The sequence below is a fragment of the Peribacillus sp. YIM B13481 genome, from assembly GCF_042787985.1.
Classification (GTDB): Bacteria; Bacillota; Bacilli; order Bacillales; family DSM-1321; genus Peribacillus; species Peribacillus simplex_A.
The window spans coordinates 1-54,304 of record NZ_JBHZPE010000033.1 but is presented as its reverse complement, the minus strand read 5'-3'; the positions used below and the strand labels follow the sequence as shown (position 1 = coordinate 54,304).

Below are 54,304 nucleotides of genomic sequence, written 5' to 3'. Positions count from 1 at the left end.
TCTTCAGCGCCGATGGTAGTTGGGGGTTTCCCCCTGTGAGAGTAGGACGCCGCCAAGCCATTTAAAAGATCAGCCATCCGGCTGGTCTTTTTTGTTGAATGAAAAGAAAAATCATTAGATATAAAGGGTTTATCAAATATGGAAACTTTTATAAAGACATACACGTATTGAAAAACTTCATCATACATTGTTAAAAGCATCCCCGGTTCTCTTAAACTATTTAAATTAATGTATGTGAACAATGGTTTTTGGGGAGAATGCAGGTATGGAGGTGGAGATGTTGGGGACAACAACAACCAAAACAACGGCAGGGGAATCGTGCGTGGTTTGTGAACAAATAAAAGGGATGGGAATACATCTATATACGACTTTTATTTGTGAGGAATGTGAAAGGGATATGATCGGGACGGATACGAACGATCCAAAGTACAAATATTACTTAAAGCAATTAAGAAAAATCAATAATCCTGAAATATTTTCATGAATAAGCAGTTTGAGAAAAGTTAAAGAGTCAGAGAATGAAGAAATGGAGTGTTTCTTTATTCTCTGACTCTTTTTTTGGTACTTTAGAAGAATGCTTGGTAACAAGCTGCGTTTCTGTATCTAAACAGAGTGTTCGAAGATACATAATTGCCTTTCTGTCGAGCAATAAGAGATAAATATGAACTTATTTGATAAAATGAAAAAATACTATGATTTGAGGGAAGAGAAAAATGAATCAAACACAGACACCATTGTTCGATGCAATGAGTGCCCTTTATAAAAAAAGACCAATATCCCTGCATGTGCCAGGACATAAAAATGGATGGGTCTTTAGTAAAAAGGGCGAAGCAATATATAACCCCCTGCTTGGCATAGATGCCACGGAGATAAGCGGTTTAGATGACCTTCATGCTCCAGAGGGCGCCATTTTAAAGTCCGAGCAACTGCTCGCTGATTTATATGGGGTAAAGAAAAGTTACTTTCTGGTTAATGGGTCAACGGTAGGCAACATTGCGATGATTCTTGCTACCTGCCGTGAAGGTGATAAAGTGCTTGTCCAAAGAAATTGCCATAAATCAATTTTGCATGGGTTGATGTTAGCGAATGTACAGCCGATTTTTTTACAGCCGGATTTTTATGAGGGATGGGGCATTGCTGGTGGTGTAGGATCAAAATTAATTGAAGAAGCTTTGAGTGCCAATCCAGATGTTAAAGCCATCGTTGTAACCTACCCGAATTATTATGGTCTTGGTGAAGACTTGACGGAATTGGTGAGACTTGCACATCAAAAGGGAATCCCGGTGCTGGTGGACGAAGCACATGGCGCTCACTTTCAGTTAGGAAGTCCGTTTCCTAAATCAGCTATTTTCGCAGGGGCAGATGCCGTTGTCCATTCAGCACATAAAACACTGCCGGCTATGACGATGGGGTCATATCTTCATGTCAATTCATCCTTAGTTGATGTGGGGCAAGTATCATTCTATTTACAAATGCTTCAGTCTAGCAGCCCGTCTTACCCAATTATGGGATCGCTCGACTTAGCCAGAGCATACTTAGCCGCTTTTACATCAGAAGATAAAAAATCCCTTATTAAAAAGATATCAGATTTCAGACGGGAATTGGGCGCCCTACAAACAGTAAGGGTGTTAGAGGCGCCACCAGGTACTTCAGCAGACCCGTTGAAAGTAGTCATTCAATCAATAAATGGATTAAGCGGGTTTGAGTTACAGCAGCTATGTGAAGCCGAAGGCATTTTTACAGAATTAGCTGATCCTAATAATTTATTAATGATTTTACCTTTATTAAAAACGAGTATCGATTTTCCCTTTCAAGAAATCGTTCAAAATATAAAAAGTGCGACTAAAGACAGAACTGGAAGCGTCGAAGCGAATCAAGTGGGTAGCTGGTTTGCTGGAAGTTCGATTACGGCTCTGGAAATTACTTACTCCGTCATGAAGCATAGTAAATCGAGACCGGTTGTATTGAGAGAAGCCGTAGGAGAGGTATCTGCCGAGATGGTCATCCCTTATCCGCCAGGAATTCCATTAATTATGTCCGGGGAAATGATTACGACAGATCATATTACCAATCTGAAGAGACTGCTTGAACTGGGATCAAGGTTTCATGGAGGTTCCTCCCTTTCAAACGGAGAGTTGATCGTTTATGAAAGCGGGCATGCTGGTTAAAATGATATACTACAAACAAAGAACCTTGGAGGTACATCGATGAAACGTGGTATTTTTATTACAATGGAAGGGCCCGAGGGTGCTGGGAAAACAACAATTACCCAAATGCTTGGCAAGGCTCTGCAACAAGAAGGCTACAAAGTCCTATTAACGCGTGAGCCAGGGGGAGTCCCCATTTCGGAGCAGATTAGGGAAGTGATCCTTAATAAGGATAATACAGCTATGGACTCGAGAACAGAGGCCTTATTATATGCAGCGGCTAGACGTCAGCATTTAGTGGAAGTGGTCATGCCGGAGTTGAAACGAGGGGGAATTGTTCTCTGTGACCGATTTATAGATAGCTCGTTAGCCTACCAAGGCCATGCAAGGGGTTTGGATATTGAAGAGGTTTACAGTATCAATAAATTCGCAATTGGAGATATGATGCCCGATGCCACTTTCTTTTTTGATATAGATCCAGAAGAAGGATTGAGACGTATCCAGGCCAATGGGGAACGGGAAGTGAACCGGCTGGATCTTGAAGCCCTGGACTTTCATAAAAAAGTTTGTGAGGGGTATCAGTCCATTATAAATAGATGGGAAGACCGTTTTATTATCATTGATGCAGGACGTACAGTTGATGAAGTTTTTGAAGAAGCGAAAGCCAGTTTGTTTAATTATCTGGAGAAAACAGGGAATTAAATATTAGGTTTCCATATTATTCAACCCGAATACTATTCCAAGCAAAGACTAGTTGCTATAATGGAGTTAGGAAAAATTCAGAGTAACCGGAGGATGATGAGAATGAAAATGATCATTGCTGTCGTTCAAGACAAGGATAGTCATCGCCTGCTAAATGAATTAGTTGAAAATAATTTCGGAACAACCAAGCTAGCCAGCACTGGCGGGTTTTTAAAATCAGGTAATACGACTTTTATGATTGGCACAGAGGATGAACGTGTTGACCAAGCCATCCAGATCATCAAACAGAATTGTCAGTCACGATCCCAGTTAGTATCACCGGTTTCTCCGATGGGCGGGAATGCCGAGTCCTATGTACCTTACCCAGTGGAGATTCAAGTAGGCGGTGCGACCATTTTTGTTCTGCCGGTTGAAAACTTTTTACAATTCTAACGGTTAGCTACAGGGAGGTTCATTATGAAAATCAACCATGATACCCCTATTAAGCTGGATAAATCGCGCCAGGATGCCAAACAGTTTCAAATTGGGAGTGGAAGATTTCAACAAATGGTCCAGACACAGGATCAAAAAATGCAAATCCAAACATTAAACCGTTTGATAGGCGATATAGAAGGGGCGGGACAGCGTTTAGTAAGGTCACGTACTTTTAGGGAACTGGCAAAATATAAAGCATTAGTGAAACGGTTTGTTAAAGAAGCGGTTGAATATGGACTGGAACTGAAGCAATCCACTAGCTGGAACCAATATGGACAGAGTCGGCCGTTGAAAACCGTGGAAACGATAGATGCAAGATTAGTGGAGTTAAGCGAGGAAATTCTTAATAAAGAGAAAAGCTCGCTTGAAATATTGGAAATGATAGGTGAAATTAAAGGTCTTCTGATTAATTTATATACTTAAGTGAGTTGATGGTTTTGGATAAAACATGGCAGGACATGAATCAAATTCAGCCGCAGGTAATGATGATGCTGCAAAATAGCATAATGAAGAACAGGGTGGCTCATGCGTATTTATTTGAAGGGGAAAAAGGGACGGGTAAGCAAGATATAAGCAAAACCTTTGCCAAAAGCTTATTATGTGAAGCACCAAAAGCGGGTTATAAGCCATGCGAACTTTGCCGAAATTGCAAACGGATTTCCAGTGGGAACCATCCTGATGTCCATTTAATAGAAAGAGACGGTCTTTCAATAAAGAAAGAACAAATTAAGGGGCTCCAAGAAGAATTTTCGAAAAAAAGCGTAGAGGCGGATCGAAAGGTTTATATGATTGCCGATGCGGACAAAATGTCAGTGGGGGCAGCCAACAGTCTATTGAAATTTTTAGAAGAACCTTCGGCCGATACCGTAGCAATATTGATGACCGAACAGCTTCAGAGGATTCTGCCGACCATATTATCAAGATGCCAAGTGATTTCGTTCAAGCCATTATCCCCGGAGAATGTGAAACGGAAGCTGATAGAACAGGATTTAGAACCGCAGCTTGCCTCGGTTATCGCACATATAACACAGAATGTGGAAGCTGGAATTGAGCTTAGCAATGATGAATGGTTTGTACAAGCTCAAAAAATAGTGGTAAAATTATATGAAGTGTTAAAACTTAGTTCCTTGAAGGCATTGTTGTACCTGCAGACGGATTGGTTTTCACACTTTAAAGAAAGAGAACAGGTTGACAGAGGTCTTGATTTGTTACTTCTTATATATAAGGATTTATTATACATTCAGTTGGACAAAAAGGGCTTCGTTGTATTCCAAAATAAACTGAAGGAATTTGAAACTCACGCTCTTCATCTTTCTCCAAGACGCCTTGCCGAAAATATGGGTTGTATTTTGGAAGCAAAACGGAAGCTGATGTCCAACACGAATCCACAGCTGTTGATGGAACAGCTTGTGCTGAATTTGCAGGAGGGATCATGATTTGTATGATGTTGTAGGTGTCCGTTTTAAAAAGGCGGGCAAAATATACTACTTTGATCCGGGTGAATTCGCTATTCCTAAGGACGATTTTGTAATAGTGGAGACTGTCCGCGGTGTTGAATTCGGTAAAGTTGTTACAGCCCGTAAACAAGTAGATGAAAACGATGTTGTCCTGCCGTTAAAAAAAGTACTTCGGGTCGCTGATGCAAAAGATAAGCTGATTGTTGATGAGAACAAGGCGGCTGCAGAAGAGGCCTACTCTATATGTTGCCAAAAGGTTGTTGAGCATAAGCTGGATATGAAGCTGGTTGATGTGTCATATACTTTCGACAGAAATAAGGTCGTGTTTTATTTTACAGCGGATGGTCGCGTGGATTTCCGTGATTTAGTCAAAGATTTAGCTGCCATATTCAGAACTCGGATAGAACTGCGCCAAATTGGGGTAAGGGATGAGGCCAAGATGCTTGGTGGCATTGGACCTTGTGGCAGAATGCTTTGTTGCTCCACATTTCTTGGAGATTTTGAACCGGTTTCCATCAAAATGGCGAAGGATCAGAATTTATCATTGAACCCTACAAAAATCTCAGGATTATGCGGTCGATTGATGTGCTGTCTGAAATATGAAAATGACGAGTATGAAAGTGCGAAGGAAATGCTTCCTGATTTAGGTGAAATGATTAATACGCCTGGTGGCAAAGGCAAGGTAGTGGGGCTTAATATTCTAGAACGCGTACTTCAGATTGAACTAATCGAGCAGGAAAGAGTATTAGAGTATACTCTTGATGAGATTCTAAAAGAGGGAGCCGTTTCTATTCAAGCCACAGATTATTAAGGTGGTGGGAGAGCGTGGATAAGAAAGATATTTTTGAGTCGGTGACCAATATGGAAACCCAGATAGGCCAATTATATAAGCAGCTTGGAGAATTGAAGCAGAACTTAGCTGAAATCCTTGAGGAAAATCAGTCGCTCAAGCTGGAGAACGAACACTTGCGTCATCGGTTAGGCCTTGTGGAAGTCGAAAGTGCGCCTGCTGCAGTGAAGGTTAAACAAAAAGTGAAAAACCGTACTGCTAGTACGGACAAGGTTATGGATATCGGGGAAGGCTATGATAATCTAGCCCGTATCTATCAAGAAGGCTTCCATATTTGCAATCTGCATTTTGGCAGTTTACGAAAAGAAGGAGATTGCCTGTTCTGTTTATCTTTTTTAAACAAAAAGTGATAATGGAATAATATAAAAGATGTTCCATCTCTTTTACGTGATAGATAGACCGTTTACAATATATAGTGATTCGGGGTCTGACGCATACTATGAGTCAGATCCCTTTTTTTACGATACGAATGTCGAAGCATGGACCCTAAACATGCGTTTTCCATACATAATTAGGAGGGTAACAGCAATGGTAGAACTTAAAGGAGATGAACGCCTGGATTATCTATTGGCTGAGAATTTAAGGATTATCCAGAGCCCATCAGTATTCTCTTTTTCATTAGATGCCGTTTTATTATCAAGGTTCGTAAATGTCCCGATCCAAAAAGGGAAAATCGTAGATCTTTGCTCAGGGAATGGGGTCATCCCCTTGCTGCTGAGTACAAGAACGAAAGGGACAATTACGGGTGTTGAGATTCAAGAGCGGTTATATGACATGGCCAAGAGGAGCATGGACTATAATGGCGTATCCTCCCGGATCGAAATGATTCATGGGGATATAAAAGAGATTCCGAAGCAGATAGGATACAGCAAGTATGACGTGGTTACTTGCAATCCACCCTATTTCCCGACGCCATCAATTGAGGAAATGAATAAAAATGAGCATTTTGCAATTGCCCGTCATGAAATAATGTGTAATCTTGAGGATGTCATGCGTATTTCAAGCCAGTTGCTGCGTCAAGGTGGAAAAGCGGCATTCGTTCATAGGCCGGGCCGTCTGATGGATATCCTGCGATTAATGAGGATGTACAGGATTGAACCGAAGCGATTGCAATTCGTTTATCCAAAAAGTTCAAAAGAAGCAAATACGATTCTAATTGAAGGGATAAAGGACGGCAACCCTGATTTGAAGATTTTACCTCCTCTTGTTGTGTATAACGACCAAAATGATTATAATCCGGAAATAAAAAGGATTTTATATGGAGAGGAATAAGCACTATTTTTATGTTTTAAAATGCAAGGACGGCAGCTATTATGCTGGGTATACAAATGACTTGGATCGTAGGATAGATGCTCATAATCAAGGCAGGGGGGCAAAGTATACCCGAGGACGGACCCCGGTTGAACTGATTCATCATGAAATATTTGAAACACAGACATTGGCCATGCGGGCTGAATATAAGTTTAAGCAATTAACAAGAAAACAAAAGCAAAAGTGGATGGCAAAGGAGGATGCATGATATGTGGCAACAAAAGAGTTTTGAAAAAGAAGGATTGGAGCCAGCTCTATATCTGGTTCCTACACCGATAGGAAACCTTGAAGATATGAGCTTTCGGGCTTTAAGAATCTTAAAGGAAGCGGATGTCATTGCAGCTGAGGACACACGAAATACGAAGAAATTATGCAACTACTTTGAAATTTCGACACCTATCGTCAGTTACCATGAACATAATAAAGAATATAGCGGGAAACAGATGCTCGAGCGGCTTCGATCAGGAGAGGTCATCGCATTGGTAAGTGATGCTGGCCTGCCAACGATATCCGATCCGGGATATGAACTGGTCAAAGATGCCATTGCTGAACAGTTTAAAGTCATTCCGTTGCCAGGTGCCAATGCTGCATTAACTGCATTGATTGCATCTGGGCTCATTCCACAGCCTTTTTACTTTTATGGCTTTTTACAACGGGGAGCAAAAGAAAAAAAGCAGGAGTTGGAAAAGTTAAAAAAAATGGAATCCACATGGATCGTTTATGAATCGCCACATCGATTAAAAGAAACATTGAAACATATGCATGAAATTTTAGGTGACCGTCGAATAGTATTATGTCGCGAATTAACTAAGAAATTTGAAGAGTTCATTCGAGGGACGGTAAGTGAAGCATTGACGTGGGCGATGGAATCCGAGATTCGGGGTGAGTTCTGTTTAATAATAGAAGGTGGACAATTGACTGAGGATGAATCTGAGGAAGCTTGGTGGGCGGCACTTGATTTAGTCGGTCATGTTAATCATTATATAGAAAACAAGCAGCTCAATTCAAAGGACGCAATCAAGCAGGTCGCAAAAGATCGCAATATACAAAAACGCGATGTATATCAAGCGTATCACATTGATATACAATAAAAATTATAACGATAAATAAGCATAAAAAAACTTCCGAAGATCGGAAGTTTTTTTATTTATATCATTTATTTAGAAGCAGTGAAGTTTTGTTGAATTTCTTGGATAAGTAATTCAGCACCTTCACGACTAAGAATCAATTTACCATTAGCAAGTGTAAGGTTATTATCGGAAACTTCACCTGTAACTTGGCAAGTCATGTTTGGTTTGTATTTTTTCAAGATGATGCGTTCGTCATCAACATAGATCTCAAGAGCATCTTTCTCAGCGATACCCAATGTACGACGAAGTTCGATTGGAATAACCACCCGGCCTAACTCATCAACTTTACGAACAATACCTGTAGATTTCATTTTAAAATTCTCCTCTCAGTTACAATCTAGTACCCTATTTCTATTTTTTTCGCCAATATTCGACAAATTTTTTTATAAATTTATAATACCAGCCATTCCCAAATCCGTCAATGATTTATTTTCATTTTTTTGTAAAAAAGAAAGCGGCTGCATTCCGATGAAAAAAAGACTTTTAAAGAGAAAAAAATGTTTATGTCTTTATAATTCAAGAAATAATAGGCTGCAAATAATTACTCAATTCACCACAATTCGACAAAGTGTGCATGTATCTCTCCATCTTTATTATATGATTAAATGCAATTTAGTTTCAAAACAAAAGTTCTGAATTAAGGATAATTTTCCAGGAATATTTTCAAATTTGTGAGTTGTTGCACAAAAAAAGAATTTTAGGTATATTTTGTTGAGGTAAGAGGTAATGCTGACATAAGGGAAGCTGACATCGTGAACCCTTATTTTTAAAATGACATTTACTTATATTATTTTTTATTCTATTAACAAGTTGATTAGTGATTATTGTCGCGTAGAATCGTATATAGCGTTAAAATAGAGATAATAGCTTAAATATATAGTCTTATGGCTTTGGGCAGTCCTAAAGCGGTTTTGCAAAAGATGAGGAGGGAACGAAGTGCAAGAAAAATTAAAAACATTCTATATCACGACACCCATATATTATCCGAGTGGTAATTTACATATAGGGCACGCATATACGACAGTGGCAGGTGATGCCATGGCTCGTTATAAAAGGATGCGTGGTTTTGATGTGATGTATTTAACAGGCACTGATGAACATGGTCAAAAAATCCAGCGTAAAGCAGCTGAAGAAGGAATCACTCCACAGCAATATGTAGATAATATCGTATCAGGGATTAAAGAGCTCTGGGAAAAACTTGATATTTCTTATGATGATTTCATTAGGACGACAGAAGATCGCCATAAAGAGGTTGTAGCCAAGATCTTTAAAAGGCTATTGGACCAGGGTGATATATACTTGGATCAATATGAAGGATGGTATTGTACACCTTGTGAATCTTTCTTCACGGATCGTCAGGTGGAAGAAAGCAATGGAAACTGTCCAGATTGCGGCAGACCCGTTGAAAAGGTGAAAGAAGAGTCTTATTTCTTTAAGATGAGTAAATATGCGGATCGATTACTGAAGTTTTATGAGGAAAATCCGGATTTCATTCAACCGGAATCCCGCAAAAACGAGATGATCAATAACTTCATCAAACCTGGATTGGAAGATTTGGCCGTTTCACGTACTACTTTCGATTGGGGCATCAAGGTGCCAGGAGATCCAAAGCACGTTATTTATGTATGGATTGATGCATTGACTAACTATATAACGGCATTAGGGTATGGAACGGATAATGACTCTAAATACCTGAATTATTGGCCTGCGGATGTACATCTTGTCGGAAAGGAAATTGTCCGTTTCCATACAATTTATTGGCCGATTATGTTAATGGCTCTTGACGTACCGCTTCCCAAGAAAGTCTTTGCACATGGCTGGCTTCTCATGAAAGATGGTAAAATGTCCAAATCAAAAGGGAATGTAGTGGATCCCGTTACATTGATTGATCGTTATGGTTTGGATTCTTTACGGTATTACTTATTGCGTGAAGTCCCATTTGGTTCTGATGGAGTATTTACACCGGAAGGGTTTGTAGAACGGATCAATTTTGACCTTGCAAATGATTTAGGGAATTTATTAAATAGAACAGTGGCAATGGTCAATAAGTACTTTGATGGTGTTATTCCAAGTTACGAAGGATCAAATGGCGAATTCGAAAAAGCTTTGGTTGAAATGAACCAAAGCACGGTAGGCAAGTATGAGGAAGCCATGGAAAACATGGAATTTTCAGTTGCACTCACATCCATTTGGCAACTCGTGAGCAGAACCAATAAATTCATTGATGAAACCCAGCCATGGACTCTTGCTAAAGATGAATCAAGGAAAGAAGACCTTGCCAGTGTCATGGTTCATTTGGCGGAGTCATTACGCAGGACGGCAATTCTTTTAAAGCCTTTCTTGACGCAAACACCGGAAAAAATCTTTGCTCAGCTTAGCATCAAAGATAATGCTTTAAAATCATGGGATAGCTTAGCGGAGTTCGGTCAAATTCCTGCTGAAACAAAAGTTTTGAAGGGTGAGCCGATCTTCCCCCGTTTGGATATGGAAGAGGAAGTTTTATATATTAAAGAACAAATGCAGGGTGGAGCCCCTGAGGCCGAGGAAAAAGTGGAAGAGACGATTCCAGAGGTTGATGAAATCACTATTGATGACTTTACAAAAGTAGAGCTTCGTGTTGCTCAGGTCATGGAAGTGGAGCCGGTAAAGAAAGCGGATAAGCTTCTTAAACTGCAGCTTGATTTAGGTTATGAGAAACGGCAAGTCGTATCAGGCATTGCTCAGCACTATAAACCTGAAGATTTAGTAGGCAAAAAAGTGATATGCGTAACGAATTTGAAACCTGTTAAACTTCGTGGAGAGCTCTCTCAAGGAATGATATTGGCGGGCAGCCAGGATGGTGTGCTCTCAGTCGCTACAATAGATTCATCGATTCCAAATGGTTCAAAGGTGAAATAAACCCACGAAAACATAAAGGTGTTTCATATGAAACATTTTTATGTTTTTTTCTTTATGTTTTTGGAGAAAGTAAATTATACAGGTTTTGATTATTAGGTCTATTTTTACTTGTTGGGCATATAGGCTCCTTTGTAATCTTTTTGTTACCTAAATGTGAAACATAAAACTTTCATTTTTTTATAAAATAGTGCTAGAAAGGAAGAAAAATAATGTTATTTGACACACATGTACATGTTAATGCAGAACAATTCAACGAGGATCTCGATGATGTCATAGAACGAGCTAAGGAAGCAGGAGTGAATAATATGGTAGTCGTTGGTTTTGACCAGCCTACCATTATAAGGGCAATGGAATTAATAGAAACTTATGATTTCATGTATGCCGCAGTCGGATGGCATCCAGTGGACGCTATAGATATGACCGAGAAGGACTTACAATGGATCGAGGAGTTATCCAATCATCCAAAGGTTGTAGCTATTGGTGAAATGGGTCTTGATTATCATTGGGATAAATCACCTAAAGATGTTCAAATGGAGGTATTCAGGAAGCAAATCCGATTGGCGAAAAAAGTGGGGCTGCCCATCATCATCCATAATCGGGAAGCGACCGCGGATATCGTGAACATATTAAAGGAGGAAGCGGCATCAGAGGTGGGAGGCATCATGCATTGCTTTAGCGGAAGTGCAGAAACAGCTTTGGAATGCATCAATATGAATTTTTATATTTCATTGGGTGGCCCTGTGACCTTCAAGAATGCAAAAAAGCCAAAAGAGGTAGCGGCGGCCGTACCTTTAGAGCGTTTACTGATTGAAACCGATTGTCCATATTTGGCTCCGCATCCATATAGAGGAAATCGTAATGAACCTTCCTATGTGAAGCTTGTTGCTGAACAAATCGCAGAAATCAAACAACTCACAATAGAGGAAGTTTCCCAGGCAACAACCGAAAATGCCAAGAAATTATTCGGCATTAACTGACAGCTTTTTTTACAATATCTCCCGGGATTCGCTAGCCAAAATCGCATTTTTTTAGATTTCTACAAATCTTACACCTATTTTAGGCTTATGATGTCGAGAATTCGCCCTTTCCTTTTCACCATAAGATATGCATAATAGGTAGTAATTTCCTAAATGAGAAGTGAATGGGTTGACAGCTTGATAACTATGTCTATATAATCACCGGGAGGAAGGAGGAGTTTTTCATTCTATTAAAAACTATGAAAAACCTTATTCCCAAACCTTTTGGGAAGAAGAGAATGGCAATTGCCATATGCAGTGCGATTCTTGTTTCTACAGCATTGGGAATACTAATCCATCAAGGAACAAAGCATACAGTCACAATAATGCTAGACGGAAAAAAAGAGGTAGTGCGGACACACGCTGCTACTGTAAATGATATGTTGAAAGATTTAGAGATTAACGTTAAAGCGGCAGACTATGTCCACCCATCAAGAGACACGGCGGTTGATGATGATTTAGAGGTGGTTTGGAAGCCTGCACAAAAAATCGTCTTGGTACAAGATGGTAAGGCGGAGAAAGTTTGGTCCACTGCCGATACGGTAGACGAACTTTTAAAAGAACAAGATCTGAGTGTGAAGGAACAGGATAAGATTACGCCTTCAAAAAATACGAAGCTGAATGCCAATATGGAAGTTTCCATAGACAAAGCCTTTTCACTGAAATTAGTGGTAGCTGGAGACGAAAAGAAGGTATGGTCAACTTCGACTACTGTCGCTGACTTTTTAAAGCAACAAGGAGTAAAACTCAATGATTTGGATCGGGTTGAGCCAGAATTAGCCGAAAAAGTTGAAGCTGAGAATACGGTAAACGTAATTCGAATTGAAAAAGTCACCGATGTAGTGGAAGAACCAGTTGACTTTGCTGTCATAACTAAAAAAGATGACTCCTTATCAAAAGGGAAAGAGAAAATTGTTAAAGAAGGAAAAGACGGACTTATTTCTAAGGAATATGAAGTTATTAAAGAGGATGGCAAAGAGGTCAAAAGAGAATTACTTTCAGAAAAAGTTGTTAGTAAAAAGCAGGATAAAGTTGTAACGGTCGGAACTAAAACAACGGTTGCCCAGGCTTCCCGCGGAGTAACTAACGTTAGTTCTACTAGTGGAAAAGAAATATACGTATCATCAACGGCTTATACTGCCAGTTGTAAGGGCTGTTCCGGTGTCACGTCAACAGGCGTAGATCTAAAGAGTAGTCCGGGTGCGAAAATCATTGCTGTCGATCCAAGCGTAATCCCTATGGGGTCGAAAGTATATGTAGAGGGCTATGGCTATGCAGTAGCTGCTGACAAAGGCGGGGCAATAAAGGGAAATAGAATTGACGTCTTCTTTTCCTCAAAAAATGATGCCTATCGCTGGGGTGCAAAGAAAGTTAAGATTCGGGTATTGGACTAATAAAGTTTCTCTCGCAGGAGATGAATTCGTCTCCTGCTTTTTGACGTTTTATTTTTCCACTTCTTGAAAAAGCCCATGTAAAACTGTTTTAATAAGATAGACGACTTAATATTCCATAAGATTTCATTATAAGCGTTTAAACTTTCATAAAGATGTTGACCTGGATTCACTCCTATCCTGGAAATTAAAAAGAAAAAGGGTGGGTGTCCAACGCGTTTATCAAGAGCTAAGCAAAGCGCTTGCGCTTTTCTGTATGGAGGAAAACATGAAAAAGATTAAAGAAATTATTGTTGTAGAGGGTAAAGACGATACGGTAGCGATTAAAAGGGCAGTAAATGCTGATACAATCGAAACGAACGGTTCCGCTGTGAATGATTCCTGTATTGAGCAGGTAAGGCTGGCACAAAAGACACGTGGAGCCATCATTTTCACAGACCCTGATTTTCCTGGTCAAAAAATCAGGAATATAATTTCAGAACAAGTAAAAGGCTGTAAACACGCCTTTTTAACGAAGAAGGAAGCCCTTCCTAAGTCAGGGAAAGGGATAGGTGTGGAACATGCTTCTCCTGAGGCAATTCGTAATGCTTTAAAGGAAGCCCAATTAATGGATGAAGAAGCTTCGGAAGAGATTTCACAGCAGGATTTAATAGATGCAGGTTTAATTGGAGGATCCGGTGCCAAGGAGCGAAGGGAAAAACTTGGATTTATTTTGAAAATCGGGTTTACCAATGGTAAACAGTTATATAAAAGGCTAAAAATGTTCCAAATATCAACTGAGGCTTTTGCTGAAGCGATGGTACAGATAAACCAGGAGGAAAAAAATGAATAAGGATATTGCAACCCCTGTCAGAACGAAAGATATATTGAAGAAGTACGGATTCTCCTTTAAAAAGAGCTTAGGTCAGAACTTTTTAATCGATACGAATATCCTGAAACGTATTGTCGAACATGCAAATTTAACAGAGGAAAGCGGCGCCATCGAAATTGGGCCGGGGATCGGCGCCTTGACTGAACAACTAGCAAAAAGCAGCAAAAAGGTTACGGCCTTTGAGATTGATCAGCGTTTATTGCCCATCCTATCGGATACACTGTCTCCTTATAACAATGTTAACATCATTCACGGGGATGTACTAAAAGCTGATGTTAAGAAGGTCATCGAAGAAGAATTTGCTGGCTTCTCGGACCTAATGGTGGTTGCAAATCTGCCTTACTATGTCACGACGCCCATCATTTTAAAGCTATTGTCTGAGGACCTGCCCATTAGAGGCATCGTATGCATGCTGCAAAAAGAAGTGGCTGATCGAATTGCCGCTAAACCTGGGACAAAGGAATACGGTTCTTTATCCATCGCCATTCAATATTATACTGAAGCGGAAACAGTGATGATTGTACCCAAAACGGTATTCATGCCTCAACCTAATGTTGATTCAGCTGTAATACGCCTTACTAGGCGGGTTAAGCCGATCGTCGAGGTCCTTGATGAGGATTTCTTCTTCATTGTGACCCGGGCGAGCTTTGCACAGCGTAGGAAAACGATTTTAAACAACTTAACCAGTCAGCTTCCAGATGGTAAATCGAAAAAAGAACTAATACTTGCCGCTCTCGAAGCCTCGGAAGTGGATCCGTCAAGACGGGGAGAAACACTGAGCATCAAAGAGTTTGGACGCTTGAGTGATGCGTTATTGCCAAATTTCAAATAAATCAAATGTAAAAATTCAAGTCGGAAATGGGATCACTCCCAGCTTCCGGCTTTTTTCTTTTGAATTTGGCCTAACATGAATGGAACGTACCCAAAAATGTAGTCAATCCCCATCTTTCACCATTCAAGAATGATTCGCATAACTTAAGAATGAAAATAAACTAGGGCGGGCTGAAAATAAGTCTTCTCATGGGGTGGGGCCATGAATATTCAAATAAACGATATTGTTGGTCGGGTTTCTTATAAATGCGACGTGTTGTTCCGGGTAATCGATATCCGCGATATTGATGGAAGACGTGAAGCAATTCTTTATGGGGAAGATATCCGGCTGATTGCAGATGCACCTTTTCAAGATTTAATGATCATAAATGATAATGAAAGAAATGATAGGCAAAGGTCGAATGAGGTACTTCTAGAACAATCAGACCGCTTATTAACACAAGATCTGGAGCTGCAACAACAAAAAAACGGCTATCAATCCAGTAATGGCTATCGTTATAGCGGTGAATATTTTCAGATACCAGGTAGGGTCCTCCATGTTGATGGGGATGCATCTTACTTAAGGAAATGCATGGATCTATATCAGAAATTCGGTATTCCGGTCAACGGTATCTATTGCAATGAAAAGGAAATGCCCCAAAGAATCGGGGGTTTACTGGACCATTATCGGCCGGATATCCTTGTTGTCACCGGTCATGATGCTTATTCAAAATCAAAAGGACCAATGTCCGATATCAATGCCTACCGTCACTCTAAGGACTTTGTACTGACAGTTAGAGAAGCGAGAAGGAAGGTTTCTCATTTAGATCAACTTATTATCTTTGCCGGGGCATGTCAATCTCACTTTGAATCGCTGATCCAAGCTGGGGCAAATTTTGCAAGTTCCCCTTCCCGTGTAAATATTCATGCTCTCGATCCAGTATATATAGTCGGAAAGATAAGCTTTACGCCTTTTTCTGAGCATCTTCATGTATGGGATGTCCTTCGGAATACATTAACGGGAGAGAAGGGCTTAGGGGGAGTTGAGACAAAAGGGGTGTTGCGGACAGGGTTGCCTTTCAAGCCATTTCAGGAAGAATGAACGGGCTGCATTTTGAAAGAATGCAGCTTGCTTTTATCGTGTCAGAATTCGGATATCATCAACAAAAACCAGGGTTTTTGTTGAGTAATGCCACTAGGTGAGGATTTAATTACGAAAATTCGGCTTAATAAATAATGAAATAGTTCGTTTACATAATTTTTCATTTCCCAGGATATAATAAAATTGTTCGCGATTTTGCCGAATTTCAGATAAAAATATATTGACTACATTTTTAAGTGCTGATATAATTTATTATTTTGTTTGCGTATATTTGTAATTTGTGATATACTTAACTTAGTGAGGTGGACCGAAAATGCCAAAAACTCTAGCTGATATTAAAACTGCACTTGATTCAAACCTAGGTAAAAGATTGCTCTTAAAAGCAAACGGTGGAAGAAGAAAGACTGTAGAACGTTTTGGAACTTTGGCGGAAACTTATCCGGCTGTTTTTGTAATTGAGCTCGACCAAGACGAAAATGCGTTTGAAAGAGTATCTTACAGCTATGCGGATGTTTTAACGGAAACCGTAGAACTAACATTTTTAAACAAACAACAAGAGATTTAACTTAGACGAGGCAGCGAACAATTTTTGTTTGCTGCTTTTTGTTTTTTTAAAATATCCTGTGAGCTCCAATAAAGGCTTAAAAAGGATGTAATGAAATAGCGTATGATGCAAACACTAGGCATGTGACAGCATGTGAAAGGGGTTGTTTCGCTTGGGCAGGAAAAAAGGGATTATGTCAAACGATCTTAAAGAGGAATTGGCAAAAGAACTTGGATTTTACGATGTTGTCCAGAAAGAAGGCTGGGGAGGAATCCGGGCCAGGGACGCAGGAAACATGGTGAAACTTGCGATCGAAAAAGCGCAACGTCAATTGGTGAACAAAGAGTAAGATAAACACTTAATTGTATCATGCTGTCATACTGAAAGAAGCCAGACTCTTTATACAATGTATAGCCCTATTCATTTTTGCTTACATTGTAGATAAGGAGTCTGGTTTTTTTATGTATCGGTAAATGCTATATATGGATATGTAGCAAGTCTTTTGGGAAGCAGGAATGAGTTGATCTCCCATGTACCTACATGTGTCTATTCTCCTCTAAAGGTCATCTTAGCGTCATTACATTGAAATTACGGTGAAAAAACCTTTAGAATATAAACAAATATGATAGAATAGGACAAGAACTTTTAAGAACGTTAAAGTAGGTGGACATATTGAAGCTTATGGAAAAAGCCCCGGCTAAAATCAATTTGGCTTTGGATGTGCTTTTCAAACGGCCTGATGGGTATCATGAGGTGGAAATGATCATGACGACAGTCGACCTTGCCGATAGAATTGAACTAAAGGAAATTAAGGGAAATCATATTCAAATTCTATCCCATAATCGATTTGTTCCGGATGATCACCGGAATTTAGCTTATCAAGCCGCATTTATTCTAAAGGAACGTTTTGGTATCAATAAAGGTGTTTCTATAACCATAGAGAAAAATATACCTGTAGCTGCAGGACTTGCTGGTGGAAGCAGTGATGCTGCAGCTACCTTGAGAGGCTTAAATAGACTGTGGAAGCTTGGTCTTTCCATGGATGAACTTGCGGAAATAGGAGCTGAAATTGGCTCTGATGTTTCATTTTGTGTGTATGGAGGAACGGCATTGGCAAGAGGGCGCGGTGAAAAAATCACGCATCTCCCTGCACCGCCAAAATGCTGGGTCATCTTGGCCAAACCGACAATCGGCGTTTCGACTGCTGATATATACAAAAGGCTCCAAATTTCTAAAATGGATCACCCAGATGTACCTGGAATGATTTCGGCTATTAAGGAAAATAATTATCACGATGTATGTCAGGGTTTGGGCAATGTTCTAGAACAAGTGACATTGCAGTTATACCCAGAGGTTGCGAATATTAAAGATCAAATGAAAACATTTGGAGCAGATTCGGTCTTGATGAGCGGAAGTGGTCCGACCGTTTTTGGTTTGGTGGAGCATGATTCGCGGATGCAAAGAATTTATAATGGACTTCGGGGATTTTGTGATCAAGTCTATGCGGTCCGCTTATTAGGTGATCGAAACAATCTTGAATAGAAACGTACATTAGTGGTATAGTTGCTTTATAATATTCGGAATTCACAAAGGGGGTGTCTCAATGAAATTTCGTCGCAGCGAGAGGCTAGTCGATATGACCAATTATTTATTAGAACATCCAGGGGAACTTGTTTCGCTGACTTATTTTGCTGAAAGGTATAGTTCGGCAAAATCCTCGATCAGTGAAGATTTGACAATCATCAAAGATACCTTTGAACAACGCGGGATAGGTTCTTTAACAACTGTTCCAGGTGCGGCAGGTGGAGTGAAGTATATTGTTTCCATCAAGGAAGCTGAAGTCAATGCCTTCATTGACGGATTATGCGATACGATCGCTAGTCCCGAAAGGTTACTTCCTGGCGGCTATCTATATATGACAGACATATTAGGTCATCCACAAACCGTGAATAAGGTTGGAAGGATAATCGCTTCAATGTATGCCAAGAAAAATGTCTCTGTCATTATGACAATGGCAACTAAAGGGATATCATTAGCATACGCCGTGGCAAATTATTTGAATGTTCCAGTTGTCATTGTAAGTAGGAATAATAAAGTAACGGAAGGTTCTACAGTGAGCATCAATTATGTTTCAGGCTCTTCAAAGAGGATTCAGACGATGGTACTCTCTAAAAGAAGCTTGGTTGAGGGTTCGAATGTATTAATTGTAGATGATTTCATGAAGGCTGGGGGTACCATTAATGGTATGGTCAGTTTATTGGATGAATTTAAGGCAACAGTTGCCGGAATTGCGGTGCTGGTCGAATCCGAACATACTGAAGAATGTCTTGTCGAGGACTATGTTTCACTGATCAAGTTGACCCAGGTGGTCGAAAGAGACAAAAAAATCAATGTCAGTCGTGGGAATTATTTTTCGCAAAAGGAATAGGGGGAATCATTTCATGAAAACGATACATACGGATGAAGCACCGGCAGCGATCGGCCCATATTCACAAGGCGTGATCGTGGATAAGTTATTTTTCAGTTCAGGACAAATCCCTCTTACTGCTTCTGGTGAGATGGTAACAGGGAATGTTAAGGAACAGACACACCAGGTCTTTAAAAATCTCCAAGCTGTATTGAAAGAAGCGGGAGCCTCATTGGAAACTGTCATTAAAGCTACGGTATTCATTAAAAGCATGGACGATTTCGGTTCGATTAATGAAATATACGGAGAATATTTTTCAAGTCACAAACCTGCTCGCTCTTGTGTAGAGGTTGCCAGGCTTCCTAAAGATGCACTAGTGGAAATAGAAGTGGTTGCGCTCGTTAAATAAACGGGCGTTTTTTTTGTGAATTTTTTTAAAGGGAATTGGCAATGGGCAATTTCCTTGTAATATAAGGGTGATTTTTAGTATTTTTGAAAACTAGGCTGAATTTTCTAAAAAACTTACAGATAATAGAAGGAGTTCACGTTTTTTTGTTGAATATGTACTTTAAGTTTTAACAACAACAAAAAGGGATGGTGAGCTTAAATGGAAGTAACTGACGTAAGATTACGCCGTGTGAATACGGATGGTCGTATGAGAGCTATCGCATCAATTACACTGGATAATGAATTTGTGGTTCATGATATTCGTGTAATCGACGGAAACAATGGTTTATTTGTAGCTATGCCAAGTAAACGAACTCCAGATGGAGAATTCCGGGATATCGCTCATCCAATCAATTCCTCGACACGCGGGAAAATTCAAGAAGCTGTCTTGACAGAATATCATCGATTGGGAGAACTTGAAACTGAATTAGAGGAAGCTGGAGCAGGAGCTTCTTAATTAACCTTGCCTTAAAACTTTAAATTTATAATTCGTGCACCTAGAGCCTACTTCATAAGTAGTGCTCTTTTTTATTTTATTCGGAAACGATAAGTTTAGAACTTATCCCCTTTTCAGACAGGAATTTGTTTAATTTGGCAGATAGTGTAATGATCACGGTGCTATCTTCAAAGATTTAAGTACCCGACTTTTTTATTTTTTAAACCTTTTTTATTCATCCTTATATTGCCTCCCCAAAGAAGCGGGATGGACAGAATAGCATTAACGGAGTTTACTATACCTCTAATGACCTGAATATGAAATGGATCTGTAACTGAGTTTCGGAATGGGCGTTAACAAAGGATGCAGTGGCTCCTAAAGGCATGTACATAGGGCATAATGCGATCAGGGTAGTGTTTTGGGATAATGGAGGGTAGCTTGTGTTATAAAGGGGAGAAGACATGGTTTCTGTATTATGCCAATAATGAATATAACCTGGACCAGGCATATTATTATTACTTGAATGATTTAAAAGAAGACTAAAAGGACCAATAAAAACGTTTTTAAGGCTGCGAAAATTTACCTTTGCTGTTGACAATTATATGTACTTTTAATTGTTACCTTGAAAAGAATCACTATTTGAGATAATATTTTTAGTGGATAAAAAGGTGAAAATGGAGGCCTGTTATGAGTAATCGCTATGCAATAATATTGGCCGCTGGGCAAGGTACTAGGATGAAATCTAAGCTTTATAAGGTTTTACACCCTGTTTGCGGAAAACCAATGGTACAACATGTCATCGATCAAGTCAATCAACTTCAAATAGAAGATATTGTAACAGTTATCGGCCATGGAGCTGAAAAAGTTCAAGAACAACTTGGTGATTCATGCGAGTATGCCTTACAAGGTCAGCAATTAGGTACAGCACATGCTGTAATGCAAGCGGAAAGCGTTTTATCCGATAAAAGTGGAACGACCCTTGTTATTTGCGGTGATACGCCTTTGATCAAAGCAGAAACGATGAAAGAGCTTATAGCATTGCATGAGCAGAGTCAGGCGAAAGCAACAATCTTAACAGCATATGCAGATAACCCTGCTGGCTATGGAAGGGTCCTTCGCGGTGGAGGCGGACTTGTAGAAAAAATCGTCGAGCATAAGGATGCCACTGATGAAGAAAAATATGTTAAGGAAATAAATACCGGAACATATTGCTTCGATAACCAAGCATTATTTAGCGCGCTGAAAAAAGTTTCAAATGAAAATGTCCAGGGAGAATATTACTTACCGGATGTTATTGAAATTTTAAAACAAGAAGGCGAAGTGGTGACGGCCTTCCAATCAAGTGACTTCGAGGAGACATTAGGTGTAAATGACCGAGTGGCTTTATCGCAGGCTGAGCAAATTTTACGGAAACGCATCAATGAATCGCATATGAGAAATGGCGTAACAATCATCGATCCTCTTACTACGTTCATTGAAGCGGATGTGCAGATCGGACAGGATACGGTCATTAACCCTGGGTCATGCATAAAAGGAAATAGTATTATCGGGCAGGATTGTTTGATTGGCCCGAATACAGAAATCAAAAATTGTGAAATTGGTGATGGAACGGAAATCCTCCAATCGGTTGTACACGAAAGCAGTATTGGAAGTTCTGTTAAAATCGGTCCTTTTGCACATGTTAGACCTCAATCAGATATTCAGGATTCCGTTAAAATCGGTAATTTTGTAGAAATTAAAAAGACCGTTTTTGGCAAAGGAAGCAAGGCCTCCCATTTGAGTTATATTGGCGATGCAGAGGTTGGGGAGAATGTTAATATAGGCTGCGGATCTATTACCGTGAATTATGACGGGGAAAATAAACATTTGACGAAGATTGAAGACAATGTCTTCATAGGCTGCAATTCTAATCTTGTTGCACCTGTGACGATAGGAGAAGGAGCATATGTAGCTGCAGGGTCAACCATCACTCAAGATGTACCGCAGGAAGCTCTATCCGTTGCTCGGGCTCGTCAAGTTAATAAAGAAGATTATGTCAAGAAATTGAAATTTAATAAATAACCGACGGAGGTCAACATGTCAAATCAGTATTTAGATCCTAATTTAAAAGTATTCTCTTTAAATTCAAACTTCGATTTAGCTCAAGAAATTGCTGCTGCAATCGGTGTTGAGCTTGGAAAATGTAGCGTAACAAGTTTCAGTGACGGTGAAGTTCAGATTAATATTGAAGAAAGTATTCGTGGCTGTGACGTTTACGTAATCCAATCAACAAGTCAGCCAGTCAATGAAAATTTAATGGAACTTTTAATTATGATCGATGCTCTTAAACGTGCTTCAGCTAAAACGATCAATATCGTAATGCCATATTACGGTTATGCCCGACAAGATCGTAAAGCGCGTGCGCGTGAACCAATTACAGCTAAACTAGTTGCTAATCTTTTAGAGACAGCTGGTGCCCACCGTGTAATTACATTAGATCTTCACGCGCCACAAATTCAAGGTTTCTTCGATATTCTGATTGATCACCTTGTTGCTGTTCCGATCTTAGCGGATTTCTTCAAAGAAAAAGATTTAAGTGATATCGTCATCGTTTCTCCTGATCATGGTGGTGTAACACGTGCACGTAAAATGGCAGATCGCCTAAAAGCACCGATTGCCATTATCGATAAGCGCCGCCCAAGACCGAACGTGGCTGAAGTCATGAACATCATAGGTAATATTGAAGGGAAGACAGCTATCCTGATTGATGACATCATCGATACTGCAGGTACTATTACACTAGCGGCCAATGCACTTGTAGAGAATGGTGCTAAAGCAGTTTATGCTTGTTGTACACACCCGGTCCTTTCAGGTCCTGCCATCGAAAGGATTCAAAATTCAACAATCAAGGAATTGGTCGTAACTAACTCGATTGCCCTATCCGAAGATAAGAAAATCGATAAAATTGTTGGACTTTCTGTAGCACCGTTGATTGCAGAGGCAATTATTCGTGTCCATGAGGAACAATCAGTCAGCACATTATTCGATTGATAACAATACAGTAACCAAAACACGGCGGGCCTTTGGGCTCGTCGTGTTTTGGTTCAAACCATTCTTTCGAAAATAATTAATTCATAGTTAAGTAGGTCATACAAGCTGAACGCCGATCGGACTACCGAAGGCTCCTTTTCAATTACCATTGAACATTAGGCATTTTTTGCCCTACTGTCATATTGGTGAAGAAAAGGAGCCTTTTATTTTAGATAAATAGTTCAAGAAGGGTGTGAATGAAATATGTGGCGAGCATCCTCATGCTGATATTAAGTGCATAGGCGGGGAGGAAAAAAACAGTTCCAAAAAAAGAAAGGGTCGGATAATGCCATTCGAATCGGTTATCAAAAATTCGGGTCGTTAATCTTTAAAAATCAACAGGGGAACTGGAAACGCATTTAAAACATATGGGATATCCGTCGATTGGACTCCAGCAGGACCCCGGCTACTTGAAACCTTGAATGTCCAGCCTTGATTTTGGGCTTACAGGGGAGGCGCCACCGATATTTGGACAGGCAGCCAAAGCTTCCACTTGTCTATATGGCTAAACAGCCAGCAAACCCTTCAGGAGAGGCTATCGTCGTGCAAAAGAATCACCCATTAAAAAATGTGAAAGATTAAGGGAAAGAAGGTTGGTTTGAATAAAGGCTTTGATGTTCGTCAAAAGCTTTGGAGGAAACTGCTCTCACCTCTTGGAATGCTTTGGCGAGGATTTGCATCTAAGGCTGATTGAAGAACTATAGAGGAAAAAGGACTACTTGACTGCCTTGCTTGTTACAAATGCTGCAGAAGCCGTACTGCTTTTAAGACCTAGTCCTATTAATCGGAAAAGGGGTCATGAATAAGGAAATCAATCTGCCGAGACCACGGCAAACGACAATATTCAATAGTAGCTGCCCAAATACTTAACAGAGTCATGCAAGTTAGGGGCAAAATGGAAAACAAAGCGATTCACGCTTAAACCAAAAAAAAAAGAATGAAAAAGTTTTTTGCAGGAAATTCCTTTGTTTACCATATGTTTATACTGTTATTGTAGCCTTCAGTTTCTACCTTTCATGTTTAATGCCTCGCCATTTAGGGAAATGTTAAATATAGAGAAACTTGTAATTTATAATTAGGAAGGCGGAGGATGTATGAGTAATTTATTAGCTGCAAAGGAACGTACGGATTTAAAACAGTCCAATTTAAGGAATTTGAGGGAAAGCGGCGAAATCCCTGCGATAGTATATGGCAATCAAAATGACAGTACAGCCATTTCGGTCAATAATATTGAACTTCAAAAGACAATAAAGGAAATAGGCCGTAATGGTATCATTTCTTTGGACTTGGAAGGAACGAGTTATAAAGTCATGCTCTCTGACTATCAAAAGGATCCTATAAAGAACTTCATTTATCATGCAGACTTTTTAATTGTAGATATGTCCGCTCAATTACAGGCACAAGTTCGCATTAACCTTGTCGGTGTTTGTAAAGGCGTTAAAGACGGTGGTGTCCTTCAGCAGTCTCTTCATGAAGTGACGGTGACGGCTAAACCTAATGACATTCCTGAATCCATCGACGTTGACGTTACCGAACTACAGGTAGGGGATACAATCTACATATCTGATATCGAAACGAATCAGCAAGTTACTATCGACAATGATGGTGAAGAAGTTGTTGCATCTGTTTTGGCTCCTCGTCAGGAAGAGGAAATAGGTACAGGTGAACAGCAAGATGGAGGTATCCCTGAAAATGCAGAGGGCAGGGAGACAAAAGCGTCACCAGAGTCATGATGCCGGGATTAAACAAGTGAATCATGATATAATAGGCGTAGCTCTTAATGAGTTACGTCTTTTCAATCTCTGGATGCGTTTATTCAAACTGTGCCATTTTTAGGAATTGATTCCTTTAATTAGGGTTTATTTCTAATTAGTTCTCCGGTCGCTTGCAGTCCAGCTTGAAATTAGGGTACTATTTTTCTAAGGTCAATGATCTTGGAAAAAACTTCGTCCCAACGTAACTCCCTAAATAACCGTAATGACGGAGTGTGAAACATGAAAATTATTGTAGGGTTAGGGAACCCAGGTAAACAATACGAAAAAACCCGGCATAACGTCGGATTTGAAGTAATAGATGAGTTATCCAGAAAATGGTCGATCCCACTTGACCAAGCAAAACATAAGGGGATCTATGGTGTGGGAATGGTAAAGGGAGAGAAAGTTTTATTGCTTAAACCCTTAACCTACATGAATTTATCAGGAGAATCCATTTCGGCAGTCATGCATTTCTTTAAGGTGGATATCGCGGATGTAGTCATTATATATGATGACCTTGATTTGCCTCCAGGGAAGCTTCGCCTTCGTCAAAAAGGAAGTGCAGGCGGTCATAATGGGATAAAATCTTCAATTGCCCATTTGGGTACCCAAGAATTCAATCGAATCAGAATAGGCATTGGCCGCCCGATAGGCCGTATTCCAGTACCTGATTATGTATTAGGGCGTTTTACTCCTGAGGAATGGGATCATGTAGGGGCAACAATCGAAAAAAGCGCAGCTTCTTGTGAAGCCTGGATGGAAAAACCATTTATACAGGTCATGAACGAATATAACCAATAGGCAAAGAGTAGATATAAGTAAAGAATAATTCTTCCTGTTTCGCTGAATAAATCCCCTCTACTTTTGTACATACTAACACTATTACTTAAATAGGGGGTTACGAAATGGCTCTCCATTATCGATGCCGACATTGCGGAACTAAACTGGGCTCAATCGAGGCACACTCACTGAGTACGGAGCAGTTAGGTTTTAATCAACTTACCGATGAAGAGCGACAAGAGATGATCGTTTATGATTCTGAAGGGGATATGCATGTAAGGGCGATATGTGAAGATTGTCATGAATCGCTGCAGAGAAACCCTGAATTATATGAAAACGATTATATTATTCATTAGCGGGAGAGGGCTTTGGACAAAATCCAAAGCATTTTTCCGTTTGTCTGGTTTACAAGGGCATATAAAATGAGAAATTACCGTTAATAAAGAGGACGCTTGGTTTTAATGGCCAAGTTTAAATACAAGAGTTTCAAATGGTTTTCGCACGTTATAGAGGGGGGGAAAGAAAATGAATGGATTGCAAAACTTGTTCTCCAAACAAGATGATGTTCATTCGTTAATAGCCGGCATTGATGAAGGGCTTAAGGAACAAATCGTCTCTGGTCTGACAGGTTCCTCGAGATCACTTTTGCTGGCTTCCGTATATGAAAAGACGAATAGGCCGATTTTATTAGTTACCCATAATTTATTGCAAGCACAAAAATTCCATGAAGACCTATCCAGTTTCATTCCCGAGGAAGAATTATATATATATCCAGCCAATGAATTGATTGCGGCTGATTTGAGTGTGGCCAGTCCGGAGTTAAGGGCCCAACGTATAGAGGCATTGAATTTTTGGGCGGAGGGGAAGAAAGGGATTGTCATTGCGCCGATTCCCGGGGTCCGTCGTGTACTTCCTTCAAAGGATATTTGGAAGAGGCATCAGCTTACGTTCAATTTAGGGGAAGACATCGGGCTCGAACCAACGCTTAATAAATTCATTGCTATGGGGTATAACCGGTCTGAAATGGTTGCTTCTCCAGGTGAATTCAGTATCCGGGGCGGTATAATCGATATTTACCCGATCACGGAACCTAATCCAATACGAATTGAATTATTTGATACCGAAATAGATTCAATAAGGACCTTTTCAAGCGAAGATCAGCGATCCATCGAGAAACTCAAGAAAGTGACGATCGGTCCCGTCAGTGAGGCTTTACTAGAGACAGAGCACATCGAAAGAATCATAACAAGGCTTGAGAGCGGATTAAGTAAAAGCTTGAAGAAGCTTAAAGATGAGAAAACCAAGGAACAACTGGTTCAAACGATCAGCTATGAACTTGAGCAGCTGAAAATGGGAAATAAACCAGACCAAATCTTTAAATACTTAAGTTTAGCTTATGAAGATCCAGCTAGTTTAATAGATTATTTACCTGTAAATGGTTTGGTTTTCTTAGATGAAATCAGTCGAATCCAGGAAATCAATGATTCTTTGGAAAAGGAAGAGGCTGGTTGGTACACTGACCTTTTAAGTCAGGGACAGATTATCCATGACATAAAGTTGGCTCATCCCATGCAGGAATTAATAATGAAATCCAGCAGGCCGTTTGTATACCTTTCATTATTTTTACGGCATGTACCGCATACGAATCCTCAGAATATCCTGAATTTTGCCAGTAAACAAATGCAAAATTTCCACGGCCAGATGAATGTGTTCAAAGCTGAACTGGAACGGTGGAAAAAAGGGAAATTTACAGTCGTCATACTTGGACAGGATGATGAACGGGTAAAAAAACTGCATTCGGTTTTAGCCGATTATGATATAGAGGCCGCAGAACTGTTTGATGCGAACAGCATTCTTCCAGGTAAAGTACAGATTTTACGCGGCAGTTTAAATAGCGGCTTTGAATTACCCATGCAGAAATTCTGTATCATTACGGAAACGGAATTGTTTAATAAGAAGTCGAAGAAATCGACACGGAGACAGAAACTATCGAATGCGGAGCGAATCAAGAGTTATTCTGAACTTAAGATCGGTGACTATGTCGTTCATGTTAACCATGGTATCGGGAAATATTTAGGGATTGAAACCCTTACGATAAATGGGGTCCATAAAGATTACCTGAATATTCGTTATCAAGCGGATGACAAATTGTATGTTCCTGTTGACCAAATTGATCTTGTCCAAAAATATGTCGGTTCAGAAGGGAAAGAACCGAAGCTTTATAAGCTAGGCGGAACGGAATGGAAACGTGTTAAAAGCAAGGTTCAATCATCAGTTGAAAACATTGCTGATGATTTAATCAAGTTATATGCAGAAAGGGAAGCGGCAAAGGGCTATGCTTTTTCACCTGATGGTGATATGCAGAGAGAGTTCGAAACTTCATTCGCTTATAATGAAACGGAAGATCAATTACGTTCTATAGTCGAAATCAAAAAGGATATGGAACGGGAACGGCCGATGGATCGTTTATTATGCGGTGATGTCGGATATGGGAAGACAGAGGTGGCCATCCGTGCCGCTTTTAAAGCCATTATGGATGGCAAGCAAGTTGCCTTTCTTGTTCCGACCACAATCCTCGCCCAGCAGCATTATGAAACATTAAGGGAGCGTTTTCAGGATTATCCCATTTCGATTGGTCTTATGAGCCGTTTCCGGAGTAAAAAACAGCAAACGGAGACGATTAAAGGATTGAAGGCCGGCACGGTGGATATTGTGGTAGGCACGCATAGGATTTTATCCAAAGATATCGTGTACCGCGATTTGGGATTGCTTATCATAGATGAAGAACAGCGCTTTGGCGTTACACATAAGGAGAAGATCAAACGGTTAAAAACAAATGTGGATGTACTGACTTTGACTGCGACGCCGATTCCAAGGACCCTTCATATGTCCATGTTGGGCGTGAGGGACTTGTCCGTTATCGAAACACCTCCTGAGAATCGCTTCCCGATTCAAACTTATGTGATGGAGTATAATGGCTCGTTGGTAACGGAAGCGATAGAACGGGAATTGGCCAGGGATGGCCAGGTTTATTTCCTATACAATCGGGTAGAGGATATAGCAAGAAAAGCAGAAGAAATTTCCATGTTAGTACCCGATGCCCGTGTGACATTTGCTCATGGGCAAATGTCAGAGCAAGAGCTGGAAGCCGTCATGTTTGGCTTTTTAGAGGGTGAATATGATGTTTTGGTAAGTACAACCATTATTGAGACAGGTGTCGATATCCCGAATGTAAATACACTAATAGTGAATGAAGCAGATAGAATGGGACTTTCACAGCTCTATCAGCTACGTGGCCGTGTAGGGCGATCCAATCGGGTGGCATATGCATTCTTTACTTATAGGAAAGATAAAGTATTGACGGAAGTCGCAGAAAAACGTCTCCAATCCATTAAGGAATTTACAGAATTGGGTTCAGGGTTCAAAATTGCGATGCGTGATTTATCCATCAGGGGAGCTGGAAATATTCTAGGGGCTCAACAACACGGCTTCATCGATTCGGTTGGTTTTGATTTGTACTCACAAATGTTGAAAGAAGCGGTGGATGCAAAACGTAATGATCAACCAGTCGAAGAAAAGAACACCCTTGAAATTGACGTTGAAGTGGATGCATATATACCTGATGCCTACATAATGGATGGACATCAGAAAATAGAAATGTATAAAAGGTTCAGGGGCATTACCTCACTTGAAGAAGTGGAAGAATTACAAGATGAAATGCTCGATCGTTTCGGAGAGTATCCCGAAGAAGTCGCCTATCTATTCATGATCGCCGAGATGAAGGTATATGCTGAAAAAGCTGGAATTGAAAGCATTAAACAATTGAAGCAGGAAATCAGCATTCTTATTAGGGAAAAGGTAAGCAGCGATGTGGATGGACAAAAGGTGTTTGAGCTGGGATCAAAGTATGGCCGTATGGTTGGCTTTGGCATGGACGGCAATCGAATGAAGCTGGTCCTGCACATAAAAGGCGTAGAACAAAGCAAATGGCTTAATATCCTATTTGAGATGGCCAAGGGCTTACAGCATGTAAAAAAAGAGACTCAAGCCACAAAGAACTAAAAGTGAATGATTATCCTCTTGAAGAAATGTTTTTTAAGATACCATGGTAAAAGAGTGCAACGAAAAGAAAAATTTTTTCAAAGTGCATAGAACTTACCATTAGAAAAATACTAAGTACAATAGCTGGTGATGATTTTGCTACAAAAAGAGGATTTATCAAATCAATTAGATGAAAGTGAGGCAACATTAGATGAAAGCAACTGGTATCGTTCGCCGAATTGATGATTTAGGAAGAGTCGTCATCCCGAAAGAAATTCGAAGGACCCTCCGTATTCGTGAAGGGGATCCATTGGAAATCTTTGTAGACAGAGACGGAGAAGTCATCTTAAAGAAATATTCTCCTATTAGTGAATTAGGAGATTTTGCAAGAGAATATGCAGAAGCACTTTATGATAGCCTTGGAAACCCAGTTATGATTTGTGACAGGGATACTTACATTGCAGTGGCAGGTGGCTCCAAAAAAGAATACTTAAATAAAAGCGTTAGTGAACTAGTGGAAAAAATCATGGAAGAAAGAAATCCTGTTTTGGAATCTCCGAATGGACAAATTTCCTTCGTTGATTCAAATGACGAAGAGGTCCAATCATATACTGCAGCTCCGATCATTGCGAGTGGCGACCCGATTGGTGCCGTCTTGATTTTCTCTAAAGAAGGTACCATTGGAGAAGTGGAACAGAAATCGGTTGAAACCGCAGCAAGTTTTCTAGCTAGACAAATGGAACAGTAAGTTTGGACATGCCATTATATTTTTAGATGTGGAAAGGGCAGCAATCGCTGCCCTTTTTGCTCTTTATTAAACGGATTGGGGAGGACAATAAAAAGGAGGAGCATTTTCTCGAGGTGAATATGGGGATTAATTAACAGTATGGTTACAAATGAAAATTAACCACTTGAATTATGCTATAATAACTACCACATATGAGTGAAAAGGGGAAAAAGAATGGCTGAAAAGCCTTATAAAACTTCAAATGAACTTTTTCGAAGTGCGCTGATCCTGAGCGTAGCAGCGATTATCGTTAAAGTTTTGAGCGCGGCATATCGCATACCTTATCAGAACATAGCAGGCGACATCGGGTTTTATATCTATCAGCAGGTATATCCCTTCTACGGTGTTGCTTTTACATTATCAACACTTGGCTTCCCTGTTGTCATATCCAAATTGATCGCAGAGCGGGAGTCTTCAAAAAATAATTTTGCGGTCAAGGACATTTTAGTCACCTCATTCATCGTCTTAAGTTCGATAGGAATCATGATGTTTGCTGCACTGTTTCTTGGCGCTGATTGGATTGCCGGATGGATGAAGGATCCGAATTTAGCCAGTCTGCTAAGAATCACTGCCTATTCCTATTTATTAATGCCGATTTCATCCGTATTAAGAGGGTATTTTCAAGGAATAAACGACATGATACCTACAGCGAGTTCGCAGGTCGCTGAACAATGTATCCGTGTATTGACGATACTGGTGCTTTCCACAATATTCGTGTATCAGGGCTACTCTCATTATGTGGTCGGTAAGGGGGCGGTTTTCGGTTCGATTACTGGCGGCATAACTGGCCTGGTACTGCTTATTGTTTTCGTAATTTTAAAAGAAGAATGGAAGCTTTTTTTAAGAATGAATATCAAACCGGTAAATTTCATCAAGATTTCCAAAGTCCTGGTTTTTCAAGGGTTGGCCTTTTGCATAACTGGCTTGATCCTTATCTTGTTTCAGTTTGTCGATTCACTGCACCTGTATTCGCTACTAAGGGATACGGGGATGGGGGAAAAGGAAGCTAAAGAATGGAAAGGGGTATATGACCGTGGACAGCCATTGCTTCAGCTAGGGACAGTCGTGGCTAATTCTTTTGCATTGGCGCTTGTACCTGTAATATCTGGATTTGTTAAGAAGAAAAGTGAACAAGAATTACTCAATAAAATTAAATTGGCACTGCGTGTAAGTACGACAATTGGACTTGCTGCTGCGATTGGACTGTTAGTAACGATTAAGCCGGTCAATCAAATGCTGTTCACGGATGCCAAAGGAACAATTACTTTAGCAATTTTCTCCTTATCGATTTTATTCACATCCATCATAATGGCAGAAGCGGCAGTGCTTCAAAGTTTAGGTTACTCGTTTGTGCCGGTGATCATTACGATTATAGGTGTGGGCAGCAAGTGGGCTTTGAACCTTGTTCTTGTGCCCCATTACAAAACTGCGGGAGCAGCCTCGGCAACCGTACTTGCATTTATGATCATGACTGCATTATTTTATACGGTATTGAGAGTACATATTAAAAAGACATTAATTGAAAGGAAGTACCTGTTAATAATTTTGAAGAGTACGGTTTACATGGGTACGGCGGTTCTTATATTCAATGCCTTATTCCAATTGATATTTTCAGGTGAGAGCCGAATGTTAGCTACGATCCAAGCGCTGATCGGTGTAGGAATCGGTGCAGCCGTTTTTGTGATGACCGCCATTCGTGCAGGTTTATTTGGTGAAGAAGAACTTTCACTTATACCTGCTGGATCAAAGCTTAAACGATTTATAATAACGAATAGGAGTATACGAGATGAATGAGATTACGATAATAGGCCTTGGTGCAGGAGATTTAGATCAGCTTCCGCTAGGGATTTATAAAAAATTGACACAAACTGAACAATGCTTCGTCAGAACGATAGATCATCCTGTAATCGGGGATTTGAAAAGGGAAGGCATCAATTTCACGGCATTTGACGAGATATATGAAAAGCACGACCAATTTGAAGCGGTATATGAAGAGATTGCTGAAACTCTATTACAGGAGGCTTCAAGCCGTTCCGTTCTTTACGCGGTTCCAGGGCATCCAATGGTTGCGGAAAAAACGGTTCAGCTTTTGCTCGAAAAGGGTCCGTCTCTTGGAATAGCCATTAAGCTAGAAGGCGGTCAAAGTTTTCTTGATCCCTTGTTTCAGGCTGTTCAGATCGATCCGATTGAAGGGTTCCAGCTTTTGGATGGTACAGATCTTTCTCCGGATGATGTGCACATTACCCAGCACATGATAATCGGGCAGGTGTATGATGCTTTCAGCGCGTCCAATGTGAAGTTGACTTTAATGGGAAAGCTTCCGGATGACTACGAGGTATATATCGTCACAGCGGCAGGCAGCAGTCAGGAAAAAGTGACAAAGTGCGCACTGTTCGAACTCGACCGTCAGATGGAGTTAAGTAACTTGACGAGTGTTTATGTCCCGCCTGTTAGAGAAGAAGCGTTACGGTATCGGGAGTTTTCTAAACTGCGGCAAGTCATTGCAGAACTTAGAGGTCCTGGCGGATGCCCTTGGGATAAGAAACAGACTCATGAAAGCTTGAAGAAATATCTAATAGAAGAGGCATACGAGCTTATTGATTCCATAGATGAAGAGGACGATGAGGGCATGGTTGGTGAACTTGGGGATGTACTCCTTCAGGTGATGCTTCATTCTCAAATCGGCGAAGATGAGGGAATGTTCACGGTGGATGATGTGATTGAAGGCATTACTGCAAAAATGATTCGGCGCCACCCTCATGTATTCGGGGATGTTGAGGTGAATGGCGAGGAAGATGTATTAGTGAACTGGCAGAAAATCAAAGAAGATGAGAAAGGGAGCGAAACAAAGGCTTCAATTTCCATTCTGGATGGTATTGAGAAATCGCTGCCAAACTTAATTCGGGCAGAAGAGTACCAAAAAAGGGCTGCGAAGGTTGGATTTGATTGGGATGAGGTTTCCGAAGCGTGGAAAAAGGTTATAGAAGAAGTGCAGGAATTAGAAGAGGAAATATTAAGCCCGAATCGGGATGTCGAAAGAATTAAATCAGAGCTGGGCGACCTCTTTTTTGCGCTTGTCAACATTTCACGTTATTATGACATACAAGCAGAAGAAGCCGTCTACAAAGCAAACCAGAAATTTCACCAGCGTTTTACATATATAGAAGAGAGCATTCAAAGGGCAGACAAAAAGTTTGAGGATTATACATTAGAAGAACTGGATTCATATTGGGATGAGGCAAAAGCTAAAGGACTTTAATTAAGGGAGAGATTTGAATGTCGATGAGATTGGATAAATTCCTAAAAGTTTCAAGGTTGATCAAACGCCGCACACTTGCGAAGGAAGTTGCGGATAAAGGGAGAATCACGATTAACGGACAACAGGCAAAAGCAAGTTCGAGTGTTAAAGATGGTGATGAATTAACTGTACGATTCGGTCAAAAGCTGGTTACTGTGCGAGTCGATAAAATTCAAGAAACGACGAAAAAAGAAGCGGCTGCAGATATGTATTCCATCATAAAGGAAGAGAAGCTAGCAGAGGAGTAAGGACAGGCTTGGTTCTAATTCCCTTCTTACGGACATACACTTGTACAAAATCAGTGGTACTGTGAGGGATGAAAAAATGAGCCAATATATTGATCCGAATGCTGGTTACACAAAGGGAACGATCCAAGAGCATGATGTAACGATGAAAGGCCGCCGTTTACTTGATATTACCGGTGTCAAACAAGTGGAAAGCTTTGATAATGAAGAGTTTTTGCTAGAAACTTCAATGGGATTCTTATCTATCCGGGGCCAAAACTTGCAAATGAAGAATTTAGACGTTGATAAGGGCATCGTTTCCATTAAGGGAAAGATTTTCGACCTCGTTTATTTAGATGAGCAATCAGGGGAGAAAGCTAAAGGCTTCTTTGGCAAATTGTTCAAATGACCTTAACGACCCAATTTTATACGTTGCTTGCGATGATAGGCATGGGCAGTGCCTTTGGGGCTGCCCTGGATACGTATAGCCGGTTCCTGAAGCGTTCAGAAAGGAAAAGGTGGATTGTATTCATCCATGATTTCCTTTTCTGGATCATTCAGGGTCTCCTTATTTTTTATGTTTTGTTTTTAGTGAATGAGGGAGAATTTCGCCTCTATTTATTTTTGGCCTTATTATGTGGTTTTTCAGCTTATCAAGCACTTTTCAAAGGGTTCTATCAACGTTTTTTAGAGCTTTTGATAATACTGGTGATAAAGTTGGCGAGATTTATAACTGATGCGGTTCAAATGCTGATATTTCTTCCGATAAAATGGTTAATAGTATCTGTAATAGCCATTATTATCGGGATAGGTAAGTTCGTTTTAGCATTACTAAAATGGGCGGGGAAAATACTTCTCTTTATTTTAAATATTTTCTGGAGGCCATTAAAATGGATTCTGACCTATATATGGAATTTATTGCCGGTTTTTGTTACGAAAAACGTCGGGAAGTTTTATAATAAAGGAAAAGGGATTTTATTGAAAATAAAGAATTCTATAAATAGAACGCTAAATAGATGGAGAACTAAAAAGAAATGAGGAGCGATAATACATGAGTAGCCTTGGTAAAAGGAAAGTGGCAAAAATAGAAAATCCCTACGTCGCTCAACAAGAGAAAAAAGTACAAACAGTAGAAAAAAAGAAGCGTGGTCTAATGCGTAGATTGACACTTTACTCAGTTTTCGCCGCTGTCTTTTTGATTTTGGCTGTTCCCACCCTTCTAACGCAAAATGTTGCACTTGATGAGAAAATTCAACAGAAGAAAGAATTGAAGGGAAAGTTAGCTAAATTGGAAAAGGACGAGACCCTTCTTAAAGAAGAAATCGTAAAGCTTAATGACGATGACTATATAGCGAAAATAGCCAGACGGGATTATTTCTTATCTGAAAAAGGTGAAATCATTTTTACCCTTCCAAAAGGGAAGGAAGATAGTGACTAATATTGACACTGTTTTTTTACTTTCGTTATAATATAGAGTGAAGAGATTTTTTAACATTTCTAAGGAGGAACATTTTTTTTATGTCAATCGAAGTAGGCAGCAAGTTACAAGGTAAAGTAACAGGCATAACTAATTTTGGTGCATTTGTAGAGCTCCCTCAAGGTTCAACCGGTCTTGTCCATATCAGTGAAGTGGCTGATAACTATGTCAAAGATATTAATGATCATTTAAAAGTGGGCGATACAGTCGAGGTGAAAGTCATCAATGTGAAAGATGGCAAGATTGGCTTGTCCATAAAAAAAGCGATAGACCGTCCTGAAGCTGAGCAAAAACCTGCATACACACCACGTCCGCGCCAAGGAAGAGGGAATGACAGCCGTTCCAAAGACTTCCGCTCGAAAGGTAACAGTTTCCAACCCAAGGAAAACTTTGAGCAAAAAATGGCTAAATTCTTAAAAGATAGTGAAGACCGCTTAACGACCCTTAAACGTAGCACCGAAACGAAACGGGGAGGTCGAGGAGGAAGACGCGGATAAAAACTGCTGCTGAAAGTAATAGTTTAGCTACTTTTCCTGTGAAATTATTCATAGTGTAGATAAAGGCAAGCTTGCTGGCTTGTCTTCTTTTAATTATATAAGGCTTTACTTATGGTAATAAAACCTTCAAACGACAATAAAAAGCGCCTCTGTACACTTATTCGGATAAGTGTACAGGGGCGCTTTCGGTGTATATGATGACCCGTACGGGATTCGAACCCGTGTTACCGCCGTGAAAGGGCGGTGTCTTAACCGCTTGACCAACGGGCCGTGATTTTAATAGAAAAAGATAGCGGCAGAGGGGATCGAACCCCCGACCTCACGGGTATGAACCGTACGCTCTAGCCAGCTGAGCTACGCCGCCATAATGGTAAGTGCTACTGAAGCACAAGTTATATCTTACATTCGTGAAGGGGAAATGTCAACAAAAAAATAAAGTTTGTCGGTTTCCATTTCCTTATTATTTATTCGTGTTATTTTCCACAAAAATAACCTAAAAACTTTGCTTTTCTTCAAAAAAAAAAGAACGCCTGTTTCTGTATTGAAAAAAAAGGTACAAAAACCTGTATACAAATGATTGTTCAAGAAGAATTTCGTCGAACGTTTTTCTTATCCGCTTATAAAATTCTGACAAAAAAATAAACAAGCCCTCTTTATAATAAAAATCACTAATATGAATGGGGTGTTGAAATGGAAAAAGTGGAAAGACCTATGATGGAACCTCTTGGAGATGTTCAGTTAAAGGAAGCGAAGGCAGGGGCCATCAACTGGATCCAACAACTGCAAACGAAGACGGAAGATATATTCATAAAGAAAGGTATCTCTTTAGCCATTATCGGTTTTTTATTAGGACGGGCATTAATTCTTTCTCAGTTGGCACCATTTGGACTTCCGTTTTTTGCAGCAGTTTTTCTCATGAGGCGTGACAGGGCTCCACTAGCTTTATTCGGATTGATTGCAGGCGGGCTCACCGTTCATTATTCCAATAGTTTGGTCATCTTTGCATCGGCGTTCCTGCTTCTGTTATTTCATAAGATCAAGAAGCCCGCCGTTGAAGGGCAATTCAAAACGATGTCGATGTACGTCTTTGCTTCACTATTCCTGGTCAACCTGGCCGAGCAATATCTGGTATTTCGAACGATTCAGCTGTACGACTTAATGATGATAGGAGTGGAAGCGGGACTCGCCATGATTTTAACCTTAATCTTCATACAGTCCATCCCGCTGCTAACCATACGGACAAAGTCCCAATCATTAAAGACGGAGGAAATCGTAAGCCTCATCATCTTATTGGCTTCGGTAATGACTGGAACCATAGGCTGGATGATATACGATTTATCACTCGACCATATATTCTCACGATACCTGGTCCTCCTCTTTGGGCTGGCGGGAGGGGCCGCCATAGGCTCCACTGTAGGTGTAGTTACTGGATTGATATTCAGCTTGGCAAGCATTGCCAGTCTTTATCAAATGAGCCTTCTCGCTTTTTCCGGACTTCTGGGCGGGTTGTTGAAGGAGGGAAGGAAGATAGGGGTCGCTGTAGGCCTCTTAATTGCTACGTTACTGATAGGTTTATATGGTGAGGGCACCAATAATATTATGGTGACCCTTTATGAATCACTTGTAGCTGTGGCTTTATTTATATTAACACCGTCATCCATAATCAACAAAATAGCGAAACACATACCGGGAACAGTCGAGAATTCTGATGAACAGCAGCAGTATGCCCGGAAAGTGAGGGATGTTACGGCTCAAAGGGTGGAGCAATTCTCACATGTATTTGAGGCGCTTTCAAATAGCTTTTCCCAAGTGGATGAAAGGGGGAGATTGGAGGAAGATGAGAAAGAATTCGATTACTTCTTGAGTAATGTAACGGAAAAGACGTGCCAGCTCTGTTTTAAAAAGGAACAATGCTGGTCCAAGAACTTCAATACAACCTATGACGGTATGCAGGAAATTATGATTCAATTAAGTGAAAATGATGGACAGCTCCCTCAAAAGACTTCGAAAGAATGGGGGAAATATTGCAGCCGCGGACCACAGGTCATTGGGGCGATATCACAGGAACTTACTTATTTTGAAGCAAACCAAAAGTTAAAAAGGCAGGTGAAAGAAAGCCGGAAACTAGTGGCGGATCAGCTGAGGGGCGTTTCTGCAGTAATGGATGATTTTGCGAAAGAAATTCAAAGGGAAAGGAAAAATCATCATGTACATGAAGAATCCATCATGGAGGCCATCCAGGATTTTGGCCTCCATATAGGCCATGTTGAAATATACAGTCTAGAACAAGGAAATGTTGATATAGAAATGAGTGTCCCATACTGTCAGGGCAGAGGGGAATGTGAAAAGTTGATAGCCCCTATGCTTTCGGACATTCTAGGGGAAACGATAGTCGTTCATTCAGAAGAGTGTGCAACATATCCAAACGGGCAATGTGAGGTGATATTTAGGTCAGCAAAAAAATTCACGGTCGAAACGGGTGTAGCTCATGCTGCCAAGGGGGGAGGGCTTGTTTCAGGAGATAGTTATACGACCATGGAAATTGGTTGCGGTAAATTCGCAATAGCCATTAGTGATGGTATGGGAAATGGGGAAAGGGCCCATTTTGAAAGTACAGAGACATTAAAGCTGCTTCAAAAATTTTTACAATCGGGAATAGAAGAAAAAATAGCCATTAAATCCGTAAACTCCGTATTATCTCTACGCACTACCGATGAAATATTTTCAACTCTTGATTTGGCAATGATTGATCTTCAGGACGCAAAGGCTAAGTTTTTAAAAATCTGTTCGATACCGAGTTTCATTAAAAGGGGTGATAGGATAATAAAAATTGAGTCGAGTAACCTGCCTATGGGAATTATCCAGGATTTCGATGTTGATGTTGTTTCAGAAGAGCTGAAGGCAGGGGATATATTAATCATGATGAGCGATGGAGTGTTCGATGGTCCCTCCCATGTCGAAAATATCGAGTTCTGGCTTAAACGAAAGATCAAGGAAATGGAGACAGAAGATCCGCAGGAAATTTCAGATTTAATATTGGAAGAGGTCATCCGAACAAAAGGGATAATAGATGATGATATGACAGTGGTAACGTCCAAAATTAAACATAATACACCGAAATGGGCATCCATTCCCGTTTCTCCAAAACGTAAAAAGGCCCAGTAGGGGCCGTTCATATATATAAAATAAATAAAACTAAAAACGAGGTGGTGTGTTGGTAGACGGGTAAAAGGTAAAAAGATGGACTTTAGAAAAATTTAATGAATCCACTCCATGAATGTGAATTGATTGCGTAAGCCTTTGGCGTATAATTTCCCCCTTTTTAGTCAATTATGGTAACAGATTGAAAGGAAGGGAGAGCAAAACATGAAAGCAGGAACATTAAGGCAGATTTTGCTTATAACCGACGGATGTTCAAATCATGGTGAGGAGCCCTCTGCCATGGCTGAATTAGCAAGGGAGCAAGGCATAACCATCAATGTAATAGGTGTAATGGAGAATGATGTGATAGATGAAAAGGGACTTAAGGAAATCGAGAAAATTGCTGGTTCAGGAGGTGGCGTAAGTCAAATAGTCTATGCCCAGCAGTTGTCCCAAACCGTCCAAATGGTGACCCAAAAGGCGATGACCCAAACTATACAGGGAGTTATCAATCGTGAACTTCAACAAATACTGGGAGATTCAAGAACGATGGAGGATCTTCCGCCGGAAAAACGTGGAGAGGTAATGGAGGTGGTCGATGAGCTTGGGGAAACAAGCAAGCTCGAAGTACTGATACTTGTTGATACCAGTGCAAGCATGAAACATAAATTGCCTACTGTAAAAGATTCCTTATTAGATCTTTCCCTTAGTATGAATGCAAGAATGGGTGACAGCCGTTTTTCAGTATTCGTATTTCCTGGGAAAAGAAATGATGTGGAAAAGTTGTTGGATTGGACGCCGAACCTTGAAGCCTTGACGGCAACTTTTCCTAAGCTTAGTACAGGGGGACTTACTCCGACAGGTCCAGCCATTCGTGAAGCTCTAACATATTTCAATAAAAAACGTTCATTGAGGGGATTGTTATCACATGATGATGAACAATACTTTGAGGAATCAATGTAACCTCCTCCCTGGCGGTTTGGTCACTGGAAAATGGAATAAAAACGAGTACAAAATAATTAAGGAATTGGGGTGTGGAGCGAACGGGATCGTCTACTTGGTTGAAAGTGAAAATCGTCATTATGCTTTAAAGCTCAGTGATAATGGGACGTCCATTATTTCGGAGATGAATATCCTAAAATCCTTCTCAAAGGTCCAGGGGTCTACCCTTGGACCTTCCTTTTTGGAAGCGGACGATTTCATCAAAGCAGGAAAGCAACTCCCGTTTTATGTCATGGAATATATCCATGGACACGATTTTTTGCGTTTCATTGAAAAGAAAGGGCCATCGTGGATCGGGGTCTTAATGCTTCAGCTTTTAACCAGTTTATCTGCCCTGCATACAAATGGCTGGGTGTTTGGGGATTTAAAACCTGAGAATTTGATAGTGACTTCACCAGCCTACAAAGTGCGGTGCGTCGATGTAGGCGGAACCACCTTAATTGGCCGATCTGTTAAAGAATTCACCGAGTTTTTCGACAGAGGTTACTGGGGACTTGGATCAAGAAAGGCTGATCCACAATATGACTTGTTCGCAGTGGCGATGATTATCATCAATTCTTCCTACCCTAAACGTTTCCACAAGAACGGGGAGGGGTATAAACAGCTTAACGACTTGATTAAACAGAAAAAGGAATTGCACCCATATAGAAAGATGCTGGATAAAGCACTCCGTGGGCAGTATGATTCAGCCCTTCAAATGCGAGAGGATTTAGTCACTGTGTTAAGTAAGCAAAATCATTTGAACAAAAAGGGACCGGGCCAGGCAGCGACGAGGCAGCCTTCAACAAACCAACCTGCAACAAGGCAAGCCAGAAGGTCCCAAAACCATTCCAACAATAAGAGGGGAGGCTTTTTTGAAACCTTTTTACTGGTAGCCATAATATCGATGCTCTATGTTCTTTACATATATGAACAGTTGTTATGATATAGTTAATGGATGAATGCATGGAATAATTGAAACCATTTCATGTTTGAATCGTATAAACTAATACCTGTCCATAAAGAAGGAAGATTGTATGTTAAAGGAAAAAGTTCTGAATACCATTTATAGAAACGAATTGATTCAGGAAAACTCGAAGTTGCTCATAGGGGTTTCAGGGGGACCGGACTCGTTGGTGCTTCTCCATATCCTTAAGGAAATTCAATCACTTTTTCATTATGAGATTATTGTTGCAAGTGTTGACCATATGTTTCGTGGTGAGGAATCATATGAAGATTATAAATATGTCGAGCATATATGTGAACAGTGGGGCATCGCATTTGAAGGAAGAAGGATTGATGTTCCTGCCCGGATGGAACAGACGGGGGAAAGTTCACAAATAACGTCAAGAAAGGCACGCTTTGCTTTTTATGAAGAAATGATGGATAAGTATCAAGCCTCCACTCTTGTCCTGGGACATCATGGAGATGATCAAATCGAAACGATGCTCATGCGTTTAACAAGAGGGGCGACAGGTAAAGCAAGAGCAGGCATTCCTATAAAAAGACGTTTTCACACGGGTCATTTGATCAGGCCATTTCTTGAAATCACGAAAGGCCAAATTATTGAATATGCGGGCCATCATAATATTGAACCAAGGTTTGATCCGAGCAATGAAAAAGATGACTATGTAAGAAATCGCTTTAGACATGAAGTTCTTCCATTTTTAAAGAAAGAAAATAGAAAGGTTCATGAGCATTTTCAACGATTCAGTGAAGAACTTTATGAAGATGAAGAGTTTTTTCAGAACCTGGTTTCAAGCAAAATGACCGAGGTTTGGATCCATCAGGATAAGGAGCAAGCGGTTATTCAGATTGATAAGGTTCTCGCGATGCCTAAACCTTTACAAAGAAGAGCGATTCAACTAATATTAAACTATCTTTATTTGGAGAGACCTTCATCGCTTTCGGCATTACATATTGATCAACTTTTAGTTTTGTTTTTAAATCCTCAACCATCTGCAGAATTGCATCTTCCGGAGGGCCTTATTGCTGAAAAATCATATCAAACTTGCACTTTTAGATTTTTTCGGCAAAAAAGCCATAAATATTCCCTTAAATTACAAATTCCCGGTGAGACTATTCTTCCGAATGGATACAAGATTAAAGCGCACTATATAAAAGAAGAAATTCCAGTCCTTAAAGGAAATCATTCTTTTATACTTCCCGAATCAGCTGTGAAGTTTCCGCTTACAGTCCGAACCAGGAATGAAGGCGAACGGATGGCAGTCAAGGGATTAGGTGGAACTAAAAAGTTGAAGGAGATTTTTATTAATGAGAAGATCCCGATGCTAGAAAGAAATGTGTGGCCGGTCATCATCGATCAAGCTGGAACGGCCATTTGGCTTCCTGGTTTAAAGAAATCGAATGTTGAGCCGGATATAATTTCTGATGAAAAATCTTTAATCTACTTAGAATATAAAAAAGCTTAATTCTTCATGGGGGGCAATTAATTACTATGACCATGCAAAACGACATTGAAAAAGTGTTAATAACTGAGGAAGAACTACAAAAAAAAATCAGGGAATTGGGTGCGCAGCTTGAAGCTGATTACCAAGGTAAGTTCCCGCTGGCTATCGGAGTGCTGAAAGGCGCCATGCCATTTATGTCAGATTTACTGAAACGCGTGGATACACATCTTGAAATGGACTTTATGGATGTTTCAAGCTATGGTAGCTCTACTGTATCTTCCGGTGAAGTGAAAATCATCAAAGATCTTAATACATCCGTTGAAGGCCGGGATATTTTAATCATCGAAGATATTATCGATAGCGGCTTAACCCTTAGCTATCTTGCGGAACTTTTCCGTTATAGAAAAGCAAAATCAATTAAAATCGTTACCCTATTGGATAAACCAACAGGCAGGAAAGCCGATATCACTCCTGACTATGCCGGATTTATCGTTCCTGATGCATTTGTTGTCGGATATGGTCTTGATTTTGCAGAAAAGTATCGTAATCTCCCGTATATTGGCATATTGAAGCCTGAAATTTACTCGAATTAATCGTTCCTGTTCGAAAGAGAAGACCAGATAAAAACAGCGGTGTTAAATTATTGTAATTCATTAATTTTGTATGATAGTATTTACTATAGTTTGTTTACCCGTGGGAGGAGGTAAGGGATGAATCGGATCTTCCGTAATACCATATTTTATTTACTGATCTTTTTGGTCATCATTGGGATTGTAAGCATCTTTAATAATAACAATGAACCAACAGAGAAAATGACCCAAGATGAATTCTATAAACATTTGGAGAGTGGGGACGTTACAGCACTAACGATGCAGCCCGAAAGCAGTGTGTTTGAAATCACAGGGAAGCTCAAAGGTTATGAGGAAAACAAATACTTTGTGACGTACGTACCTTTCAGTGAATATTCGCAGAGTCGAATTAATGATGCCGTAACTAAGTTGGGTAAAGACATCATCACTGTTGAACCTCCAGAAAAGACAAGTGGCTGGGTGACATTTTTCACTTCAATCATTCCATTTGTAATCATTTTTATCCTCTTCTTCTTTTTACTTAACCAAGCTCAAGGTGGCGGTGGTGGCCGTGTCATGAACTTCGGGAAAAGTAAGGCGAAATTGTATAATGATGATAAGAAAAAAGTACGCTTCAATGATGTTGCCGGAGCGGACGAAGAAAAGCAGGAACTTGTCGAGGTCGTTGAATTCTTAAAAGATCCTCGCAAATATGCCGAGCTTGGAGCCCGTATTCCTAAAGGGGTACTTTTAGTCGGGCCTCCTGGTACAGGTAAAACTTTACTTGCACGGGCAGTAGCTGGTGAAGCCGGTACTCCTTTCTTCTCGATCAGTGGTTCTGATTTTGTTGAAATGTTTGTAGGTGTCGGTGCATCCCGTGTTCGTGATTTGTTTGAAAATGCTAAGAAGAATGCACCATGTATCATCTTTATCGATGAAATTGATGCAGTCGGTCGTCAACGTGGCGCAGGTCTAGGTGGCGGTCACGATGAACGTGAACAAACACTGAACCAACTACTTGTAGAAATGGATGGTTTCGGTGGGAATGAAGGAATCATTATCATCGCTGCGACTAACCGTGCTGATGTATTGGATCCGGCATTATTGCGTCCAGGACGTTTTGACCGTCAAATTACGGTTGGCCGCCCAGATGTTAAAGGCCGTGAAGAAGTATTGAAAGTGCATGCACGTAATAAACCTTTAGCTGAAACGGTTGATTTGAAAGCGATCGCTCAGCGTACACCAGGATTTTCTGGTGCAGATCTTGAAAACCTACTGAATGAAGCGGCGCTTGTCGCTGCCCGTCAAGATAAGAAGAAGATCGACATGTCCGATTTGGATGAAGCTTCGGATCGCGTTATTGCGGGACCTGCTAAGAAAAATCGTGTCATTTCCAAAAAGGAACGGAATATTGTAGCATGGCATGAAGCGGGCCATACCATTATTGGATTGGTTCTTGATGATGCCGAAGTCGTTCATAAAGTTACGATTGTCCCTCGTGGTCAAGCTGGCGGATATGCAGTTATGCTGCCGAAAGAAGATCGTTTCTTCATGACGGAGCCTGAACTGAAAGATAAAATCGTAGGACTTTTGGGTGGCCGAGTATCCGAAGAAGTTACATTCGGAGAAGTGAGTACCGGAGCGCATAATGACTTCCAGCGTGCAACTGGCATAGCTCGAAGCATGGTTATGGAATATGGTATGAGTAAGCTCGGACCTCTTCAATTCGGTAATTCTCAAGGTCAGGTCTTCCTAGGCCGCGATTTTAACAATGATCAAAATTACTCAGATGCAATAGCATATGAAATTGATCTTGAAATTCAACGCATCATCAGGGAAGCTTACGAAAGATGTAAGACGATTCTTACTGAAAATCGTGAAAAACTTGATTTGGTTGCAAAAACCTTGCTTGAAGTGGAAACACTTGATGCAGAACAAATCAAAAGTTTATTCCATAACGGTAAGTTGCCAGAACGGGATTATACCGCTTTGAATGGGAATTTAACTACTGATGAGAATGTCAAGGTGAACATCAATACGAAGAAGGAAGAAAAAGAGGCCCTATTAGATCCATTGGATAAGAGAGGACCTGAGGACCTTGAAATAACGGAGGAAGGATTGAATACTCCTCCAATCAAAGAAGGCACACCTCAAGATCAGCCGCTTTCCTTCCCGAACGAAGATGACAATAAAAAGTCTTAAGTTGACTATAAGAAAAGGGTATTTCCGCCTCGGAAATACCCTTTTCTAACTCTAAAAATGACTTTGGGGACGTAAGAAAAAGATGCTGGGATTTTTTTACCTTACGAAAAGCGCGACTAATAGCGTGGGAAATAACAGTGTGGTATGATGTTGGAGAATAATTTACCGGAGTGATGAAACGATGATTTTTGTATTGGATGTTGGGAATACGAATACTGTATTAGGCGTATACGATGAAGATATTTTAAAATATCATTGGCGAATTGAGACTAGCCGTCATAAAACAGAAGATGAGTATGGTATGGTCATAAAGTCTTTACTGCAACATGAGGGTCTTTCGTTTGATCAGTTTGATGGAATCATTATTTCTTCGGTAGTTCCGCCGATTATGTTTGCGCTTGAACGTATGTGTAAAAAATACTTTGGCATTAAGCCGCTTATAGTGGGGCCTGGAATAAAAACTGGATTGAATATTAAATACGAAAATCCCCGTGAGGTGGGAGCGGACCGGATCGTTAATGCTGTTGCAGGCATTCAGGAATATGGAAGCCCTCTCATTATCGTGGATTTTGGCACGGCAACGACATATTGCTACATAAATGAGGATAAACAATACATGGGCGGAGCCATTGCTCCGGGCATAAATATTTCTACAGAAGCACTTTATTCAAAAGCGGCCAAACTTCCAAGGATAGAAATCAGCCGACCTGAAGGAATCATTGGAAAAAATACGGTATCCGCCATGCAGGCTGGTATTTTGTTTGGGTATGTTGGACAGGTTGAAGGAATCGTTAATCGAATAAAGGCGCAAAGTAATCTAGAGCCAACGGTAATAGCGACAGGCGGACTGGCTACCTTAATTGCTAATGAGTCTACTGTGATTGACGTTGTTGAGCCATTTTTAACTTTAAAGGGATTGCAGCTGATTTATAAACGAAATCGTGAACAAGTGAAGAAGTAATTATACAGCATGGAAGGAGCATAACAAATGAAGGATTATCTAATAAAGGCGTTAGGCTATGAAGGACAGGTACGGGCATATGCTGTTTCAACAACTGATACCGTAGGAGAAGCTCAACGACGTCATTATACATGGCCTACTGCTTCCGCTGCCCTTGGGCGTGCAATGACGGCAGGTGTGATGATGGGCGGAATGTTAAAAGGTGAAGAAAAACTGACGATTAAAATTGAGGGCGGTGGCCCGATTGGATCCATCCTGGTCGACAGCAATGCGAAGGGAGAAGTCCGCGGATATGTGACTCACCCGCAAACCCATTTTGATTTGAATGAACAAGGAAAGCTGGATGTCAGGAAAGCGGTGGGGACAGACGGAGTGTTGACTGTAGTGAAAGATATTGGTCTCCGTGATCATTTTTCAGGTCAAGTACCGCTTGTATCGGGGGAATTAGGTGAAGATTTCACTTATTACTTCGCTACTTCCGAACAGGTGCCTTCTTCTGTAGGAGTGGGGGTCCTGGTGAATCCAGATAATTCGATACTTGCAGCAGGTGGATTTATCATTCAATTGATGCCAGGCACATCCGATGATACGATTTCCAAAATCGAGAGTCGTCTAAGCACAATAGCTCCTGTTTCTAAGATGATCCAGAAAGGTCTGACTCCTGAAGAAATCCTAACCGAGATTTTGGGTGAGGGCAATGTGAATATTTTAGAGAAAATGGATGTTGCATTTTCCTGTCAATGTTCAAGGGAAAGAATTGCCAATGCATTGATTAGCCTTGGACAAGATGAGATCCGGGATATTATTGAGACAGAGGGACAAGCGGAGGCACAATGCCATTTTTGTAATCAGACCTACCAATTCTCGAAGGAAGATCTCGAGGAACTAGAAGCAGAAACCAAAAAATAATTTACGGGGGATAAGGGTTTTGCCTAAACAAAAGCTTCGGGCGATTATTGCCGGCCTTGCATTGTTGAACCTGTTGACCATCATAATCTTTGTCATAAAACCGTTGATCATTTCAAAATCCGTCATTGGGCAGGAAACAGTCGCAAAGGTTGGTTCCAAGGATATTTCCCGGGAAGCATGGATTAATGAACTCGAAAAAAGGTATGGGGAAGATGTACTTGAGGAAATGGTCGATAAAGAGGTAGTGAAACAGGCAGCGGAAAAATACAAAGTGAAAACTTCGGATGAAGAGATCGATCGGGAACTTAAAATGATGAAAACAATGTATGGAACTGCCGGTCAGACTCTTAATAAAAGTACGGATCAATTGAGGCAGGAAATTCAGTCTAGTCTACTCCTTGAAAAGCTCCTCACAAAGGATGTTTCGGTTTCCGAAACGGCAATGCAGAATTACTATGATAATAATAAGGATATTTACCGAATCCCTACTACTTTCCATATTTCCCATATTACCTTGTCTACAAAAAAGCAGGCGGACCAAATCATACGTGAACTGGAGAAAGGTGTCTCCTTTAATGTCTTAGCGATGGAAAAATCCCTTGATGAATTCACTGCCAATCAGGGAGGCGACATGGGTTATATATCGCAGGATAATGAGCAAGTCTCCAAGGAATACATTACCGCTGCCGAGAAATTGAAGGCTAAAAAGTGGAGTGATCCAATACAAACGGAAGATGGTTGGGCCGTTATCTATCTGCATGAAAAAATAGAGGGCAAGCAGTATAAATATGAAGAAGTTAAAGATAAGATTCACCGCCAAATAGCTCTTGAACAGATTCAGGCACCGGTCTCCGGGAAGATTTTCTGGGATGAATTTAATGTAGAATGGTTTTATGGATTAAAAGAACAAAAGTAGGTCAATGGATTGTGTGAAAATTTAGAATATAGTATATAATCATTGACAATGAACCATTAAAACTGGTAACTTTAATTAATAAAACCAATAAACATACTCGGTATTGAAATGATAAGGAGTGGAGAAAATGGCACGTATAGCTAATTCTGTAATCGATTTAATTGGACAAACACCTATTGTGAAGTTAAACAAGCTTCAAAATGAAAACAGTGCAGATATTTATTTGAAACTTGAGTATTTTAACCCAGGCAGTAGTGTAAAAGACCGTATCGCCCTTGCGATGATCGAAGCAGCAGAAAAAAACGGTAACCTTAAGCCAGGTGATACGATCATTGAACCTACAAGCGGAAATACCGGAATAGGACTAGCGATGGTAGCGGCAGCCAAAGGCTATAAATCAATCCTGGTCATGCCGGAGACAATGAGCCTGGAACGCCGTAACTTGCTTCGCGCTTATGGGGCAGAGTTAGTTCTTACACCTGGTCCAGAAGGAATGAAGGGAGCAATCGCTAAGGCAACTGAGCTGTCTAAAGAAAAAGGTTACTTTATTCCGCAGCAATTCGAGAATGAAGCCAACCCTGAAGTTCATCGTAACACTACTGGCCCTGAAATTGTTGAAGCCTTTGGTGATGAAGGTCTGGATGCATTCGTTGCCGGAATCGGTACTGGCGGAACCATTACTGGTGCTGGTGAAGTCCTGCGTGAAAAATATCCTGACATTAAAATTTACGCTGTTGAGCCTGCGGATTCTCCTGTATTATCCGGTGGGACCCCGGGGCCCCATAAAATCCAAGGAATCGGTGCAGGCTTCGTTCCAAGTATTTTAAATACAGATCTCTATGACGAAATCATTCAAGTCAATACAGAAGAATCGTTCGATTACGCCCGTAGAGCAGCAAAAGAGGAAGGAATTCTTGGCGGAATTTCTTCTGGAGGCGCAATTGCTGCGGCTATTAAAGTGGCTGAAAAACTGGGAAAAGGCAAAAAGGTCCTTGCTATCATACCAAGTAATGGTGAACGTTACTTGAGTACACCATTATATAACTTTGAGTGAGACCAGATACTAAATGAGAAGCAAAGTTCCTTATGGGCTTTGCTTTTCTTTTTGTAGAAAGTCTGCGAAGTATTTCTAATCTTCACGGAGGGTTGCACTATACCTATGTAAATGGGTAAACTCGTATATATAGATTTCTTTAGGCGAAGGAGAACGTTGGATGTCATTAGCTGAAGTATCAAAAATAACATGCGGTTCATTTGATTTGGATTATAGCAAGAAAACCTTAATTATGGGGATTTTGAATGTTACGCCGGACTCCTTTTCGGATGGCGGGAAATATAATCGGGTAGATGCTGCTTTGAAGCATGCCGAACAGATGGTCAACGACGGAGCGGATATTTTGGACGTAGGCGGAGAGTCCACCCGTCCCAACTATGAGAGAATATCGGATGAAGAGGAGATTGAGAGAGTAGCCCCGATTATTGAGGCCATTTCCCGTAATATTGAGATACCAATATCGGTCGATACGTATAAATCAAGAGTTGCGGAAGAGGCAGTAAAAGCAGGAGCCCATATATTAAATGATATTTGGGGAGGAAAAGCAGATTCCTTGATGGCGAAGGTTGCGGCGGAATATAAGGTGCCGATTATCTTGATGCATAACAGGGATAATATGGGTTATGGACATTTTGTTCGGGATGTACTTCAAGATTTATTCGAAAGTATCATGTTGGTAAAGGATGCGGGAGTCAAGGACGAAAACATCATTCTCGATCCAGGCATTGGATTTGCGAAAGATTTAAAGTTAAATTTGGAAATGATGAGGAATCTTGATAAGCTGGTATCATTAGGTTATCCTGTGCTGCTTGCGACATCAAGAAAGTCCATGATTGGACATGTTCTGGACCTGCCGCCTAGTGAGCGGATGGAAGGCACTGCCGCTACAATCTGCCACGGCATTCAGCAAGGCTGTCAAATGGTTCGCGTACATGATGTAAAGGAAATGGCACGGACTGCAAAGATGATGGATGTTCTTTTAGGAAAAGGTGAATGAAATGGATAAGATATATGTGAATAAAATGGAGTTTTACGGTTATCATGGAGTTTTTCCGGAAGAAACGAAGCTTGGTCAGCGGTTTAAAGTGGATTTAATCGTCCAGACTGATTTAGCCAATGCTGGGAAGAGTGACAACCTTGAAGACTCAATCAACTATGGCGAGTTATATGAAGTGTGTAAAAGTGTTGTTGAGGGAGAGCCTTTTAAGTTAGTGGAAGCTGTTGCTGAAAAAATTGCTTCTGAACTACTTAATAAATATTCTTCCATCGAGACATGCACCGTGAAGGTATATAAACCAGATCCTCCTATAGCGGGGCACTATGACTCGGTAGCTATAGAAATTGTAAGGGGACGCTGATTGTGGTAAATATTGCTTACCTTTCTATAGGATCGAACTTAGGGGATCGCCTTGATACTTTCCGAACGGCTTTCCAATTATTGTCTGAAAACCCGCATATCCAGTTGGCGGCCTGCTCTTCTTTATATGAAACAGACCCGATAGGATATGCCGACCAGGACTGTTTTTTAAATGCTGTCCTTAAAGTGAAAACCGATTTAGAACCAGAGGAATTACTTCACGCCTGTATGAAAATCGAAACCGATTTAGGGAGAAAAAGGGAAATTAGGTGGGGTCCCCGTACTTTAGACCTTGACATTTTGTTATATAATCATGAAAATATTGAGACAGAGATTCTTTCAGTCCCGCACCCTCGTATGCACGAGAGGGCTTTTGTTATCGTGCCTTTAATGGAAGTGGACCCTGATATTAGGCTTCCGCACATGCATGCACCTTTGAGCGACTTGCTTGAACAGATTCCGGATAAAGAAGGAGTTCGATTATGGAAGGTGAAAAATGGGGAAGGCGCATTCGCGCTTTTCGAAAGTTAAAGGGTTATACACAGGAAGGCTTTGCGAGAGAAATAGGCGTTTCCGTTTCCTTGTTGGGGGAAGTTGAAAGAGGGAACCGAAACCCTTCAGAGGCATTTTTACTGGAAGTGGCGGATATCCTTCATGTTTCCATTGAGGAGCTTCAACCTCCTGAGGATAAATGAAAGAATGTTATAGGAGGTCACACGTGTTAAAAATAGGCGATATAGAAATGAAAAATCCGGTAGTGCTAGCACCGATGGCCGGAGTCTGTAACTCGGCATTCCGCTTGACGGTCAAGGAATTTGGTGCTGGTCTAGTTTGTGCGGAGATGGTCAGTGACAAAGGAATCGTTCTTCAAAATGCCAAAACGCTGAATATGCTTTATATAGATGAAAGAGAAAAACCATTAAGTTTGCAAATCTTTGGCGGCGAAAAGAAATCCTTGGTCAAAGCTGCTCAATTCGTTGATAAGAATACAAATGCCGATATCATTGATATCAATATGGGCTGCCCTGTCCCGAAAATCACGAAATGTGATGCAGGGGCGAAATGGCTTCTAGACCCGAATAAAATTTATGAGATGGTTTCCGCGGTTGTTGATGCTGTCGAAAAGCCTGTAACCGTGAAAATGCGCATTGGCTGGGATGAAGAGCATGTGTTTGCGATTGAAAATGCTCAGGCAGTTGAACGCGCGGGTGGTAAAGCCGTTTCCATGCATGGGAGAACCCGGGTTCAAATGTATGAAGGAAAAGCTAACTGGGACATCATTCGTGAAGTGAAGAAATCGATTAATATCCCTCTTATAGGTAACGGTGATGTGGAAACTCCGCAGGATGCGGAAAGAATGCTTAAAGAAACGGGTGTTGACGGTGTCATGATTGGCCGTGCAGCACTAGGTAACCCGTGGATGATTTACCGGACTGTAAAATATTTAGAAACGGGTCAACTGATGGATGAACCTACAGTTCGTGAAAAGATGGATGTTTGTGTACTTCATATGGATCGTCTGATTGCACTGAAAAACGAAAACGTCGCTGTCCGTGAAATGCGTAAGCATGCTTCTTGGTACCTAAAAGGTGTTAAAGGGAATGCCAAGGCACGTAAAGGGATTAACGATTGTGAAACAAGGGAAGATGTCGTGAGCCTTCTTTATGGAATGGTCGATGATATTGAAGCGAAGGAAATGAACATTCAAATGGTCTGATGTTGACTTCGCCTTCCTGTTTTCCTATAATACGCATATCTTAAACTGCCATTAAACCTGGCAGTTTTTATATATACATAAAGAAGTTTTTAAGATAAAAAGCTGTTGAATTCTTGTACTTTATGTAAGAATAAATACGTATGCAAAAGAATTTCTGATAAATTATATAAAGCTTTTATTAATAAAGATGGAGATGATTTTCGTGAGTCATGAAGAATTGAATGACCAACTGCAAGTGAGACGCGATAAAATGCAGGCCATGATTGATAATGGACAAGACCCATTCGGGAGCAGATTCGAGCGCACACATAACACTCAAGAGATAGTTAGTGCTTATGGGGAATTAGAAAAAGAAGATCTTGAAGAAAAAGAAATTGAAGTTACGATCGCTGGCCGGGTAATGACTAAGCGTGGAAAAGGGAAAGCGGGATTTGCCCATATTCAGGATATTAGCGGCCAAATCCAAATCTACGTCCGTTTAGATAATATAGGTGAAGATGCTTACCAAATTTTCAACCAAACGGATCTGGGCGATATCGTAGGGGTCACTGGTGTAATTTTCAAAACGAAAGTCGGGGAACTTTCCATTAAAGCTAAAGAATATGTGTTCCTTGCTAAAGCGCTTCGCCCATTACCTGATAAATTTCATGGTCTAAAGGATGTTGAAGAGCGTTATCGGAAACGTTATGTTGATTTAATTACAAATGAGGAAAGTAAAAACACGTTGATCATGCGCAGTCGTATTGTACAAGCCATGAGACGATATCTTGATGATCATGGATACCTTGAAGTAGAGACGCCTCTATTGCACTCTGTTGCTGGTGGAGCTGCTGCACGCCCTTTCCTTACTCATCATAATGCATTGGATATGTCTTTGAATTTAAGGATTGCCATCGAGCTTCATCTAAAACGCTTAATCGTTGGCGGATTAGAGAAAGTTTATGAAATAGGACGGGTTTTCAGGAATGAAGGAGTATCTACAAGACACAATCCGGAATTCACATTGATTGAATTATACGAGGCATATGCTGATTACCAAGATATCATGGGTTTAACCGAAAACCTGATTGCCCATATAGCACAAGAAGTTCTGGGGACGACTACCATTCAGTATGGGGAGTATGAAATAGAGTTAAAACCGGAATGGAAAAGACTTCACATGGTTGATGCTGTAAAAGAATATACAGGTGTGGACTTCTGGACTCAAATGAGTAAAGAAGAAGCCCAACAGCTTGCTAAAGATAACGGAATTGAAGTTAAGGAATCCATGGAATTTGGTCATATTGTAAATGAGTTCTTTGAACAGAAGGTTGAAGATAAGTTAATTCAACCTACATTCATTTATGGACATCCAGTGGAAATCTCTCCGTTAGCAAAGAAAAACCCGGAAGATTCCCGTTTTACCGATCGTTTTGAGTTATTCATTGTGGGTAGGGAGCATGCAAATGCCTTCACGGAACTTAATGACCCTATTGATCAACGTCAACGCTTTGAAGCACAATTAAAAGAACGAGAGCAAGGTAATGATGAGGCTCATGAAATGGATGAAGATTTCTTGGAGGCTTTAGAATACGGAATGCCGCCAACTGGCGGATTGGGAATTGGTGTTGACCGTTTGGTTATGCTATTGACCAATTCTCCTTCTATACGTGACGTGCTGTTATTCCCGTTAATGAGACACCGCTAATAATGTAAGGTAATTAATGATTGCAGGGCCGAATTCGGACGGCTGGGATTCAGGAGTGTAGCTCATGATCCCGGTTAGTTCAATTCGGTTTTTGTTTTTTAATTATAATTTCATGTCTTTTAATTGATTGGATTCTAGGGTTGGAAAGAAAAACAACATTATCTCAAAAAACTTTATAAAAGGTATTGCGCAGTTACCGTAATGGTGTTATATTTATATCTGTCGTTACGAACGAGTTGCAAACGGATTACAAACTTTAAAAAAAGTTTTAAAAAGTTGTTGACTCAGAGTGATGAAGATGTTATTATTAATAAGCTGTTCCGAAAGACATTGCTCTTTGAAAACTGAACAAAACAAAGCGCCAACGTTAAATTTTAAGTGAGCACACACTATCAAAAAAGCAAATGAGCAAGTCAAACATTTCTTCGGAGAGTTTGATCCTGGCTCAGGACGAACGCTGGCGGCGTGCCTAATACATG

55 protein-coding genes and 2 tRNA genes are annotated in these 54,304 nt (G+C 40.5%); 53 read left to right on the top strand and 4 right to left on the bottom strand.

Features of this window, described 5'->3' with window-relative positions:
- Window positions 1-188 (bottom strand): hypothetical protein (locus tag ACFX4X_RS17580; protein WP_377385031.1); only part of this gene is annotated, 188 nt, incomplete at its 3' end.
- Window positions 189-265: 77 nt separating this feature from the next.
- Here ACFX4X_RS17580 and ACFX4X_RS17575 point away from each other — a divergent pair.
- From ACFX4X_RS17575 to rsmI, 11 genes are all read left to right on the top strand, one after another.
- Window positions 266-484 (top strand): sigma factor G inhibitor Gin, encoded by a 219-nt coding sequence (locus ACFX4X_RS17575; RefSeq protein WP_081108652.1) that lies wholly within the window; start codon window positions 266-268, stop codon window positions 482-484.
- A 229-nt stretch (window positions 485-713) separates the two neighbouring features.
- Window positions 714-2,168 carry an aminotransferase class I/II-fold pyridoxal phosphate-dependent enzyme gene (locus tag ACFX4X_RS17570; RefSeq protein ID WP_377385029.1) on the top strand — a complete coding sequence of 485 codons (1,455 nt, stop codon included), beginning with the start codon at window positions 714-716 and terminating at the stop codon, window positions 2,166-2,168.
- A 39-nt stretch (window positions 2,169-2,207) separates the two neighbouring features.
- Window positions 2,208-2,849 (top strand): dTMP kinase, encoded by a 642-nt coding sequence (gene tmk, locus ACFX4X_RS17565; RefSeq protein WP_284469098.1) that lies wholly within the window; start codon window positions 2,208-2,210, stop codon window positions 2,847-2,849.
- A 102-nt stretch (window positions 2,850-2,951) separates the two neighbouring features.
- Complete coding sequence (locus tag ACFX4X_RS17560) at window positions 2,952-3,281, top strand: cyclic-di-AMP receptor (protein WP_061440312.1); 330 nt, start codon at window positions 2,952-2,954, stop codon at window positions 3,279-3,281.
- A 24-nt stretch (window positions 3,282-3,305) separates the two neighbouring features.
- Window positions 3,306-3,746: a YaaR family protein gene (locus ACFX4X_RS17555; RefSeq protein ID WP_377385027.1), complete on the top strand. Its 441-nt coding sequence runs from the start codon at window positions 3,306-3,308 to the stop codon at window positions 3,744-3,746.
- A gap of 8 nt (window positions 3,747-3,754) precedes the next feature.
- Complete coding sequence (gene holB / locus ACFX4X_RS17550; protein ID WP_377385025.1) at window positions 3,755-4,759, top strand: DNA polymerase III subunit delta'; 1,005 nt, start codon at window positions 3,755-3,757, stop codon at window positions 4,757-4,759.
- A gap of 1 nt (window position 4,760) precedes the next feature.
- A complete protein-coding gene (locus ACFX4X_RS17545) occupies window positions 4,761-5,591 on the top strand; it encodes a PSP1 domain-containing protein (RefSeq protein ID WP_061440314.1) in 831 nt (276 codons plus the stop codon).
- A 50-nt stretch (window positions 5,592-5,641) separates the two neighbouring features.
- The gene (gene yabA / locus ACFX4X_RS17540; RefSeq protein ID WP_375166265.1) at window positions 5,642-5,980 is read left to right on the top strand and encodes a DNA replication initiation control protein YabA; all 339 of its coding nucleotides are present in this window, start codon (window positions 5,642-5,644) and stop codon (window positions 5,978-5,980) included.
- A 178-nt stretch (window positions 5,981-6,158) separates the two neighbouring features.
- The gene (locus ACFX4X_RS17535; protein ID WP_317778945.1) at window positions 6,159-6,902 is read left to right on the top strand and encodes a tRNA1(Val) (adenine(37)-N6)-methyltransferase; all 744 of its coding nucleotides are present in this window, start codon (window positions 6,159-6,161) and stop codon (window positions 6,900-6,902) included.
- Complete coding sequence (locus tag ACFX4X_RS17530; RefSeq protein ID WP_061440317.1) at window positions 6,889-7,149, top strand: GIY-YIG nuclease family protein; 261 nt, start codon at window positions 6,889-6,891, stop codon at window positions 7,147-7,149. Before ACFX4X_RS17535 ends, ACFX4X_RS17530 begins: the two co-directional genes overlap by 14 nt.
- Window position 7,150: 1 nt before the next feature.
- Window positions 7,151-8,032 carry a 16S rRNA (cytidine(1402)-2'-O)-methyltransferase gene (gene rsmI / locus ACFX4X_RS17525; RefSeq protein ID WP_125162830.1) on the top strand — a complete coding sequence of 294 codons (882 nt, stop codon included), beginning with the start codon at window positions 7,151-7,153 and terminating at the stop codon, window positions 8,030-8,032.
- Window positions 8,033-8,097: 65 nt separating this feature from the next.
- On the opposite strand, the gene ACFX4X_RS17520 is transcribed toward rsmI, so the two are convergent.
- On the bottom strand, window positions 8,098-8,382 hold the full coding sequence (locus ACFX4X_RS17520; protein WP_048689982.1) for a transition state genes transcriptional regulator AbrB: 285 nt from the start codon (window positions 8,380-8,382) through the stop codon (window positions 8,098-8,100).
- A gap of 625 nt (window positions 8,383-9,007) precedes the next feature.
- Between ACFX4X_RS17520 and metG the strand changes: the two genes are divergently transcribed.
- From metG to ACFX4X_RS17390, 26 genes are all read left to right on the top strand, one after another.
- The gene (gene metG, locus ACFX4X_RS17515; protein WP_061440319.1) at window positions 9,008-10,969 is read left to right on the top strand and encodes a methionine--tRNA ligase; all 1,962 of its coding nucleotides are present in this window, start codon (window positions 9,008-9,010) and stop codon (window positions 10,967-10,969) included.
- A 209-nt stretch (window positions 10,970-11,178) separates the two neighbouring features.
- Entirely contained in the window at window positions 11,179-11,946 is a 768-nt protein-coding gene (locus ACFX4X_RS17510; RefSeq protein ID WP_377385021.1) for a TatD family hydrolase, read from the top strand.
- Window positions 11,947-12,224: 278 nt separating this feature from the next.
- Window positions 12,225-13,379 (top strand): G5 and 3D domain-containing protein, encoded by a 1,155-nt coding sequence (locus ACFX4X_RS17505; protein ID WP_284469092.1) that lies wholly within the window; start codon window positions 12,225-12,227, stop codon window positions 13,377-13,379.
- Between the two features lie 265 nt (window positions 13,380-13,644).
- Window positions 13,645-14,208, top strand: a complete 564-nt coding sequence (gene rnmV / locus ACFX4X_RS17500) for a ribonuclease M5 (protein ID WP_089364275.1) — start codon at window positions 13,645-13,647, stop codon at window positions 14,206-14,208.
- On the top strand, window positions 14,201-15,079 hold the full coding sequence (gene rsmA / locus ACFX4X_RS17495) for a 16S rRNA (adenine(1518)-N(6)/adenine(1519)-N(6))-dimethyltransferase RsmA (protein ID WP_061440323.1): 879 nt from the start codon (window positions 14,201-14,203) through the stop codon (window positions 15,077-15,079). The genes rnmV and rsmA overlap by 8 nt, the downstream gene beginning before the upstream one ends.
- 201 nt (window positions 15,080-15,280) lie before the next feature.
- Window positions 15,281-16,159, top strand: coding sequence for a sporulation peptidase YabG (gene yabG, locus ACFX4X_RS17490; protein ID WP_318686164.1), 879 nt, complete (start codon window positions 15,281-15,283; stop codon window positions 16,157-16,159).
- Between the two features lie 313 nt (window positions 16,160-16,472).
- Window positions 16,473-16,724 carry a biofilm formation stimulator Veg gene (veg, locus tag ACFX4X_RS17485; RefSeq protein ID WP_061440325.1) on the top strand — a complete coding sequence of 84 codons (252 nt, stop codon included), beginning with the start codon at window positions 16,473-16,475 and terminating at the stop codon, window positions 16,722-16,724.
- A 151-nt stretch (window positions 16,725-16,875) separates the two neighbouring features.
- Window positions 16,876-17,052 (top strand): small, acid-soluble spore protein, alpha/beta type, encoded by a 177-nt coding sequence (locus ACFX4X_RS17480; RefSeq protein WP_061440326.1) that lies wholly within the window; start codon window positions 16,876-16,878, stop codon window positions 17,050-17,052.
- Window positions 17,053-17,375: 323 nt separating this feature from the next.
- Entirely contained in the window at window positions 17,376-18,245 is an 870-nt protein-coding gene (gene ispE, locus ACFX4X_RS17475) for a 4-(cytidine 5'-diphospho)-2-C-methyl-D-erythritol kinase (RefSeq protein WP_061440327.1), read from the top strand.
- A 61-nt stretch (window positions 18,246-18,306) separates the two neighbouring features.
- Complete coding sequence (gene purR, locus ACFX4X_RS17470) at window positions 18,307-19,131, top strand: pur operon repressor (protein ID WP_125162837.1); 825 nt, start codon at window positions 18,307-18,309, stop codon at window positions 19,129-19,131.
- Window positions 19,132-19,144: 13 nt separating this feature from the next.
- Entirely contained in the window at window positions 19,145-19,519 is a 375-nt protein-coding gene (locus ACFX4X_RS17465; protein ID WP_061440329.1) for a RidA family protein, read from the top strand.
- Between the two features lie 198 nt (window positions 19,520-19,717).
- A complete protein-coding gene (gene spoVG, locus ACFX4X_RS17460; protein WP_034316332.1) occupies window positions 19,718-20,014 on the top strand; it encodes a septation regulator SpoVG in 297 nt (98 codons plus the stop codon).
- A 666-nt stretch (window positions 20,015-20,680) separates the two neighbouring features.
- A complete protein-coding gene (glmU, locus tag ACFX4X_RS17455) occupies window positions 20,681-22,054 on the top strand; it encodes a bifunctional UDP-N-acetylglucosamine diphosphorylase/glucosamine-1-phosphate N-acetyltransferase GlmU (protein ID WP_089364278.1) in 1,374 nt (457 codons plus the stop codon).
- A 15-nt stretch (window positions 22,055-22,069) separates the two neighbouring features.
- Complete coding sequence (locus ACFX4X_RS17450) at window positions 22,070-23,023, top strand: ribose-phosphate diphosphokinase (RefSeq protein WP_061440331.1); 954 nt, start codon at window positions 22,070-22,072, stop codon at window positions 23,021-23,023.
- A gap of 1,133 nt (window positions 23,024-24,156) precedes the next feature.
- Window positions 24,157-24,795: a 50S ribosomal protein L25/general stress protein Ctc gene (locus tag ACFX4X_RS17445; RefSeq protein ID WP_061440333.1), complete on the top strand. Its 639-nt coding sequence runs from the start codon at window positions 24,157-24,159 to the stop codon at window positions 24,793-24,795.
- A 261-nt stretch (window positions 24,796-25,056) separates the two neighbouring features.
- Window positions 25,057-25,617: an aminoacyl-tRNA hydrolase gene (gene pth, locus ACFX4X_RS17440; RefSeq protein WP_061440334.1), complete on the top strand. Its 561-nt coding sequence runs from the start codon at window positions 25,057-25,059 to the stop codon at window positions 25,615-25,617.
- A 104-nt stretch (window positions 25,618-25,721) separates the two neighbouring features.
- Window positions 25,722-25,952 carry an anti-sigma-F factor Fin gene (gene fin, locus ACFX4X_RS17435; protein WP_061440335.1) on the top strand — a complete coding sequence of 77 codons (231 nt, stop codon included), beginning with the start codon at window positions 25,722-25,724 and terminating at the stop codon, window positions 25,950-25,952.
- A gap of 169 nt (window positions 25,953-26,121) precedes the next feature.
- Window positions 26,122-29,658: a transcription-repair coupling factor gene (gene mfd, locus ACFX4X_RS17430; RefSeq protein ID WP_061440336.1), complete on the top strand. Its 3,537-nt coding sequence runs from the start codon at window positions 26,122-26,124 to the stop codon at window positions 29,656-29,658.
- A 190-nt stretch (window positions 29,659-29,848) separates the two neighbouring features.
- On the top strand, window positions 29,849-30,385 hold the full coding sequence (gene spoVT, locus ACFX4X_RS17425; protein ID WP_061144055.1) for a stage V sporulation protein T: 537 nt from the start codon (window positions 29,849-29,851) through the stop codon (window positions 30,383-30,385).
- Window positions 30,386-30,598: 213 nt separating this feature from the next.
- Window positions 30,599-32,218: a putative polysaccharide biosynthesis protein gene (locus ACFX4X_RS17420; RefSeq protein WP_377385014.1), complete on the top strand. Its 1,620-nt coding sequence runs from the start codon at window positions 30,599-30,601 to the stop codon at window positions 32,216-32,218.
- Window positions 32,211-33,683, top strand: coding sequence for a bifunctional methyltransferase/pyrophosphohydrolase YabN (gene yabN / locus ACFX4X_RS17415; RefSeq protein WP_377385012.1), 1,473 nt, complete (start codon window positions 32,211-32,213; stop codon window positions 33,681-33,683). Before ACFX4X_RS17420 ends, yabN begins: the two co-directional genes overlap by 8 nt.
- A gap of 23 nt (window positions 33,684-33,706) precedes the next feature.
- Window positions 33,707-33,970, top strand: coding sequence for an RNA-binding S4 domain-containing protein (locus tag ACFX4X_RS17410; protein ID WP_061465928.1), 264 nt, complete (start codon window positions 33,707-33,709; stop codon window positions 33,968-33,970).
- Between the two features lie 76 nt (window positions 33,971-34,046).
- Window positions 34,047-34,355 (top strand): sporulation protein YabP, encoded by a 309-nt coding sequence (gene yabP / locus ACFX4X_RS17405; protein ID WP_053348985.1) that lies wholly within the window; start codon window positions 34,047-34,049, stop codon window positions 34,353-34,355.
- Complete coding sequence (yabQ, locus tag ACFX4X_RS17400) at window positions 34,352-34,984, top strand: spore cortex biosynthesis protein YabQ (RefSeq protein ID WP_284469088.1); 633 nt, start codon at window positions 34,352-34,354, stop codon at window positions 34,982-34,984. Before yabP ends, yabQ begins: the two co-directional genes overlap by 4 nt.
- A 13-nt stretch (window positions 34,985-34,997) precedes the next feature.
- Complete coding sequence (locus ACFX4X_RS17395; protein ID WP_061440340.1) at window positions 34,998-35,384, top strand: FtsB family cell division protein; 387 nt, start codon at window positions 34,998-35,000, stop codon at window positions 35,382-35,384.
- Between the two features lie 80 nt (window positions 35,385-35,464).
- The gene (locus ACFX4X_RS17390; protein WP_061440341.1) at window positions 35,465-35,920 is read left to right on the top strand and encodes a S1 domain-containing RNA-binding protein; all 456 of its coding nucleotides are present in this window, start codon (window positions 35,465-35,467) and stop codon (window positions 35,918-35,920) included.
- A gap of 198 nt (window positions 35,921-36,118) precedes the next feature.
- On the opposite strand, the gene ACFX4X_RS17385 is transcribed toward ACFX4X_RS17390, so the two are convergent.
- Together ACFX4X_RS17385 and ACFX4X_RS17380 are read right to left on the bottom strand one after the other, a co-directional pair.
- Window positions 36,119-36,190: transfer RNA gene (locus ACFX4X_RS17385), tRNA-Glu, on the bottom strand.
- 20 nt (window positions 36,191-36,210) lie between these two features.
- A tRNA-Met gene (locus ACFX4X_RS17380) sits at window positions 36,211-36,284 on the bottom strand.
- A 326-nt stretch (window positions 36,285-36,610) separates the two neighbouring features.
- Here ACFX4X_RS17380 and spoIIE point away from each other — a divergent pair.
- The 16 genes from spoIIE (at window position 36,611) to lysS (ending at window position 53,825) form a co-directional block, all read left to right on the top strand.
- Window positions 36,611-39,085, top strand: a complete 2,475-nt coding sequence (gene spoIIE / locus ACFX4X_RS17375; RefSeq protein ID WP_061440342.1) for a stage II sporulation protein E — start codon at window positions 36,611-36,613, stop codon at window positions 39,083-39,085.
- Window positions 39,086-39,286: 201 nt separating this feature from the next.
- A complete protein-coding gene (locus tag ACFX4X_RS17370; protein WP_089364284.1) occupies window positions 39,287-40,024 on the top strand; it encodes a VWA domain-containing protein in 738 nt (245 codons plus the stop codon).
- Window positions 39,990-40,988: a protein kinase domain-containing protein gene (locus ACFX4X_RS17365; RefSeq protein ID WP_317778844.1), complete on the top strand. Its 999-nt coding sequence runs from the start codon at window positions 39,990-39,992 to the stop codon at window positions 40,986-40,988. Before ACFX4X_RS17370 ends, ACFX4X_RS17365 begins: the two co-directional genes overlap by 35 nt.
- A gap of 91 nt (window positions 40,989-41,079) precedes the next feature.
- Window positions 41,080-42,474 carry a tRNA lysidine(34) synthetase TilS gene (gene tilS / locus ACFX4X_RS17360; RefSeq protein WP_377385008.1) on the top strand — a complete coding sequence of 465 codons (1,395 nt, stop codon included), beginning with the start codon at window positions 41,080-41,082 and terminating at the stop codon, window positions 42,472-42,474.
- Between the two features lie 32 nt (window positions 42,475-42,506).
- Window positions 42,507-43,046 carry a hypoxanthine phosphoribosyltransferase gene (gene hpt / locus ACFX4X_RS17355; protein ID WP_061465930.1) on the top strand — a complete coding sequence of 180 codons (540 nt, stop codon included), beginning with the start codon at window positions 42,507-42,509 and terminating at the stop codon, window positions 43,044-43,046.
- A gap of 117 nt (window positions 43,047-43,163) precedes the next feature.
- The gene (gene ftsH, locus ACFX4X_RS17350; RefSeq protein ID WP_081108653.1) at window positions 43,164-45,224 is read left to right on the top strand and encodes an ATP-dependent zinc metalloprotease FtsH; all 2,061 of its coding nucleotides are present in this window, start codon (window positions 43,164-43,166) and stop codon (window positions 45,222-45,224) included.
- A 181-nt stretch (window positions 45,225-45,405) separates the two neighbouring features.
- On the top strand, window positions 45,406-46,185 hold the full coding sequence (locus tag ACFX4X_RS17345; protein WP_061440345.1) for a type III pantothenate kinase: 780 nt from the start codon (window positions 45,406-45,408) through the stop codon (window positions 46,183-46,185).
- Window positions 46,186-46,212: 27 nt separating this feature from the next.
- Window positions 46,213-47,094, top strand: coding sequence for an Hsp33 family molecular chaperone HslO (gene hslO, locus ACFX4X_RS17340; RefSeq protein WP_061440346.1), 882 nt, complete (start codon window positions 46,213-46,215; stop codon window positions 47,092-47,094).
- Window positions 47,095-47,113: 19 nt separating this feature from the next.
- Window positions 47,114-48,010: a peptidyl-prolyl cis-trans isomerase gene (locus ACFX4X_RS17335; protein WP_377385005.1), complete on the top strand. Its 897-nt coding sequence runs from the start codon at window positions 47,114-47,116 to the stop codon at window positions 48,008-48,010.
- Window positions 48,011-48,137: 127 nt separating this feature from the next.
- Window positions 48,138-49,064, top strand: coding sequence for a cysteine synthase A (cysK, locus tag ACFX4X_RS17330; RefSeq protein ID WP_061440348.1), 927 nt, complete (start codon window positions 48,138-48,140; stop codon window positions 49,062-49,064).
- A 160-nt stretch (window positions 49,065-49,224) separates the two neighbouring features.
- On the top strand, window positions 49,225-50,061 hold the full coding sequence (folP, locus tag ACFX4X_RS17325; RefSeq protein ID WP_089364288.1) for a dihydropteroate synthase: 837 nt from the start codon (window positions 49,225-49,227) through the stop codon (window positions 50,059-50,061).
- Window position 50,062: 1 nt separating this feature from the next.
- Entirely contained in the window at window positions 50,063-50,422 is a 360-nt protein-coding gene (gene folB / locus ACFX4X_RS17320; protein ID WP_061440350.1) for a dihydroneopterin aldolase, read from the top strand.
- A gap of 2 nt (window positions 50,423-50,424) precedes the next feature.
- On the top strand, window positions 50,425-50,952 hold the full coding sequence (gene folK / locus ACFX4X_RS17315) for a 2-amino-4-hydroxy-6-hydroxymethyldihydropteridine diphosphokinase (RefSeq protein WP_289336741.1): 528 nt from the start codon (window positions 50,425-50,427) through the stop codon (window positions 50,950-50,952).
- Window positions 50,904-51,116 carry a helix-turn-helix domain-containing protein gene (locus tag ACFX4X_RS17310; protein WP_061440352.1) on the top strand — a complete coding sequence of 71 codons (213 nt, stop codon included), beginning with the start codon at window positions 50,904-50,906 and terminating at the stop codon, window positions 51,114-51,116. The genes folK and ACFX4X_RS17310 overlap by 49 nt, the downstream gene beginning before the upstream one ends.
- A 23-nt stretch (window positions 51,117-51,139) precedes the next feature.
- A complete protein-coding gene (gene dusB, locus ACFX4X_RS17305; protein ID WP_061440353.1) occupies window positions 51,140-52,138 on the top strand; it encodes a tRNA dihydrouridine synthase DusB in 999 nt (332 codons plus the stop codon).
- A gap of 187 nt (window positions 52,139-52,325) precedes the next feature.
- Complete coding sequence (lysS, locus tag ACFX4X_RS17300) at window positions 52,326-53,825, top strand: lysine--tRNA ligase (RefSeq protein WP_377385001.1); 1,500 nt, start codon at window positions 52,326-52,328, stop codon at window positions 53,823-53,825.
- The last annotated feature ends 479 nt before the right edge of the window (window positions 53,826-54,304 follow it).

Coding starts and splice junctions, on each gene's coding strand:
- ACFX4X_RS17410 (WP_061465928.1), top strand. CDS start 33,707: ATGAGATTGGATAAATTCCTAAAAGTTTCAAGGTTGATCAAACGCCGC.
- ACFX4X_RS17510 (WP_377385021.1), top strand. CDS start 11,179: ATGTTATTTGACACACATGTACATGTTAATGCAGAACAATTCAACGAG.
- mfd (WP_061440336.1), top strand. CDS start 26,122: ATGAATGGATTGCAAAACTTGTTCTCCAAACAAGATGATGTTCATTCG.
- ACFX4X_RS17420 (WP_377385014.1), top strand. CDS start 30,599: ATGGCTGAAAAGCCTTATAAAACTTCAAATGAACTTTTTCGAAGTGCG.
- yabA (WP_375166265.1), top strand. CDS start 5,642: ATGGAAACCCAGATAGGCCAATTATATAAGCAGCTTGGAGAATTGAAG.
- ACFX4X_RS17575 (WP_081108652.1), top strand. CDS start 266: ATGGAGGTGGAGATGTTGGGGACAACAACAACCAAAACAACGGCAGGG.
- ACFX4X_RS17370 (WP_089364284.1), top strand. CDS start 39,287: ATGAAAGCAGGAACATTAAGGCAGATTTTGCTTATAACCGACGGATGT.
- pth (WP_061440334.1), top strand. CDS start 25,057: ATGAAAATTATTGTAGGGTTAGGGAACCCAGGTAAACAATACGAAAAA.
- ftsH (WP_081108653.1), top strand. CDS start 43,164: ATGAATCGGATCTTCCGTAATACCATATTTTATTTACTGATCTTTTTG.
- yabP (WP_053348985.1), top strand. CDS start 34,047: ATGAGCCAATATATTGATCCGAATGCTGGTTACACAAAGGGAACGATC.
- spoIIE (WP_061440342.1), top strand. CDS start 36,611: ATGGAAAAAGTGGAAAGACCTATGATGGAACCTCTTGGAGATGTTCAG.
- ACFX4X_RS17390 (WP_061440341.1), top strand. CDS start 35,465: ATGTCAATCGAAGTAGGCAGCAAGTTACAAGGTAAAGTAACAGGCATA.
- ACFX4X_RS17535 (WP_317778945.1), top strand. CDS start 6,159: ATGGTAGAACTTAAAGGAGATGAACGCCTGGATTATCTATTGGCTGAG.
- ACFX4X_RS17560 (WP_061440312.1), top strand. CDS start 2,952: ATGAAAATGATCATTGCTGTCGTTCAAGACAAGGATAGTCATCGCCTG.
- yabQ (WP_284469088.1), top strand. CDS start 34,352: ATGACCTTAACGACCCAATTTTATACGTTGCTTGCGATGATAGGCATG.
- ACFX4X_RS17530 (WP_061440317.1), top strand. CDS start 6,889: ATGGAGAGGAATAAGCACTATTTTTATGTTTTAAAATGCAAGGACGGC.
- purR (WP_125162837.1), top strand. CDS start 18,307: ATGAAATTTCGTCGCAGCGAGAGGCTAGTCGATATGACCAATTATTTA.
- rsmA (WP_061440323.1), top strand. CDS start 14,201: ATGAATAAGGATATTGCAACCCCTGTCAGAACGAAAGATATATTGAAG.
- ACFX4X_RS17365 (WP_317778844.1), top strand. CDS start 39,990: ATGATGATGAACAATACTTTGAGGAATCAATGTAACCTCCTCCCTGGC.
- spoVG (WP_034316332.1), top strand. CDS start 19,718: ATGGAAGTAACTGACGTAAGATTACGCCGTGTGAATACGGATGGTCGT.
- hslO (WP_061440346.1), top strand. CDS start 46,213: ATGAAGGATTATCTAATAAAGGCGTTAGGCTATGAAGGACAGGTACGG.
- ACFX4X_RS17570 (WP_377385029.1), top strand. CDS start 714: ATGAATCAAACACAGACACCATTGTTCGATGCAATGAGTGCCCTTTAT.
- rsmI (WP_125162830.1), top strand. CDS start 7,151: ATGTGGCAACAAAAGAGTTTTGAAAAAGAAGGATTGGAGCCAGCTCTA.
- folP (WP_089364288.1), top strand. CDS start 49,225: ATGTCATTAGCTGAAGTATCAAAAATAACATGCGGTTCATTTGATTTG.
- ACFX4X_RS17450 (WP_061440331.1), top strand. CDS start 22,070: ATGTCAAATCAGTATTTAGATCCTAATTTAAAAGTATTCTCTTTAAAT.
- ACFX4X_RS17465 (WP_061440329.1), top strand. CDS start 19,145: ATGAAAACGATACATACGGATGAAGCACCGGCAGCGATCGGCCCATAT.
- ACFX4X_RS17345 (WP_061440345.1), top strand. CDS start 45,406: ATGATTTTTGTATTGGATGTTGGGAATACGAATACTGTATTAGGCGTA.
- yabN (WP_377385012.1), top strand. CDS start 32,211: ATGAATGAGATTACGATAATAGGCCTTGGTGCAGGAGATTTAGATCAG.
- ACFX4X_RS17520 (WP_048689982.1), bottom strand. CDS start 8,382: ATGAAATCTACAGGTATTGTTCGTAAAGTTGATGAGTTAGGCCGGGTG.
- ACFX4X_RS17555 (WP_377385027.1), top strand. CDS start 3,306: ATGAAAATCAACCATGATACCCCTATTAAGCTGGATAAATCGCGCCAG.
- rnmV (WP_089364275.1), top strand. CDS start 13,645: ATGAAAAAGATTAAAGAAATTATTGTTGTAGAGGGTAAAGACGATACG.
- holB (WP_377385025.1), top strand. CDS start 3,755: ATGGTTTTGGATAAAACATGGCAGGACATGAATCAAATTCAGCCGCAG.
- ACFX4X_RS17395 (WP_061440340.1), top strand. CDS start 34,998: ATGAGTAGCCTTGGTAAAAGGAAAGTGGCAAAAATAGAAAATCCCTAC.
- folB (WP_061440350.1), top strand. CDS start 50,063: ATGGATAAGATATATGTGAATAAAATGGAGTTTTACGGTTATCATGGA.
- ACFX4X_RS17310 (WP_061440352.1), top strand. CDS start 50,904: ATGGAAGGTGAAAAATGGGGAAGGCGCATTCGCGCTTTTCGAAAGTTA.
- fin (WP_061440335.1), top strand. CDS start 25,722: ATGGCTCTCCATTATCGATGCCGACATTGCGGAACTAAACTGGGCTCA.
- hpt (WP_061465930.1), top strand. CDS start 42,507: ATGCAAAACGACATTGAAAAAGTGTTAATAACTGAGGAAGAACTACAA.
- lysS (WP_377385001.1), top strand. CDS start 52,326: ATGGAGATGATTTTCGTGAGTCATGAAGAATTGAATGACCAACTGCAA.
- cysK (WP_061440348.1), top strand. CDS start 48,138: ATGGCACGTATAGCTAATTCTGTAATCGATTTAATTGGACAAACACCT.
- spoVT (WP_061144055.1), top strand. CDS start 29,849: ATGAAAGCAACTGGTATCGTTCGCCGAATTGATGATTTAGGAAGAGTC.
- ACFX4X_RS17445 (WP_061440333.1), top strand. CDS start 24,157: ATGAGTAATTTATTAGCTGCAAAGGAACGTACGGATTTAAAACAGTCC.
- tilS (WP_377385008.1), top strand. CDS start 41,080: ATGTTAAAGGAAAAAGTTCTGAATACCATTTATAGAAACGAATTGATT.
- ACFX4X_RS17505 (WP_284469092.1), top strand. CDS start 12,225: ATGGCAATTGCCATATGCAGTGCGATTCTTGTTTCTACAGCATTGGGA.
- tmk (WP_284469098.1), top strand. CDS start 2,208: ATGAAACGTGGTATTTTTATTACAATGGAAGGGCCCGAGGGTGCTGGG.
- glmU (WP_089364278.1), top strand. CDS start 20,681: ATGAGTAATCGCTATGCAATAATATTGGCCGCTGGGCAAGGTACTAGG.
- veg (WP_061440325.1), top strand. CDS start 16,473: ATGCCAAAAACTCTAGCTGATATTAAAACTGCACTTGATTCAAACCTA.
- yabG (WP_318686164.1), top strand. CDS start 15,281: ATGAATATTCAAATAAACGATATTGTTGGTCGGGTTTCTTATAAATGC.